Origin of the sequence: Micromonospora sp. NBC_01392, assembly GCF_045040125.1 — a bacterium.
GTDB lineage: Bacteria > Actinomycetota > Actinomycetes > Mycobacteriales > Micromonosporaceae > Micromonospora.
In genome coordinates, this window is record NZ_CP109549.1 from 2,112,599 (window position 1) to 2,168,790 (window position 56,192).

The 56,192-nt window shown below is 70.2% G+C and carries 53 protein-coding genes, 1 tRNA gene and 2 pseudogenes (1 of these 56 cut by a window edge); 30 read left to right on the forward strand and 26 right to left on the reverse strand.

Translation table 11 applies throughout. The features are described 5' to 3' along the window. The 4 genes in view from OG767_RS09880 to OG767_RS09895 are tightly spaced (at most 22 nt apart) and all read right to left on the reverse strand, a layout consistent with a single transcriptional unit that may run on beyond the window. Window positions 1-1,386, reverse strand: the 5' portion of a protein-coding gene (locus OG767_RS09880; protein ID WP_405093110.1) for an alpha-galactosidase. 867 nt of this gene lie to the left of the window's left edge; only the first 1,386 of its 2,253 coding nucleotides appear in the window; the start codon lies at window positions 1,384-1,386; the stop codon falls past the left edge of the window. Next, window positions 1,383-2,267 carry a carbohydrate ABC transporter permease gene (locus tag OG767_RS09885; RefSeq protein ID WP_405093111.1) on the reverse strand — a complete coding sequence of 295 codons (885 nt, stop codon included), beginning with the start codon at window positions 2,265-2,267 and terminating at the stop codon, window positions 1,383-1,385. Before OG767_RS09885 ends, OG767_RS09880 begins: the two co-directional genes overlap by 4 nt. Then, window positions 2,264-3,220 carry a carbohydrate ABC transporter permease gene (locus OG767_RS09890; protein WP_107159351.1) on the reverse strand — a complete coding sequence of 319 codons (957 nt, stop codon included), beginning with the start codon at window positions 3,218-3,220 and terminating at the stop codon, window positions 2,264-2,266. The genes OG767_RS09885 and OG767_RS09890 overlap by 4 nt, the downstream gene beginning before the upstream one ends. Window positions 3,221-3,242: 22 nt before the next feature. Continuing rightward, window positions 3,243-4,574: an ABC transporter substrate-binding protein gene (locus tag OG767_RS09895; RefSeq protein ID WP_405093112.1), complete on the reverse strand. Its 1,332-nt coding sequence runs from the start codon at window positions 4,572-4,574 to the stop codon at window positions 3,243-3,245. Window positions 4,575-4,802: 228 nt separating this feature from the next. Here OG767_RS09895 and OG767_RS09900 point away from each other — a divergent pair, with 228 nt between their 5' ends. The 3 genes from OG767_RS09900 to OG767_RS09910 all read left to right on the forward strand — a co-directional run bounded on the left by OG767_RS09900 (window position 4,803) and on the right by OG767_RS09910 (window position 8,642). Continuing rightward, on the forward strand, window positions 4,803-6,794 hold the full coding sequence (locus OG767_RS09900; protein WP_405093113.1) for a beta-galactosidase: 1,992 nt from the start codon (window positions 4,803-4,805) through the stop codon (window positions 6,792-6,794). Beyond that, on the forward strand, window positions 6,794-7,570 hold the full coding sequence (locus OG767_RS09905) for a DeoR/GlpR family DNA-binding transcription regulator (protein WP_405093114.1): 777 nt from the start codon (window positions 6,794-6,796) through the stop codon (window positions 7,568-7,570). The genes OG767_RS09900 and OG767_RS09905 overlap by 1 nt, the downstream gene beginning before the upstream one ends. A gap of 94 nt (window positions 7,571-7,664) precedes the next feature. Then, a complete protein-coding gene (locus OG767_RS09910) occupies window positions 7,665-8,642 on the forward strand; it encodes a sporulation protein (protein ID WP_405093115.1) in 978 nt (325 codons plus the stop codon). A 60-nt stretch (window positions 8,643-8,702) separates the two neighbouring features. Here the strand turns inward: OG767_RS09910 and OG767_RS09915 are convergent, their stop codons facing one another. After that, window positions 8,703-9,080 carry a hypothetical protein gene (locus tag OG767_RS09915; RefSeq protein ID WP_107159342.1) on the reverse strand — a complete coding sequence of 126 codons (378 nt, stop codon included), beginning with the start codon at window positions 9,078-9,080 and terminating at the stop codon, window positions 8,703-8,705. A 276-nt stretch (window positions 9,081-9,356) separates the two neighbouring features. On the opposite strand from OG767_RS09915, the gene OG767_RS09920 reads away from it, so the two are divergent. After that, on the forward strand, window positions 9,357-9,779 hold the full coding sequence (locus OG767_RS09920; protein WP_405093116.1) for a hypothetical protein: 423 nt from the start codon (window positions 9,357-9,359) through the stop codon (window positions 9,777-9,779). Between the two features lie 57 nt (window positions 9,780-9,836). Here the strand turns inward: OG767_RS09920 and OG767_RS09925 are convergent, their stop codons facing one another. Both OG767_RS09925 and OG767_RS09930 read right to left on the reverse strand, forming a co-directional pair. Then, window positions 9,837-12,053 (reverse strand): HelD family protein, encoded by a 2,217-nt coding sequence (locus OG767_RS09925; protein WP_405094178.1) that lies wholly within the window; start codon window positions 12,051-12,053, stop codon window positions 9,837-9,839. A 245-nt stretch (window positions 12,054-12,298) separates the two neighbouring features. Then, window positions 12,299-13,432 (reverse strand): LolA family protein, encoded by a 1,134-nt coding sequence (locus OG767_RS09930; protein ID WP_405093117.1) that lies wholly within the window; start codon window positions 13,430-13,432, stop codon window positions 12,299-12,301. Window positions 13,433-13,529: 97 nt separating this feature from the next. Here OG767_RS09930 and OG767_RS09935 point away from each other — a divergent pair, with 97 nt between their 5' ends. Both OG767_RS09935 and OG767_RS09940 read left to right on the forward strand, forming a co-directional pair. After that, window positions 13,530-14,186, forward strand: a complete 657-nt coding sequence (locus OG767_RS09935) for a response regulator transcription factor (RefSeq protein ID WP_107159334.1) — start codon at window positions 13,530-13,532, stop codon at window positions 14,184-14,186. 38 nt (window positions 14,187-14,224) lie between these two features. Then, on the forward strand, window positions 14,225-15,583 hold the full coding sequence (locus OG767_RS09940) for a sensor histidine kinase (RefSeq protein ID WP_405094179.1): 1,359 nt from the start codon (window positions 14,225-14,227) through the stop codon (window positions 15,581-15,583). A gap of 4 nt (window positions 15,584-15,587) precedes the next feature. Here OG767_RS09940 and OG767_RS09945 read toward each other — a convergent pair whose 3' ends face one another. Next, window positions 15,588-17,261, reverse strand: coding sequence for a tetratricopeptide repeat protein (locus OG767_RS09945; RefSeq protein ID WP_405093118.1), 1,674 nt, complete (start codon window positions 17,259-17,261; stop codon window positions 15,588-15,590). A gap of 48 nt (window positions 17,262-17,309) precedes the next feature. Continuing rightward, the gene (locus OG767_RS09950) at window positions 17,310-17,780 is read right to left on the reverse strand and encodes a MarR family winged helix-turn-helix transcriptional regulator (RefSeq protein WP_281935094.1); all 471 of its coding nucleotides are present in this window, start codon (window positions 17,778-17,780) and stop codon (window positions 17,310-17,312) included. 50 nt (window positions 17,781-17,830) lie between these two features. On the opposite strand from OG767_RS09950, the gene OG767_RS09955 reads away from it, so the two are divergent. Together OG767_RS09955 and OG767_RS09960 are read left to right on the forward strand one after the other, a co-directional pair. Beyond that, a complete protein-coding gene (locus OG767_RS09955) occupies window positions 17,831-18,352 on the forward strand; it encodes a VOC family protein (RefSeq protein WP_405093119.1) in 522 nt (173 codons plus the stop codon). Window positions 18,353-18,400: 48 nt separating this feature from the next. Beyond that, the gene (locus OG767_RS09960; protein ID WP_405093120.1) at window positions 18,401-19,300 is read left to right on the forward strand and encodes a hypothetical protein; all 900 of its coding nucleotides are present in this window, start codon (window positions 18,401-18,403) and stop codon (window positions 19,298-19,300) included. Here the strand turns inward: OG767_RS09960 and OG767_RS09965 are convergent. Beyond that, the gene (locus tag OG767_RS09965) at window positions 19,266-19,784 is read right to left on the reverse strand and encodes a potassium channel family protein (RefSeq protein ID WP_405093121.1); all 519 of its coding nucleotides are present in this window, start codon (window positions 19,782-19,784) and stop codon (window positions 19,266-19,268) included. The two genes, OG767_RS09960 and OG767_RS09965, sit on opposite strands and share 35 nt — an antisense overlap. Window positions 19,785-19,898: 114 nt before the next feature. After that, complete coding sequence (locus OG767_RS09970; protein WP_064498970.1) at window positions 19,899-20,072, reverse strand: DUF4236 domain-containing protein; 174 nt, start codon at window positions 20,070-20,072, stop codon at window positions 19,899-19,901. Window positions 20,073-20,254: 182 nt separating this feature from the next. Here OG767_RS09970 and OG767_RS09975 point away from each other — a divergent pair, with 182 nt between their 5' ends. From OG767_RS09975 to OG767_RS10005, 7 genes are all read left to right on the forward strand, one after another. Continuing rightward, window positions 20,255-20,395, forward strand: a complete 141-nt coding sequence (locus OG767_RS09975; RefSeq protein ID WP_281935085.1) for a putative leader peptide — start codon at window positions 20,255-20,257, stop codon at window positions 20,393-20,395. A gap of 138 nt (window positions 20,396-20,533) precedes the next feature. After that, window positions 20,534-21,565, forward strand: a complete 1,032-nt coding sequence (locus OG767_RS09980; protein WP_405093122.1) for an ABC transporter substrate-binding protein — start codon at window positions 20,534-20,536, stop codon at window positions 21,563-21,565. Then, a complete protein-coding gene (locus OG767_RS09985; protein WP_405093123.1) occupies window positions 21,562-22,380 on the forward strand; it encodes an ABC transporter ATP-binding protein in 819 nt (272 codons plus the stop codon). The genes OG767_RS09980 and OG767_RS09985 overlap by 4 nt, the downstream gene beginning before the upstream one ends. Beyond that, a complete protein-coding gene (locus tag OG767_RS09990) occupies window positions 22,373-23,230 on the forward strand; it encodes an ABC transporter permease (RefSeq protein ID WP_405093124.1) in 858 nt (285 codons plus the stop codon). The genes OG767_RS09985 and OG767_RS09990 overlap by 8 nt, the downstream gene beginning before the upstream one ends. 11 nt (window positions 23,231-23,241) lie before the next feature. Further along, window positions 23,242-24,576 carry an LLM class flavin-dependent oxidoreductase gene (locus OG767_RS09995; RefSeq protein WP_357296627.1) on the forward strand — a complete coding sequence of 445 codons (1,335 nt, stop codon included), beginning with the start codon at window positions 23,242-23,244 and terminating at the stop codon, window positions 24,574-24,576. Next, a complete protein-coding gene (locus tag OG767_RS10000) occupies window positions 24,573-25,136 on the forward strand; it encodes a flavin reductase family protein (RefSeq protein WP_405093125.1) in 564 nt (187 codons plus the stop codon). Before OG767_RS09995 ends, OG767_RS10000 begins: the two co-directional genes overlap by 4 nt. Next, entirely contained in the window at window positions 25,130-25,744 is a 615-nt protein-coding gene (locus tag OG767_RS10005) for a malonic semialdehyde reductase (RefSeq protein ID WP_405093126.1), read from the forward strand. The genes OG767_RS10000 and OG767_RS10005 overlap by 7 nt, the downstream gene beginning before the upstream one ends. On the opposite strand, the gene OG767_RS10010 is transcribed toward OG767_RS10005, so the two are convergent. Both OG767_RS10010 and OG767_RS10015 read right to left on the reverse strand, forming a co-directional pair. Beyond that, window positions 25,745-26,200: an Rrf2 family transcriptional regulator gene (locus OG767_RS10010; protein WP_107159310.1), complete on the reverse strand. Its 456-nt coding sequence runs from the start codon at window positions 26,198-26,200 to the stop codon at window positions 25,745-25,747. Window positions 26,201-26,207: 7 nt separating this feature from the next. Continuing rightward, window positions 26,208-27,122: a helix-turn-helix transcriptional regulator gene (locus OG767_RS10015; RefSeq protein ID WP_405093127.1), complete on the reverse strand. Its 915-nt coding sequence runs from the start codon at window positions 27,120-27,122 to the stop codon at window positions 26,208-26,210. Window positions 27,123-27,283: 161 nt separating this feature from the next. Between OG767_RS10015 and OG767_RS10020 the strand changes: the two genes are divergently transcribed. Continuing rightward, window positions 27,284-28,060 (forward strand): glucose 1-dehydrogenase, encoded by a 777-nt coding sequence (locus OG767_RS10020; RefSeq protein WP_405093128.1) that lies wholly within the window; start codon window positions 27,284-27,286, stop codon window positions 28,058-28,060. 75 nt (window positions 28,061-28,135) lie between these two features. Here the strand turns inward: OG767_RS10020 and OG767_RS10025 are convergent, their stop codons facing one another. Beyond that, on the reverse strand, window positions 28,136-28,567 hold the full coding sequence (locus tag OG767_RS10025) for an SsgA family sporulation/cell division regulator (RefSeq protein WP_007457244.1): 432 nt from the start codon (window positions 28,565-28,567) through the stop codon (window positions 28,136-28,138). A 273-nt stretch (window positions 28,568-28,840) separates the two neighbouring features. Between OG767_RS10025 and OG767_RS10030 the strand changes: the two genes are divergently transcribed. Then, the gene (locus tag OG767_RS10030) at window positions 28,841-29,374 is read left to right on the forward strand and encodes a TIGR02611 family protein (protein ID WP_405093129.1); all 534 of its coding nucleotides are present in this window, start codon (window positions 28,841-28,843) and stop codon (window positions 29,372-29,374) included. Window positions 29,375-29,424: 50 nt separating this feature from the next. Continuing rightward, a tRNA-Val gene (locus OG767_RS10035) sits at window positions 29,425-29,496 on the forward strand. A gap of 78 nt (window positions 29,497-29,574) precedes the next feature. Here the strand turns inward: OG767_RS10035 and OG767_RS10040 are convergent. The 3 genes from OG767_RS10040 to OG767_RS10050 are packed head-to-tail and all read right to left on the reverse strand — an operon-like array spanning window position 29,575 to window position 32,548. Then, complete coding sequence (locus OG767_RS10040) at window positions 29,575-30,795, reverse strand: tyrosine-type recombinase/integrase (RefSeq protein ID WP_405093130.1); 1,221 nt, start codon at window positions 30,793-30,795, stop codon at window positions 29,575-29,577. Then, complete coding sequence (locus OG767_RS10045) at window positions 30,795-30,992, reverse strand: helix-turn-helix domain-containing protein (protein ID WP_405093131.1); 198 nt, start codon at window positions 30,990-30,992, stop codon at window positions 30,795-30,797. The genes OG767_RS10040 and OG767_RS10045 overlap by 1 nt, the downstream gene beginning before the upstream one ends. Beyond that, window positions 30,989-32,548, reverse strand: a complete 1,560-nt coding sequence (locus OG767_RS10050) for a replication initiator (protein WP_405094180.1) — start codon at window positions 32,546-32,548, stop codon at window positions 30,989-30,991. The genes OG767_RS10045 and OG767_RS10050 overlap by 4 nt, the downstream gene beginning before the upstream one ends. 2,451 nt (window positions 32,549-34,999) lie before the next feature. Here OG767_RS10050 and OG767_RS10055 point away from each other — a divergent pair. Together OG767_RS10055 and OG767_RS10060 are read left to right on the forward strand one after the other, a co-directional pair. Next, complete coding sequence (locus OG767_RS10055) at window positions 35,000-37,936, forward strand: hypothetical protein (RefSeq protein ID WP_405093132.1); 2,937 nt, start codon at window positions 35,000-35,002, stop codon at window positions 37,934-37,936. 419 nt (window positions 37,937-38,355) lie between these two features. Continuing rightward, a protein-coding gene (locus OG767_RS10060; protein ID WP_405093133.1) for an IS5 family transposase occupies window positions 38,356-39,262 on the forward strand; the annotation gives its coding sequence in 2 pieces (ribosomal slippage) (window positions 38,356-38,406 and window positions 38,408-39,262; 906 coding nt in all). An 818-nt stretch (window positions 39,263-40,080) separates the two neighbouring features. Here the strand turns inward: OG767_RS10060 and OG767_RS10065 are convergent. Continuing rightward, window positions 40,081-40,305 (reverse strand): winged helix-turn-helix domain-containing protein, encoded by a 225-nt coding sequence (locus OG767_RS10065; RefSeq protein ID WP_405093134.1) that lies wholly within the window; start codon window positions 40,303-40,305, stop codon window positions 40,081-40,083. A gap of 698 nt (window positions 40,306-41,003) precedes the next feature. On the opposite strand from OG767_RS10065, the gene OG767_RS10070 reads away from it, so the two are divergent. Beyond that, window positions 41,004-41,177 carry a hypothetical protein gene (locus OG767_RS10070; protein ID WP_405093135.1) on the forward strand — a complete coding sequence of 58 codons (174 nt, stop codon included), beginning with the start codon at window positions 41,004-41,006 and terminating at the stop codon, window positions 41,175-41,177. A 1,098-nt stretch (window positions 41,178-42,275) separates the two neighbouring features. On the opposite strand, the gene OG767_RS10075 is transcribed toward OG767_RS10070, so the two are convergent. Further along, entirely contained in the window at window positions 42,276-43,253 is a 978-nt protein-coding gene (locus OG767_RS10075; RefSeq protein WP_405093136.1) for a CPBP family intramembrane glutamic endopeptidase, read from the reverse strand. Between the two features lie 20 nt (window positions 43,254-43,273). Beyond that, entirely contained in the window at window positions 43,274-43,924 is a 651-nt protein-coding gene (locus tag OG767_RS10080) for a hypothetical protein (protein WP_405093138.1), read from the reverse strand. A 98-nt stretch (window positions 43,925-44,022) separates the two neighbouring features. Here OG767_RS10080 and OG767_RS10085 point away from each other — a divergent pair, with 98 nt between their 5' ends. After that, window positions 44,023-44,631 carry a TetR/AcrR family transcriptional regulator gene (locus OG767_RS10085; protein ID WP_405093139.1) on the forward strand — a complete coding sequence of 203 codons (609 nt, stop codon included), beginning with the start codon at window positions 44,023-44,025 and terminating at the stop codon, window positions 44,629-44,631. A 398-nt stretch (window positions 44,632-45,029) separates the two neighbouring features. Further along, window positions 45,030-45,560, forward strand: a complete 531-nt coding sequence (locus tag OG767_RS10090; RefSeq protein WP_405093140.1) for a hypothetical protein — start codon at window positions 45,030-45,032, stop codon at window positions 45,558-45,560. Window positions 45,561-45,566: 6 nt separating this feature from the next. On the opposite strand, the gene OG767_RS10095 is transcribed toward OG767_RS10090, so the two are convergent. Continuing rightward, window positions 45,567-46,357, reverse strand: a protein-coding gene (locus OG767_RS10095) for an IS5 family transposase (RefSeq protein ID WP_405094181.1) whose coding sequence is annotated in 2 segments (ribosomal slippage) — window positions 45,567-46,021 and window positions 46,021-46,357 — 792 coding nt in all. Because the reading frame shifts where the segments join, the coding sequence is not laid out codon by codon here. Window positions 46,358-46,463: 106 nt separating this feature from the next. Between OG767_RS10095 and OG767_RS10100 the strand changes: the two genes are divergently transcribed. Further along, entirely contained in the window at window positions 46,464-47,087 is a 624-nt protein-coding gene (locus tag OG767_RS10100; RefSeq protein WP_405093141.1) for a hypothetical protein, read from the forward strand. A gap of 151 nt (window positions 47,088-47,238) precedes the next feature. On the opposite strand, the pseudogene OG767_RS10105 reads toward OG767_RS10100, so the two are convergent. From OG767_RS10105 to OG767_RS10125, 5 genes and pseudogenes are all read right to left on the reverse strand, one after another. Continuing rightward, a pseudogene (locus OG767_RS10105) lies at window positions 47,239-47,481 on the reverse strand (transposase); the annotation flags it as partial. Between the two features lie 230 nt (window positions 47,482-47,711). Beyond that, the gene (locus OG767_RS10110; RefSeq protein WP_405094182.1) at window positions 47,712-48,464 is read right to left on the reverse strand and encodes an SDR family NAD(P)-dependent oxidoreductase; all 753 of its coding nucleotides are present in this window, start codon (window positions 48,462-48,464) and stop codon (window positions 47,712-47,714) included. A gap of 281 nt (window positions 48,465-48,745) precedes the next feature. After that, window positions 48,746-49,462, reverse strand: a pseudogene (locus tag OG767_RS10115) (transposase); the annotation flags it as partial. A gap of 163 nt (window positions 49,463-49,625) precedes the next feature. Further along, window positions 49,626-49,985 carry a hypothetical protein gene (locus OG767_RS10120; RefSeq protein ID WP_405093142.1) on the reverse strand — a complete coding sequence of 120 codons (360 nt, stop codon included), beginning with the start codon at window positions 49,983-49,985 and terminating at the stop codon, window positions 49,626-49,628. Window positions 49,986-50,038: 53 nt separating this feature from the next. Then, the gene (locus OG767_RS10125; protein ID WP_405093143.1) at window positions 50,039-50,839 is read right to left on the reverse strand and encodes a DUF3152 domain-containing protein; all 801 of its coding nucleotides are present in this window, start codon (window positions 50,837-50,839) and stop codon (window positions 50,039-50,041) included. A 143-nt stretch (window positions 50,840-50,982) separates the two neighbouring features. On the opposite strand from OG767_RS10125, the gene OG767_RS10130 reads away from it, so the two are divergent. The 6 genes from OG767_RS10130 to OG767_RS10155 all read left to right on the forward strand — a co-directional run bounded on the left by OG767_RS10130 (window position 50,983) and on the right by OG767_RS10155 (window position 56,176). Next, entirely contained in the window at window positions 50,983-51,483 is a 501-nt protein-coding gene (locus tag OG767_RS10130; RefSeq protein WP_405093144.1) for a SigE family RNA polymerase sigma factor, read from the forward strand. Then, window positions 51,480-52,211: a hypothetical protein gene (locus tag OG767_RS10135; protein WP_405093145.1), complete on the forward strand. Its 732-nt coding sequence runs from the start codon at window positions 51,480-51,482 to the stop codon at window positions 52,209-52,211. Before OG767_RS10130 ends, OG767_RS10135 begins: the two co-directional genes overlap by 4 nt. 252 nt (window positions 52,212-52,463) lie before the next feature. Beyond that, entirely contained in the window at window positions 52,464-53,042 is a 579-nt protein-coding gene (locus tag OG767_RS10140; RefSeq protein ID WP_405093146.1) for an RNA polymerase sigma factor, read from the forward strand. A 1-nt stretch (window position 53,043) separates the two neighbouring features. Continuing rightward, a complete protein-coding gene (locus OG767_RS10145) occupies window positions 53,044-54,096 on the forward strand; it encodes a CU044_5270 family protein (protein ID WP_405093147.1) in 1,053 nt (350 codons plus the stop codon). Between the two features lie 110 nt (window positions 54,097-54,206). Next, complete coding sequence (locus OG767_RS10150) at window positions 54,207-54,839, forward strand: hypothetical protein (RefSeq protein WP_405093148.1); 633 nt, start codon at window positions 54,207-54,209, stop codon at window positions 54,837-54,839. 188 nt (window positions 54,840-55,027) lie between these two features. Continuing rightward, complete coding sequence (locus OG767_RS10155) at window positions 55,028-56,176, forward strand: peptidoglycan-binding protein (RefSeq protein WP_405093149.1); 1,149 nt, start codon at window positions 55,028-55,030, stop codon at window positions 56,174-56,176. The last annotated feature ends 16 nt before the right edge of the window (window positions 56,177-56,192 follow it).

Sequence of the window (56,192 nt, forward strand, 5' to 3'; positions counted from 1 at the left end):
GTCCGGGTGGGCCAGGTCGAGCACCTGCTGGTGCCGCCACGGAAGCGGCAGCCGGCCGGGCGCCTGGAGCACCCAGTCGGGGTGGGCGCGGAACAGGTCGGAGTCGGGGTTGACCATCTCCGGTTCGACCCAGAGCCCGAACTGCATGCCGTGCCCGCGTACGTGGTCGATGAGGGGTTGCAGCCCGTCCGGCCAGACCTGCTCGTCGACCCACCAGTCGCCGAGCCCGGCCAGGTCGTGCCGCCGGCCGCGGAACCAGCCGTCGTCGAGCACGAAACGTTCCACGCCCACCTCGGCGGCCCGGTCGGCGAGCGCCCGCAGCCGGTCCAGGTCGTGGTCGAAGTAGACCGCCTCCCACACGTTCAGCGTCACCGGGCGCGGCGTGCGCGGATGACCCGGCCGGGCCCGCAGGTGGGTGTGCAGCACGTCGCTGAGCCCGTCCAGCCCGTCCGCCGACCGGACCGCGTACAGCAGCGGCGTGGCGTACTCCTCGCCGGGCCCGAGCACGATCTCGCCGGGCGCGAGCAGCTCCCCGCCACCCAGCGTGGCCTCGCCGGTGGGGCGGCGCTCGGCCACCGTGACGTGGTCGCCGCTCCACGCGGTGTGCACCGCCCACACCTCGCCGTGCCCGAAGCCGAAGCCGGGCGTGCCGGCCACCAGCAGCAACGTGGCGTCGTGTCCGGTGCGGCCGTGCCGCCCCTCGCGGACCCAGGCGCCCATCGGCCACGGGTGCCGCTGCGGCTCGCGTTCCCGGCACCAGCGCCCGGTCAGGTCGAGCAGCTCGGTGGCGACCGCCGGCACCGGCAGCACGGGGGTCAGCTCGCGCAGCTCGTAGCGGCCGTCGCCATCGTTGCGCAGCCGGTGCCGCAGCGTCAGCAACCCCGCCGGGTCCAGCGTGATCTCGATCGACAGACTCAACCCCGCCCCCGGATCCGCCGCCCGCACCACCACCCGCCCGCGGGAAAGGAGGGGCCCCCTGTTAACGCCTGGTGCAGGTGAGGGGGCCCCTCCTAACCGCTCGTGCCCGGCGGCGGGGGCGGGGGAGTGGGAGTGGGAGGGGGAGGGGGGCGACGACGGGGCGGGGTCGTTGTGGACGTCGAGCCCGGTCAGCCGGAACGCCGTCGACCAGTCCCGGCCGTCGCGGTGACCGGCCAGGCCGGGCCGGCCGCCCCAGCCGGCGCTCGCCTCCGGCAGCAGCGACAGCACGGTCGGCGCGTCGAAGCTGCTCGGCACCACCGGCGGCACGGTGGCGTCGACGAGCGCGGGCAGCTCCTCGGCCGACAGTGGTCCGAGGTCGGCGCCCCAGTGCACGACCCGGGGCAGCCCCGGGCCGCGCGCGTCGAGCACCAGGCTGGTGTCCGCGCGGCGCAGGTGGACGATCGTCATCCCTTGGAGGCTCCCAGCGTCAGGCCCCGGACGAACTGCTTCTGGAGCAGGAAGAAGATCACCAGGGTGGGGATCGCGACCAGCACCGAGCCGGCCGAGACGAGGTTGTTGTCGGTGAAGAACTGGCCGCGCAGGTTGTTCAGCGAGCTGGTCACCGGGAACTTGTCGCCGGTACGCATCAGCACCGTCGCCCAGAAGAACTCGTTGTAGATCCAGGTCACCTCCAGCGTGGCCAACGCGGCCAGGGCCGGTCGGCACAGCGGCAGGGTCACCTGCCAGTACTGCCGCCACACGCTTGCCCCGTCGACCATCGCGGCCTCGTACAGCTCGTGCGGCAGCGCCTTCATGTAGTTGCTCAGCACGAAGACGCAGAAGCCGCACTGGAACGCGACGTTGACCAGGATCAGCCCCCAGTAGCTGTCGTAGAGCAGCTCCGAGTCGCTCATCCAGGCCGGCAGCGGGATCTGCGTGAACATCCGGAACAGCGGGATCAGCAGGGCCTGCTGCGGCAGCAGGTTCGCGGCGGTGAACAGGCCCAGCAACGCGATGTTGAGCTTCCAACTGAACCGGGCGATCACGAACGCCACACAGGACGCGAGGAAGAGCGTGAGCAGCACCGCCGGCACGGTGATGTAGAGCGAGTTGAGGAAGTGCTTGCCGAACTCGGCGGTCTGCCACGCGGTGACGTAGTTGTCGATCGTCCAGCCGCCGAACGAGACGTAGCCGTGCACGGCGGTGTACTGGTAGGAGCGGAACGAGGTGAGCACCGCCCAGAACAGCGGGAACAGCCAGCCGACGGCGATCGTACCCAGGAAGAGGTGCAGCACCACCCGGGCCGGCCGCAGCGGCCGGCGGCGGCCCGGGGAGACGGCGGCGGTCATCGCTTGTCCTCCCGCATGACGGTCCAGAGGTAGACGGTGATGAAGATCAGGGAGACGGCCAGCATGATGGTGGCCAGCGCCGATCCGAAGCCGATCCGGCTGGCCTCGCCGACCACGTTCTGGGTGACCAGCGCCGAGATCAGCTCCAACCCGTTGCGGCCCTTGTTGATGACCCAGACCAGGTCGAACGCGCGCAGCGACTCGATCACGGTGACCACCAGCACGATGATGTTGATCGGGCGCATCACCGGGAAGACGACCCGGAAGAACGTGCTGGTCTCCGACGAGCCGTCCACGGCGGCGGCCTCCCGCAACGACGGGTCGACGCCCTTGAGGCCGGCCAGGTAGAGCAGCATGATGTAGCCGACGTGCCGCCAGCCGGCGGCGACCAGCACCGCCCAGATGTTCACGTTCGGGTCGCCGTACCAGTCGGTGTCGCCGCCGAACACGCCGTTGAGCAGGCCCTGGTCCCGGCTGTAGATGAGCTGCCAGATGAAGCCGACGAGCGCCAGCGAGAGCACCACCGGCAGGTAGAGCGCGGTCTGGTAGAACCGACTGCCGCGCAGCTCCTTGTCGAGCAGCACGGCGAGGAACATCCCGATCGGGGTGGCCACCACGAAGAGCGCGGCCAGCCAGAGCAGGTTGTTCTGCACCGCGGGGACGAACGGCGGGTAGTTGTTCACCACGTCGTCGTAGTTCTTCAGCCCTACCCAGTCGATCTCGCCGAGCGGGCCGATGCCGTCCCAGTCCGTGCCGGAGAGCAGCACGGTCGCCGCCGCCGGCAGCCAGACCAGCGCGAGGACGAGCAGCAGGGGCACCAGCACCATCAGCGTGATCACCACGCGGTCGGTGCCGGACAGGAGCCGTAGCCGGCGACCGCGACCACCGGTGGCGGTGGTCGCGGCCGGCGGCGGCACGGCGCGATCCGCTTGGATCAGGGGCAGGTCGGACATGGTGTCCTTCCCCCTTCCGCCGTCAGCTTGTGAAGATCGACTTCTTCTGGTTCTCGACACTGGTGAGCATCCCGCTGATGTCCTTCGGGTTCTTGATGAACTGCTGGAGGGCCGGGATGATCACGGTGGACGCGAAGTCCGGCCGGGTGTCCCGGTCCAGGAACTGCGCGATCTCGGTGGCGGAGCCGACCAGCTCGGCGGCCTTCTTCTGGAGCGCCGTGTAGCCGGCGGTGTCCGCGCCGCTGTTCGCGACCAGCGTGCTCGGGTCGTTCTTGACCGTGACGTTCGCGGCGTCCTTCGAGCCCAGGTACGTCAGCAGCTTGGTGGCGGCGTCCTTGGACTTCGGCTTGCGGGCCATCATGTAACCGTCGATCGGCGCGTCCAGGGCCTTCGCGCCGATCGTGGAGTCGACCTCCGGGAACGTGAAGAAGTCCAGGTCCTCCAGGTCGGCGCCGCTGAACTGCTGGCCGACGAAGAGGCCGAGCAGGTACATGCCGCTCTTCTTCTGCTGCAACGACTGGGCGGCCTCCTGCCAGGTGCGGCCCAGCGCGTCCGGCTGGTGCAGGGGGAGCAGCCCGGCCCAGGTGTCGAAGACCTTCTTCACCTTGTCGGAGGTCCACGACTCCTTGCCGGCCATCAGGTCGATGTGGAACTGGTAGCCGTTGATCCGCAGGTTGAGGACGTCGAACGTGCCCATCGCCGGCCAGCCGTCCTTGTCGGCGAAGGCGATCGGGGTGAGGCCGTCCTTCTTCATCTGCGCGCCGAGCGTGGTGAGCTGGTCCAGCGTGGTCGGCACCTGGTAGCCGCGCTGCTGCCAGACCGACTTGCGGTAGAAGACCGCCCACGGGTAGTACGACGCCGGCACGAAGTACTGCTTGCCGTCGTCGCCGGTGGACGCCTTCTTGAACGCGTCGGAGTAGCCGTCGAGCTTGCCCCACACGTCGCTGACGTCACCGGCCAGGCCCTTGGCCGCGAAGAACCGCATCCGGTAGCCGGCGAACCAGGTGAACACGTCGTCCGGCTTGCCCTGCAGGTAGTTGTTGATGTTCTCCTGGAACGTGTTGTGGTCGACCGTGTTGATGTTGACGGTCACCCCGGACGATGTCTTGAAGCCGTCCATCACCTTGGCGACGACGTCCTTGGGCTTCGGGTCCGACTGGTTCGAGCCGAGCGTGACGCTCTTCGCGTCGCCGCCGGAGTCGGAGTCGGAGTCGCCGCATCCGGCGAGCGCGCCGGTGCCGAGCAACGTGCCCGCGCCGGCCGCGCCGGCCAGCAGCGAGCGCCGGCGCAGGCCGGCGACGGACGGGGGGACGAGCCGGGCGAGGTACTCGGCCTGTGAGCGGGGACGGGACATGGTGCCTCCTGCGGGGACGAGGTGGCTACGAGATCCACCGAGAATCCACACGTCCGAACAGAAATAGCCGGTGGCGGTTGAAGCTACCCGTTGGTTCAGCGCTGTCAAGAGGGCGAAAGGCCGGCGACAACCGTGCTGTGGCAGGGCAAAGGCATGGTAAACGTTGTAATCGCTGTCGATGTTGGAAAGTGTTGACTTGGCTGTCGTTCGCGGGCACCCTCAGCTCTCATGCGGAACTGGCACGGCGAGGGCATCTGGTACGGCGCCGACTACAACCCGGAGCAGTGGCCCGAGGAGGTGTGGCCCGAGGACGTCACGCTGATGCGCCGCGCCGGGGTCAACCTGGTCTCGGTCGGCATCTTCTCCTGGGCCCTGCTGGAGCCGGCCCCCGGCCGGTACGAGTTCGGCTGGCTCGACCGCGCGCTCGACCTGCTGCACGGCGGCGGCATCCGCGTCGACCTGGCCACCGCCACCGCCAGCCCGCCGCCGTGGCTGGCCCACCGGCACCCGGAGACGCTGCCCCGCCGCGCCGACGGCGCCGTGCTGTGGCCCGGCGGCCGGCAGGCGTACTGCCCCAGCTCGCCGATCTTCCGGGACCGCTCGCTCGCCCTGGTCGAGGCGGTCGCGACGCGGTACGCCGCCCACCCGGCGGTCGTGCTCTGGCACGTCTCCAACGAGCTGGGCTGCCACAACGTGCACTGCTACTGCGACGTCAGCGCCGAGGCGTACCGCCGCTGGCTGCGCGAGCGCTACGGCGACCTGGACGCGCTCAACGCCGCCTGGGGCACCGCGTTCTGGAGCCAGCGCTACCACGACTGGGCCGAGGTGAACCCGCCGCGCACCGCGCCGACGTTCGCCAACCCGACCCAGCAGCTCGACTTCCTGCGCTTCTCCTCCGACGAGCAGCGCGCCCAGCTCCGCGCCGAACGGGAGCTGCTGAACCGGCTCGTCACCCAGCCGGTCACCACCAACTTCATGATCGGCACCGGCATCAAGTACCTGGACTACCACTCCTGGGCCGCCGACGTGGACGTGGTCGCCAACGACCACTACCTCACCGCCGCCGACCCGCAGCCGCAGGTGAACCTCGCGCTCGCCGCCGACCAGACGCGCGGCGTGGCCGGCGGCGCGCCCTGGCTGCTGATGGAGCACTCCACCAGCGCGGTCAACTGGCAGCCCCGCAACGTGGCCAAGACGCCCGGCCAACTACGCCGCAACAGCCTGGCGCACGTGGCGCGCGGCGCCGACGGGGTGCTCTTCTTCCAGTGGCGGGCGTCCCGGGCCGGCGCGGAGAAGTTCCACTCCGCGCTGGTGCCGCACGCCGGCCCGGAGACCAAGGTGTTCCGCGAGGTCAGCCGGCTCGGCGCCGACCTGCGCGCGCTGGCCGAGGTACGCGGCAGCCGGGTCGACGCCGACGTCGCCGTGCTGTTCGACTACGAGGCGTGGTGGGGCGCGGAACTCGACTCCCACCCCAGCGTCGACGTCACCTACCCCGACCGGTTGACCGCGCTGCACGCCGCGCTCTGGCGGGCCGGCGTCACCGCCGACGTGGTGCACCCGTCGACGGACCTGTCCGGCTACCGGCTGGTCCTGGTGCCCACGCTCTACCTGACCCGCGACGCGGACACCGCCGCGCTGCGCCGCTTCGTCGACGCCGGCGGCACCGCGCTGGTCACCTACTTCAGCGGCATCGTCGACGAGCACGACCACATCCGGCTCGGCGGCTACCCGGGCGCGTTCCGGGACCTGCTCGGCGTACGCGTGGAGGAGTTCTTCCCGCTGCGCGCCGGCGAGACGGTCCGCCTCGACGACGGCGCCCACGCCGACGTGTGGACCGAGTGGCTGCACGCCGAGGGCGCCGAGGTGCTCGCCGCGTACACCGACGGGCCCTTGCCCGGCGTGCCGGCGCTGACCCGCAACGCGGTCGGCGCGGGCGCCGCCTGGTACGTCGGCACCCGGCTCGACGACGCGGCGACCGACCGGCTGGTGGCCCGACTGCTCACCGAGGCCGGCGTGCACCCGCCGGTGCCCGCGCCGGCCGGGGTGGAGGTGGTCCGGCGTCGCTCGGCGGAGCGGAGCTGGCTGTTCGTGGTCAACCACACCGACGACGCGGCCCGGCTGCCGGTCACCGGCGTCGAACTGCTCACCGGCGAACGGTGCGACGGCGACCTGGTGGTGCCGGCGGGGGAGGTGGCGGTGGTCCGCGAGGAACCGGTCTGATGCTCGCCCAACAACGGCAGAGCGCCATCCTGGAGCTGATCCGCCAGCGCGGCGGCGTCCGGGTCAGCCACCTGGTCGACCGGTTCGGCGTGTCGGACATGACCATCCGGCGTGACCTGGAGGTGCTGGCCGAGCGCGGGCTGATCGACAAGGTGCACGGTGGCGCGACGCTGGCCGGCCCCGGCTCCACCGAGGAACCGGGCTTCGCCGCCAAGTCGGTGCGGCAGCGGGCCGAGAAGCGGGCCATCGTCGAGCGGGCCGCGGGGCTGGTCGAGCCGGGCATGGCGGTGGCGCTCTCCGCCGGCACCACCACCGCCGCGTTGGCCGCCCGGCTCGCCGGGGTACGCGGACTGACCGTGGTCACCAACTCGATCCCGGTCGCCGACGCGCTCTACCAGAACCCCCGCACCGACCAGAGCGTGGTGCTCACCGGCGGCATCCGTACCCCGTCGGACGCGTTGACCGGCCCGGTCGCCGAGGCGGCCATCGCCGCGCTCAACGTGGACCTGCTCTTCCTCGGCGTGCACGGGATGAGCCGGCGTACCGGCTTCACCACCCCCAACCTGCTGGAGGCGGCGGTGAACCGGCGGTTGATCGGCGCCGCCCGCCGGCTGGTCGTGCTCGCCGACCACACCAAGTGGGAGACGATCGGCATCGCCACCATCGCGCCGCTGGACGAGGCCGACGTGCTGATCACCGACGAGGGGCTGCCCGCGGCGGCCCGCCGGGAGCTCGGCGAGCAGGTGGGCGAGCTGATCGTCACGCCGGTGGCGTGACCTTTCAGGCATTTCCCAGCCAATCCGGTTAGGGTGCCCTGCACGGCCCGCGGGCTCCACGGTGGAGCCCGCGGATGGCGGAGGCGGAGTGGCGATGGTCTTCAAGAAGATGTTGAGCGCGTTCGGCGTGGGCGGCCCCAGCGTCGACACCGTGCTGACCAACCCGAACACCCGGCCCGGGCTGGCCCTGGACGGGCACGTCAACCTGGTCGGCGGCGACGCGCCGGCGCGCATCGAGCGGATCACCGTCGGCCTGGTCACCCGGGTCGAGATCGAGGGCGGCGACACCGAGTACGCCGGCGTCATGGAGTTCCACCGGATGCCGGTCAGCGACGCGTTCGAGCTGGCGCCGAAGCAGCAGCTCGCCATCCCGTTCCAGATGCCGGTGCCGTGGGAGACCCCGGTCACCGACGTCTTCGGGCAGCGGCTGCACGGCATGACCATGGGCCTGCGTACCGAGCTGGCGGTGGCGCGGGCGGTCGACAAGTCCGACCTGGACCAGGTGTCGGTGCACCCGCTGCCGGTCCACGAGCGGATCCTCGACGCGTTCCAGGCGCTGGGTTTCCGGTTCAAGCACGCGGACCTGGAACGCGGCCACATCTACGGCGTGCCGCAGACGCTGCCGTTCTACCAGGAGATCGAGTTCTACGCCGCGCCGCAGTACGCGCAGACGGTCACCGAGGTCGAGCTGACGTTCGTGACCAGCCAGCAGGGCGTCGAGGTGATCCTGGAGTGCGACAAGCGCGGCGGCTTCCTCAGCGCCGGGCACGACGTCTACGGGCGGTACTCCGTCCCGCACAGCGACGCCTCGCGTACCGACTGGCCGCAGGTGGTCGACGGGTGGCTGCGGGAGACCACGTCCCGGTACGGCGGCCTGCGCGCCCAGGGCTTCGGCGCCCAGCAGGGCCACTACGGCGCCCCCGGTCACTACGGTCCGCAGGGCCACCACGGTCGTCGTGGCGGCGGCATGGTGGCGGGCGCGGCGCTGGGCGTCGCCGGCGGTCTGGTGGCCGGCGAGATGCTGGAGGACGCCTTCGAGGGCGACGACGGCGGGGACTTCGGCGAGGAGTGACGGCACGCGACGACGCCCCCGGGACGGATCCCGGGGGCGTCGCCGGTCACGCGGCGCGGGTCAGTGCCGACCGCGACGCTCCTTGCCGGAGCGGCGCGCGCTGCCCGCCTTCGACAGACCACGGCTGATCAGGTACGCGCCGGTCAGCGCGGTCAGGTACCACCAGGCCTGGTTCGGGTTGTTGATGTTCAGGCCGTTGGCGGTGGTGCCCTTCCAGAACGCGGCGATCACGACGACCGCTGCGGCTGCGGCGTACACCCAGAACTCGGTGGTGAGGAACGCCTGCTTCGTCTCGGTGCCGGGGGCGGGCATCTCCTCCCGGTGGCCGTCGTGCATCGACGGCATCGGACGGGTCGGCGACTCCATCATGCTCGACCGGTTCTGGACGTCCGACATGGGCCGGTTCATCGGCCTGGTGGATGCGGCCTGCGTGCTCATCTGGTCCTCCTCAGGATTTGATGAGTCGTACGGCACCCTCGCCCCGCTGCCGCAGTTCGGCCACGGCACGGTTCGCACACTGTGGCGGGGGCACCCTCCGACTACCCGCCCCCCGAGACAAGCTAACCGGCGGGCGCCGACGGTGTGCCGGCCGCGCCCCGAACCGGACATCCGACGCTCCGGGGTGGCAAGCGACGCGCTTCCCGGCCGGTTTCAGCCTCCCGACCCCGGGCACGCAGCACGGATACCCACACCACGAGCTGCGAGGTGGTTGACGTGCGTGAGGACGACATCCGGCAGGACGCCGCCCGGCAGGCCGAACAGCGGGTCGCCGGCGGCGTGTACGGCGAGGGCGCGCTGGACGAGGTCACCGTGCCGCCGACCGACGAACAGCGGGTGATCCAGGAGTCGGATCCGGACGACCCGGCGCACGTGGCGATCGACCCGGACGTGCTGCGCGACGGCGGACCGACCCGCGGTCAGGGGGCGGTGACCACGACCGGCGGCACGGCCGGTCCGGCCAGCGTGCGCCGAGTGGCCCGGCAACCGGAGCGGCATCCGGGGAAGGTGGCGCCGACCACCACCGGGGACGCCACCACCGGCGGGCTGAGCACCCCGGCCGGCGGGTCGACGAGTGACGCCTCGGCCCCCGGCGCCCAGGTCGGCAACGTCACCGACGAGGGCGCCAACCCCGGCTGAGCGTTTGCTTGAGACGGGGCCCCTTCTCTACCGGAAGCGTTAAGACGGGGCCCCTCCTTACGTCCGGAGGATGGTGAGGCGCTGGGTGGCGCGGGTGAGGGCGACGTACAGGTCGCTGTGGCCTCGGGGGGACTCGGCGACGATCCGGTCCGGGTCCACCACCAGCACCGAGTCGAACTCCAGGCCCTTGGCCTGCTCGGTGGTCAGCACCACCACCCGGTTCGCCAGCTCCGGCTGCTCGCCGACCGCCGCCTCGGGCAGCGCCGCGACCACGGCGGCGCCCAGGTCGGCCACCCGCCCGGCCGGCACGATCACGCCGAGCCGGCCGTCGCCCAGGACGGCGGCCTCGCGGGCGCTCGCCTCGACCAGCTCGACGGCGAGCCGGTCCGCCGGAACGGTCCGGTCCTGCGGCGGTACGCCGGTGGCGCGTACCGAGCGGGGTGGGCGCAGCGCCGGGTCGATCTCGGCGAGCACGTCGGCGGCGACCGCCATGATCTCGGCCGGGGTGCGGTAGCTGACGGTCAGCTCCTCCAGCCGCCACCGGTCCGCCACGTACGGGGCGAGCGCCTCGCCCCAGGACGGCGTGCCGGCCAGCGCACCGGTCTGTGCCACGTCCCCGACGATGGTCATCGACCGGCTCGGGCAGCGGCGCATCAGCAGCCGCCACGCCATCGGCGACAGCTCCTGCGCTTCGTCCACGATGACGTGCCCGAACGCCCAGGTGCGGTCCGCGGCGGCCCGCTGGGCGGTGGTGAGCCGGTCGGACTCCTCCTGCCGTTCGGAGAGCCGGGCGGCGTCGATCAGGTCGGTCACGCCGAGGATCTCACCGCCGTCGGCCTCGTCCTCCACGTCGATCGAGCGGGAGCCCCGCCAGATCTCCAGCACGCCCTCGGCGTACTCGCGTTCCATCGCGCGGATCCGGTCCCGGCGGGCGGCGGCGGCGCGTTCGTCCTCGCCAAGCAGCTCGGCGACCTCGTCGAGCAGCGGCACGTCGGCCGGCGTCCAGCCGCCGGGCTCCCGGTGCAGCGCGGCCCGCTCGGCGGCGGTGAGCATCGGCGCGGCGGTGGCGATCCGCTCCGGCGACGCGAACAGGTCGGCGAGCAGCCGCTGCGGGGTGAGCACCGGCCACAGCTCGTCGAGCGTGGCCACGATCTCCGGCTCCTCGCGCAGCTCGCGGCGGATCTCCGCCCGGTCCGCCTCGGAGAGCAGGTTCTCCCCGCCGAGCGGGTCGGCGCCGATGCGCTCGGCCACCTGGTCGGCGAGCGCGTGCACGATCTCCACGTCGAACAGCGCGCGGGCCAGGTTGTGCGGACGGCCGGTGCGCCGGACCCGGTCGCGGGCCTGGCGGACCGTCTCCGGGTCGAGCGTGAGCACCTCCCGCTGCGGCAGCTCGACGGTGATCGGCTCGGCCGGCACCCACTGCCGGTCCCGGACCGCGCCGGCGAGCACCTCGGTCAGCACCGCGCGGCCCTTCAGCGCCGCGGTGGTGGCCGGCTCGGTGCGCCGGGCGTGCACGCCCGGGAACAGGTCGGCCTGGGTGCGCAGCAGCACACCGGTCTCGGCCAGCGCCGGCAGCACCTGGGAGATGTAGCGCAGGAACGTGGCGTTCGGGCCGACCAGCAGCACGCCCCGGGTGGAGAGCTGCTGGCGGTGGGTGTAGAGCAGGTACGCGGCCCGGTGCAACGCCACCGCGGTCTTGCCGGTGCCGGGCCCGCCCTGCACCACCATCACGCCGGGCAGGTCGGCGCGGATGATGCGGTCCTGCTCGACCTGGATCGTCTCGACGATGTCGCGCATCCGGCCGGTGCGTCCGGCGTTGAGCGCGGCGAGCAGCGACGCCTCGCCGGTGACCTCCTCGTGCGCGGTGGGGGAGGCGGCGGTGATGTCCAGCACCTCGTCGTTGAGGCCGGTGACCTTCCGGTCGCGGGTGCGCAGGTGCCGACGCCGGCGTACGCCCTGCGGGTTGGCGGCGGTGGCCAGGTAGAACGGGCGGGCGGCCGGGGCACGCCAGTCCATCAGCAGCGGGTCGTACTCGCCCGAGGTGTCGAAGATGCCGATCCGGCCGATGTAGCGGGCGGCGCCGTCGTCCCCGTCGAGGCGGCCGAAGCAGAGGCCGGACTCGACGGCGGAGTACTGCTCGACCTGGTCGGCGTACATCGCCACGGTGGAGTCGCGCTGCGAGCGGGCCTGCTGGGTGCCGCCGGTGTGGCGCAACTCCTCGTCGAGCCGGCGGGCGGCCTGCTCGCGCAGCCCGTCCAGCCGGTCGTAGAGCATCGAGACGTACTCCTGCTCGCGACCGATCTCGTCGTCGTCCTGGTGCAGCTCACCCGACACGTCGGAGTGCGTTGACAAGCGGGCTCCTCATTGACTAAAATTGCCGCAGGAATGGCATTCATAAGCCATTCCTTTTTTGTGCCTGAACTGAGAAAGATAGCGCGTCGCCCGCCATTCGACCAAGCCCGGACACGGCTCGGGGCCCGGCCGGCGCACGCCGACCGGGCCCCGGGCCCGACGTTCGATCAGCCCTTCGCGGCCTGGTAGAGCCGCTCCGGCGTGACCAGACCGGCCACCACCCGGCCGTCGTCGGTGAGCAGCACGCTGAACAGCTTGCCGCTCAGCAGCCGCCCGCTGCCCCAGTCGCCGCTGACCTTCGGCAGGTCACCGAGCACCTTCGCCAGCATGTCGGCGTCCGGCGCGCCCGCGCCGCCGGCCTTCGCGCCGCCGGCCTTGGCCGCGCCGTCGAGCCCGGCCGGGTCGCCGAGCTTGGCGACCACCACCGTGGTCCAGCCGGTGCCGACGGTACGCACGTCCGGCCGCTCAGCGTCCGCCGCGCCGGGCTTCCGGTCGGTGGCCGGGCCGGGGCGCGCCTCGGTCGTCTCCTCGGTGACCTTCACCCCGGGCGGCGGGTTGAACCGGAACTGGTCGGCGTCCGGGGTGCGGAAGTCGACCTGGGTGAACGCCACCTCGAACGCCGGCTCGTCCTGACCGTCGGCGAGCACCTCGAAGCGCAGCGGCACGTGCTCCTTCGCGTCCAGCGCGATGCGCACCTGGTGCACCAGCGACGCCTTGTCGCGCGGCGTGAGCACCAACTCGTACGCGTCCCGCCCGGCCACGGTGGCGGACCGGCCGACGGTCACCGCGGTGGTCGGGTCGATCGCGGCCAGCGCCTGCTGGGCGGCGTCGGCCGGGGTGGCCGGCGCGGACGGCAGGTCCTTGCCGTCGGCCGGCAGCCTCCGGTGGACGGCGGTGTTCTCCCGGCTGTTCCAGGTCCAGACGTCGCGGCCGTTGCGCAGCACGTCCTGCTCGCCGAGCGTGTCGACCAGGGCGAGCCGCTGCCGGTCCTCGCCGCCGTACCAGACACGCAGCGTGTGCGTGCCGCTGACCAGCCCGGCGAGCTGGTTGCCGCTGGCCTGGCCGGCGAGCGCGGCGATCGGCGGCAGGCCCAGGTCGGCGCGCTGCACGACGGTGCCGGAGAGCCCGTCCAGGCGGGACGTCCGCAGGTCGTCGAGCAGTTGGGCGGCGCTGCGCGGGGGCAGGGCCGGGTCGGCGCCGGCGGCGAACGTGCCGACGGCGGCGCCGCCCCCGATCACGGCGACCCCCGCGGTCACCGGGACCAGCCAGCGCAGCACGGCGCGGTTCTTCATCACAGACATCAGTGTGCACCTCCTTGCGCTCCATGCTGCGGGATCGTCGCTGTGAGGACGCTGAGCCGATCCCCTACGGGTGACCCGGTGGTGGCACCCTGGACCGGTGCGGTTGCTGGTGGTGGAGGACGAGACGCGGCTCGCCGCGGCGTTGCGGCGGGGCCTGTCGGCGGAGGGCTTCGTGGTGGACGTGGCGGCCACCGGCCCGGCCGGGCTGGACGCGGCCCGGCACGGCGACTACGACGCGATGATCCTCGACGTGATGCTGCCCGGCCTCTCCGGCTACGAGGTGGTGCGCCGGTTACGCGCCGAGCAGCGCTGGCTGCCGGTGCTGATGCTGTCCGCCAAGGACGGCGAGTACGACCAGGCCGACGGCCTGGACTGCGGCGCCGACGACTACCTGACCAAGCCCTTCTCGTACGTGGTGCTGCTGGCCCGGCTGCGGGCGCTGCTGCGCCGGGGCGCGCCCCGCCGGCCGGCCGTGCTCACGGTCGGTGACCTGCGGCTGGACCCGGCCCGGCGGCGGGTCACCCGGGCCGACGCCGAGGTGGCGTTGACCAGCCGCGAGTACGCGCTGCTCGACTACCTGATGCGCCGCCCCGGCGAGGTGGTGTCCAAGACCGAGCTGCTGGACCACGTCTGGGACGCCTCGGTGGACACCGCCCCGAACGCGGTGGAGGTCTACGTCGGCTACCTGCGCCGCAAGATCGGCCGGGAGCGGTTGGAGACGGTCCGCGGCGCCGGCTACCGGCTGGCCACGTGAGCCGCCGGCGACCCCGTCTCGGCCTACGGGCCCGGCTGCTGGCGTTGGGCGTGCTCGGCCTGGCGCTCGGGTTCGCGCTCGGTGGCGCGCTGCTGCTCGGCGCGCTCGGCTGGACGCTGCAACGCTCGGCCGACGCGGAGGCGTTGCGGACCGCGGACGCGGTCGCGTTGCTCACCGCCGAGGACGCGCTGCCGGACCCGCTGCCGGTGGCCGGCGGCCAGTTGCGCGTGCAGGTGGTGGACGCGCAGAGCCGGATCCGGGCCGCCTCGATCGACGCGGACCGGCTGGTGCCGATGCTCGGCCCCGACGAGCTGCGGCCCGGGCAGCGGCAGCGGCTGGTGGTGGACGGGCAGCGGGTCGGCCTGTCCGGGCCGGTCCGGGTGGTGACGGTGCCGGCCGGCACCCCGGCCGAGCCGCGTACGGTGCTGGTGGCCAAGTCGCTGTCCGACGTGCGGCACAGCCTGCACGTGGTGCGCAACCTGCTGCTGGTCGGCTTCCCGCTGCTGGTGGCGGGCCTGGCGGTGGTGGCCTGGCGGGTGGTGGGCGCGACGCTGCGCCCGGTGGAGGAGCTGCGCAGCGGCGCCGCCGAGATCACCGGGCGGGCCGGGGCGGAGCGGCTGCCGGTGCCGGCCGGGCAGGACGAGATCCACCGGCTCGCGGTCACGCTCAACGACATGCTGGACCGGCTGGCCGCGTCCCGGGACCGGCAGCGGGCGTTCGTGGCCGACGCCGCGCACGAGCTGCGCAGCCCGCTGACGAACATGCGGACCGAGCTGGAGGTGGCCCGGCGGCTCGGGGACGGCACCGACTGGCCGGCGGTCGCCGACGACCTGCTCGCCGACACCGAGCGGCTGAGCCGTCTCGTCGACGACCTGCTGCTGCTGGCCCGCCTCGACGAGGACGACGCGCGCCCCGCACGGCCGGCGGCGGTGGGTCCGGTGGAACTGGGTGAGCTGCTGCGCGCCGTGGCGGCCCGCTACCCGTCGCCGCCGGTGCGGCTGGCGGTGCCGGCCGGGGCGTGGTGGACCGAGGGGGACCCGGGGGAGCTGCGCCGGGTGCTGGTCAACCTGGTGGAGAACGCGATCCGGCACGCGTCCGCCGAGGTGCGGTTGGCGGTCGCCGGCCCGGAGGGCGCGTACCACCTGGTCACGGTGACCGACGACGGGCCGGGCGTCCCGGCGGTGGACCGGGAGCGGGTGTTCGCCCGGTTCACCCGGCTGGACGACGCGCGGGCCCGCGACGCCGGCGGCGCGGGCCTCGGCCTGGCCATCGTGCGGGAGCTGGTGCGCCGGGCCGGCGGCACGGTGGAGCTGGCGGACGCGACGCCGGGCGTCGCCGCGCCGGGGCTGCGGGCGACGGTACGGCTGCCCGCGCTGGCCGAGCCGGACCCGGAGTGACAGGTCAGCGGCGTCGCTTGGTGCAGACCGGGGCGGCGCGGGCCACCGTGTCGGTGGACCAGACCAGCGCCACGGTGAAGCAGTAGTCGGTGGTGCGGTCGAGCCCGTAGGCGATGTAGTCGCCGGAGCCGGCGGGCAGCGTCGCGAAGGTGTGCTGCGGCTGGCCGGCGCGGCCCCCGGCGACCACCACCGGCCCTTCCGCGCCGGCCGGGTACGTCCAGCTCAGCACGATGCTGTCGCGTCGGTCGGTGAGCGCGAACCGGCCCGGTGGGGTGCCCGGGGAGGCGGCCGGCCGGGCGCTGGCGGTGGGCCGTGCGGAGGCCGGCGGCGGCCCGCTCGACGGTGGCCCGCCCGACGGGGCGGCCGGGGTGTCGCGGTCACCGTCCACCCGGGACACGCCGGCGATCACCGCGATGGTGCCCAGCAGGAGCGCCACCACCACGCCGAGCACCGCCAGCGGCAGCCAGGGCCGTTCCCGCCGGGGCGTGGCGGGTGGCCGGGGCACGTGCACCGGCAGGTAACGCGACGACGGCTCGGGGGCCGGCGGCACCCGGCGTACGCCGGGCGGCGCGTCGGCGGTGAGCCCGACCACGGTCGGCGGCACCGCGTCCTCACTCGGCGGCCAGGGCTGCTCGGCCGGCTCGCCGACCCGCCAGGGCTGCTCCGCGGGCTCGCCGACCTGCCAGGGCTGGTCGGCCGGCGGCCGGCGCGGCTCGGCCGGCTCGTCCGGTCGCCAGGGCTGCTCGTGCTCCGGCGGCCACGGGTAGTCGTCGAACGGCTCGGCGTCGGCCTCGGGCGCGGTGCGGGGCGTGGGCACGTGCCCGGCGTCGGTGGCCCGGCCCGGCGGGTGGTAGAGCGGTGTGCGCACCGGCTCGTCGAGCGCGGGCGGGGTGTAGGGCGGCAGGTCGGGCGGACCCTCGACGGGCGGGGCGACCCGGGCGGCGGGCACCACCGGCGTCGTGGGTGCCTGTGGTTCGGGCGCGGCGCAGACATGGTCCGGGTCGGCGGCGGCCCGGGCCAGGCCGGCCACCTGGACGGCGAGCGGGTCGTCCACGGCGAGGTGCTGGCGGCACAGGTCCTCGGCGAGCGCCAGGTGCTCGTGCGCCTCGGCGTACCGGCCACAGTCGCGTTCCATCGCGCCGAGCTTGGCCAGCATCTTGATGCCGCTGGGGTGGTCGTCGCCGTAGACCTCCCGGTGCAGCTCCCAGGCGTCGGCGAGGCGGTCGCGGGCCACCTCGCACTGGCCGCGGGCGTACTCCACGGTGGCCAGGTCGGCGTGCGCGGCCAGCACCCGCTGCGACTCGGGCCCGTCGCGGGCGGTCAGCTCGATGATGACGTCGGAGTAGAGCCGCGCGGCGCGGGCGTCGCTGCCGACCCGGTGCAGCACCGCGGCCAGCGTCGCGGCGGCGGTGACGGTGCGCTCGTCGGAGCGGCCGAACAGGCGGGTGGTCGCCGCGTACGCGAACGCGGCCCAGCCGCGCGCGGAGTGCGGTTCGCCGAGCGCGACGAGCAGCCGCGCCTGGAGGCCGGCCGCCTCGGCCAGCTCGGGGGAGGCGTTGCCGGGACGCGGGTCGGCGTCGCTGAGCGCGTCGGCGAGCAGCCGTTGCGCGCCGTCGAGGTCGCCTTCGGACACCAGATGGTGCGCCTGGACGGTCAGGTCAGCGAAGCCGGAGGACACGCCCCATCGTGCTCATCCGGCGACGGTAAGTACAACCCCCGGAGTGGATCAGTTTGGTGCCGATTGGGTCAAGTGATCGGCGAGCGTCTCGCTGATCCGGCGGAGCTGGTCGACCTGGGCCGGGCTGAGCGCGTCGAACAGATGCCGGCGTACCCCTTCGACGTGGCCGGGCGCGGCGGCGGTCAGCGTGGCGAAGCCGTCGTCGGTGAGCACGGCGAGCTGGCCGCGCCGGTCGGTGGGGCAGTCCTCCCGGCGGATCCAGCCGGCGGCCTCCAGCCGGGCGGCGGCGTGCGAGAGCCGGCTGCGCGAGGATCCGGTGGCGTCGGCCAGCTCGCTCATCCGCAGCCGCCGGCCGGGGGCCTCGGAGAGTCGGACCAGGATCTCGTAGTACGCGTGCGGCATGCCGGCGTCGCGTTGCAGTTCGCGGTCGAGCGTGTCCATCAGCGCGCGGGAGGCGGCGAGGAAGGCCCGCCAGGTCCGCTGCTCGTCGGGGTCCAGCCACCGGGTCATGACGCCCATCATAGCGCCAATGGTTGAACGCTCAATTAAAGCGAGGTACCGTCGAGGGCATGGGAATCCACCGGCTCAACCACGCCGTCCTCTACGTCAGTGACCTGGAGCGCAGCGTCGCCTTCTACCGCGACGTGCTGGGCTTCCGCCGGGTCCCGATGACGCCGGACGGCTTCCGCGGCGCCACCTTCCTCCAGGCGCCCGACTCCACCAACGACCACGACCTCGGGCTGTTCGAGGTCGGCGCGGCGGCCGGGCCGTCCCCGGCCGGCCGGGGCACCGTCGGCCTCTACCACCTCGCCTGGGAGCTGGACACGCTCGACGAGCTGGCGGCCACCGCCGAGCGGCTGGCCGCCGCCGGCGCGCTGGGCGGCGCGTCCGACCACGGCACCACCAAGAGCCTCTACGGCCGCGACCCGGACGGGCTGGAGTTCGAGATCGTCTGGATCGTCCCGGCGAACCTGCTGGACGACGCCGCGCTCGCCGCCCGCAAGCGGATCGGCCGGCTCGACCTCGACCGCGAGCGGCAGCGCTACGGCGGCCAGACCCGGGGCGGCGTGGGCGTCTCCGTCCCGGCCTGACCGGGGTTCCCGGCCGGGCACGTGGTCGGGTGCGGTAGAAACGGCACCATGTCGACCGACGCCGTCCTGCGCGAGCTGCTCGTCCGCCAGCTCGACCACTGGCTCCCCGCCGCGCTGCACCGGGCGCGGCGGGCCACGCTCGCCCTGGCGTACGCCGGGGGAGAGGCCGGTGGCGCGGAGGCGGCGCTGCGTGTGGTGGCCGAGTTCGCCGACCGGCTGCGCGGGCGGCGGCTGACCGTGCTGGTGCTCGCCGACGGCGACGCGGCGCTGCCGGCGCGGCTCGGCGCGGTCGAGGCCACCCTGCCGGCCGACGTCGCCGTGCACCTGGTGCCCGGCCGGCCGGACCGGCTGCCGGTGGCGCTCAAGGCGGCCGGTGCGGCCGGCGCGCCGCTGCTGGCCGTGGTCGACGGCGGCGCGCCCGACCCGGCGCTGCTGACCGCCGTGGCGTCCGGCCGCCCGGCCGAGCTGCTGCTGGTCACCGCGCCCGGCCGGTCGCTGCGGCCGACGCTCACCGCTGCCGGTTTCCCGCTGGTCACCGAGGTCGAGATGGTGCCCGAGGACGGGCCGGCCCGACTGCTCGGCTACGCCACCGGCTCGGACCGCGGCCTGGAGACGATGAAGGACGCGCTCTGGGCCGTCGACGAGTACGCCGGCGTGCGCTACCGCGACCCGGCCGATCCGGCGGGGCGGCTGCTGGACATCACGCTCGAGCCGGAGCCCGGCCCGCTGCGCCGCGAGCTGCTGGCCGAGCTGGCCCGGTCCGGCCCGCGTACGGTGACCGAGCTGCGCCGGTTCGCGGCCACCGCCACGGTCTACCGGGCCGCCGACGCCAACCGCGCGCTCACCTCGCTGCTCACCGCCGGCGCGGTGACCCGCGATCCGGAGCCCGGCCGGCTCGGTGGCGACGTGGTGATCAGCGCCGGGACGACCGCTGGGTCATCTGCCTGACCACCACCGACGCGCCGGTGGCCACCACGCCGATGCTGAACACCATCTGGGCGCAGACCGCCACCCGGGCGATCTGGCCCTGCGCGTGCACGTCGCCGTAGCCGATCGTGGTGAGTGTGGCCAACGCGAAGTAGAGCGCGTCGATCCGGGTGCGCAGCCCGACGAACTCACCGGGGCGGGTGTCCGCCACCACGTAGTCGGCGAGCGCGAAGACCAGCAGCCCGGCGATCAACGCGATCGCGAGCCGGGTGAGCGCGCGGTCCTCCGCGTCGCCGGTCGGCTGGTCGCGGGTGAGCTGGCGGCGGACCTGGCCGGTCACCAGGAACGCGACCGCCGCCACCAGCAGCACCGTGGCGACCGAGCGCAGGGCCAGTCGCCACCCGTTCGGGTCCGCCTCGACCGGCACCAGGAAGTAGCCGACCAGCATCAGCACGCAGGCCGCCACGGCCCGCCGCCGCATCCGCCGCAGGGTCAGGTGCACCATGTCGCGATTGTCCGCCTCGGACCGGGGCGCGGCGGCGGAACACCGGACCGGACGACGAAATCCGGTGCCGACGGTTCGTCAGCACCGGATTTCCCCGGAGTTCCTCGCCCGGGGTCAGGCCTTGTCCTGCTTCCAGGAGAGCGGCCCCGGAAGGTCCACGCGGTGGGCGCGGGTGTTCGAGTTCCAGGACCAGCGGCCGATCTTGATGCTCCACGAGGAGAACCCGTTCTGGGTGAAGTGGAGGATCAGCGGCCCGTACTTCTTGCGCTTGCGGAACTGAACGCCCATCGGGGGTGCCTCCTTCGATCTCCCTGCCTCTGCGAGGAGGAACATGCCCGGATCGACGAAACGCGAAACCTGGTGCGGTCCGGTCTGGACGGTGGGCGTCGCGCCCGGCACAATCTCTATCCAATGGGTAGGTGTTAAGGGGTGGTAAATGCTGGTGGAGACGGGTTGTAACAAAGCCAGCGATGAAAGTCTCACTGACTGGAAGGGCGTTGACCGGCGGGGACAACGGTCGGCAGCATGAGGGCATGTCGCAGCGGGACGAGCTTCTCCTCACCGCTCGCGTGCACGTCGACCTGGTCCGGCACGCGAGCGCGCTCTGTTGAGCCGAACGCTCGTCGTTCCCCCTCCTCCGCCCGTCCGTTCCCGTCGCCGGCGCATCGTGGCCCGGCGCGGCACGGCGTGCGCTCCGCCCCCACGTGGGCCCCCTCCACCGCATCGTGGACAGATCAGGAGACACCGCCATGCCCTCGACCCGATCACCCCGGCGTGCCCTCGCCGCCGCCGTCGCCCTGCTCACCCTCACCGCCGCCACCGGCTGCGGCACCGACGCCGGCGCCGCCGGCAACCAGACCACCGAACTGCGCTACCAGGGCTCGGTCGGTCAGGTGACGCTCCCCGAACTCGCCGCCGACCTCGGCTACCTCGGCGACGTGACACTCGACTGGATCGGCAACGTCACCGGCGGCCCGGCCGACATCCAGGCCACCGCCACCGGCCAGAGCGACTTCGGCGGCGCGTTCAACGGCGCGATCGTCAAACTCCAGACCGCCAACGCGCCGATCACGGCCGTGGTCAGCTACTACGGCTCCGACGCGCAGACCTTCCAGGGCTACTACGTGCGCGACGACAGCCCGATCCGCGGCCCGCGCGACCTGATCGGCAAGCGGGTCGGCATGAACACGCTCGGCGCGCACGCCGAGGCCGTGCTGCGCACCTGGCTGGCCCGGGGCGGCCTGACCGCCGACGAGATCGGCCGCGTCGAACTGGTCGCGCTGCCCCCGGTCAACACCGAACAGTCGCTGCGCGCCAAGCAGATCGACGTGGCGGTGCTCGGCGGCGTGATCCGCGACAAGGCGGTCGCGGCCGGCGGCATCCGCACCGTGTTCACCGACTACGAACTGCTCGGGGCGTTCAGCGCCGGCAGCTACGTCTTCCGCGACGACTTCATCGCCCGCAACCCGGACACCGTCCGCGCGTTCGTCACCGGTGTGGGCAAGGCCATCGAGTGGGCGCGCACCCAGCCCCGGGAGACCGTGGTGGCCCGACTCAGGGAGATCATCGGCAAGCGGGGCCGCAACGAGGACGCCACCCTCGTCGACTACTGGAAGTCCAGCGGCGTCGCCGAGACCGGCGGCGTCATCACCGACCGGGAGTTCGCCACCTGGATCGACTGGCTGGCCGACGCCGGTGAGCTGAAGGGCCCGCGTCCCAAGCCCGCCGACCTCTACACCAACCGGTTCAACGCGTTCGCCAACCCCGGCGGTGGCGCATGAGCACCGACAAGATCCGCTTCGACCGGGTGCGCAAGGTCTTCCCGGGCCGGCGTGGTCACGGCGGCGCGGTCACCGCGCTCGACGACCTCACCCTCGGCGTACGCCCCGGCGAGTTCCTGGTCGTCGTCGGCCCCAGCGGCTGCGGCAAGTCCACCCTGCTCGACCTGCTCGGCGGGCTGGCCACCCCCACCTCCGGGCAGGTGCTCGTCGACGGCCGCCCGGTCACCGGGCCCGGCCTGGACCGGGGCATCGTCTTCCAGCAGTACGCGCTGCTGCCCTGGCGCACCGCCGCCGGCAACGTCGCGTTCGGACTGGAGGCCAAGGGCCTGCCCCGCGCCGAGCGCGCCGAGCTGGTCGCCCACCACCTCGACCTGGTCGGCCTCACCGGCTTCGCCGACCGCTACCCGCACGAACTGTCCGGCGGCATGAAGCAACGCGTCGCCATCGCCCGCAGCCTCGCGTACGACCCGGACGTGCTGCTCATGGACGAGCCGTTCGCCGCGCTCGACGCCCAGACCCGCGACCTGCTCCAGGACGAGCTGGTCCGGATCTGGCAGGCCACCGGCAAGACCATCGTGTTCATCACGCACGGCATCGACGAGGCCGTGCACCTGGGCCAGCGGGTCGCCGTGATGACGTCGCGCCCCGGCCGGATCAAGCAGGTCATCGACATCGAACTGGGAGATCGGGAGGCGGCCGAGGACGTCCGCTCCACCGACGCGTTCCGGCACCACCGGCACCAGATCTGGACGCTGCTGCGCGACGAGGTACGCGCCGCGCAGTCCGCCGTCCGCGAGGAGGCCCGCGTTGGTTGACATCGCCGAACGACCCGCCGCCGCGGCGGCCCGGCCCGCCGTGCCCCCGGCCGCCGTCGTCCCTGCCCGGACCGGCCGGCTGCTCGCGCTCGGCGGCCGGGCCCTGCACCGCAGCGTCGCGCTGCTGGCGCTGGCCGCGATCTGGGAGGTGGTGCCCCGCACCGGCCTGGTCGACCGGGTCTTCCTGCCCCCGCTCTCGGAGGTGCTCCTCGCCTGGTGGGAGCTGCTGCGCAGCGGGCAGCTCGCCGACCACGTCGGCGCCAGCCTCACCCGCTCGCTCACCGGGCTGGCCCTCGCGGTGGCCACCGCCATCCCGCTCGGCCTGCTGATCGGCTGGTACCGCCCCCTCGCCGACCTGCTCAGCCCGCTGCTGGAGGTGTTCCGCAACACCGCCGCGCTGGCGCTGCTGCCGGTCTTCGTGCTCATCCTCGGCCTCGGTGAGACCTCCAAGATCGCCCTGGTGGTCTACGCCTGCTCCTGGCCGATCCTGCTGAACACCATCGCCGGCGTGAAGGGCGTCGACCCGCTGCTGGTGCGCTCGGCCCGCTCGATGGGCCTGGACCACCTGCGGCTGTTCCAGAAGGTGATCCTGCCGGCGTCCGTGCCGACCATCTTCACCGGCGTCCGGCTGGCCGGGGCGTACTCGATCCTGGTGCTGGTCGCCGCCGAGATGGTCGGCGCCAAGGCCGGCCTCGGCTACCTCGTCAACTACGCGCAGTACAACTTCGCGATCCCCGACATGTACGCCGGGATCATCACCATCTCCGCCATCGGGCTGGTGGTCAACCAGCTCCTCGTCGCCGGGGAACGTCGCTTCTCCACCTGGCGCGTCGACGTCACCACCGCCTGAGAGGAACCGCCATGACCCGCACCCTGCACCTCAACGCCTTCCTGATGGGCGTCGGCCACCACGAGGCCGCCTGGCGGCACCCACGCACCGACCCCGGCCGCCTCGCCGACGTACGCCACTTCCAGGAACTGGCCCGCATCGCCGAGCGGGGCACCCTCGACTCGGTCTTCCTCGCCGACGGGCTGGCCGTCGGCCCGGCCGTCCGGCACAACATCCAGGCCGTCTTCGAGCCGCTCACGCTGCTCGCCGCGCTGGCCACCGTCACCGAGCGCATCGGCCTGATCGCGACCGCCTCGACCACCTACACCGAACCGTTCAACCTGGCCCGCGCGTTCGCCTCGCTCGACCACCTCAGCGGCGGCCGGGCCGGCTGGAACATCGTCACCTCCGCCCAGGCCCGCGAGGCCCGCAACTTCAACCTCGACGACCATCCCGCGCACGCCGACCGGTACCGCCGCGCCGCCGAACACGTCGACGTGGCGATCAAACTCTGGGACAGCTGGGAGGACGACGCGCTGGTCCTCGACACCGCCGGCGGCGTCTTCGCCGACACCGACCGGGTGCACGAGATCGCACACACCGGCGAACGGTTCCGGGTGGCCGGGCCGCTCAACACGCCCCGCCCGCCGCAGGGCCGCCCGCTGCTGGTGCAGGCCGGCTCGTCCGCCGACGGCATCGCGTTCGCCGCCCGCTACGCCGAGGCCGTCTTCACCGCCCAGCAGACACTCGCCGACGGCCAGGCGTTCTACGCCGCGCTCAAACGGGCCACCGCCGACGCCGGCCGCGACCCGGAACTGATCAAGGTGCTGCCCGGTATCGCACCTGTCATCGGGGGTACCGAGAGGGAGGCCCGTGCCCTCGCCGACGAACTGGAGGCGCTGATCGTGCCCGAGCACGCGCTCGCCCAGCTCTCCGGCATGACCGGGCTGGACCTCACCGGTCGACCGCTCGACGGGCCGCTGCCGGACCTGCCCGACGCCACCACCGTCCAGTCCCACCAGAGCCGCTACCAGCTCGTCGTCGACCTGGCCCGGCGGGAACGGCTCACCCTCCGGCAGCTCATCGGCCGGCTCGGCGGCGGGCGCGGGCACCGCGTCGTGGTCGGCACCCCGGAGCAGATCGCCGACCAGATCGAGCTCTGGTTCACCCGGGGCGCCGCCGACGGCTTCAACGTCATGCCACCACTGCTACCCCACGGACTGGAGGCCTTCGTGGACCACGTCGTACCCCTGCTGCGCCGACGCGGGCTGTTCCGGTCCGAGTACACCGGGCGCACCCTGCGCGAACACTACGGCCTGCCCCGGCCGGCCAGCGTCCACGCCGCCCGAGAGCTGGTGGCGTCGTGACCACCGTGGACCGGCCCGGCACCGGCACCGTCGAGCTGCGCCCGGTCGACGTCGACTCGTTCCGCGGCCTGCTGCGCCGGCAGGCGTCCACGGTCACCGTGGTCACCACGCCCGGCCTGCGCGGCGACCGGCTCCTGCCGACGCTGCCGCCGTCCGGGTTCACCGCCACCTCGTTCACCTCGGTGTCACTGGACCCGCCGCTGGTCTCGGTCTGCCTCGGCCGCGCGTCGTCGAGCTGGCCGACCGTCGCGCACGCCGAGCACGTGGCGGTGCACCTGCTCGCCTCCGGCCAGCAGGAGATCGCACAGATCTTCGCCACCAGCGGCATCGACCGGTTCACCGCCCACCCCGGCTGGACCACCGGCCCGTTCGGGGTGCCGCTGATCGGCGACGCGCTGGCGGTGCTGCTGTGCCGGGTGGTCCGGCGGATCGAGGCCGGCGACCACACCATCGTGCTCGGTGAGCCGCTCGCGCTCGGCGCCGGCGAGGACGGCGACCCGCTGCTGCACCACCGGGGCCGCTACACCACCACCCTCGACGACTGGTCCGAGTCGTGGTGACCGCGCCCGCCGACGAGCTGCTCGCGCTCGACCGGGCCGCCCAGGACCTGCTGTTCCGGGCGGCCCGCACGGCCAACGCGTTCACCGCCGAGCCGGTCGACGAGGAGCAGGTCCGGGCCGTGCACGATCTGGTCCGCAACGGCCCCACCGCGCTGAACGCGCAGCCGCTGCGGGTGCTGCTGCTGCGCTCGCCGGCGGCCCGGGCGCGGCTGCTGCCGTACGTCAGCGCCGGCAACCGGGACAAGACGGCCGGCGCGCCGCTGACCGCGGTGCTCGCCGCCGACGTCGACTGGCACGACCGGCTGCCCGAACTGTTCCCGCACCGCCCCGGCGCGCGGGACTGGTTCACCGGCGACCCGGCCGGCCGGGAGGCGCAGGCCCGCTTCAACGCCGCGCTCCAGATCGGCTACCTGGTGGTCGGGGTACGCGCCGCCGGGCTGGCCGCCGGCCCGATGGCCGGGTTCGACGCGACCGGCGTGGAACGCGAGTTCTTCCCCGACGGGCGGCACCGGGTGCTGCTGCTGATGAACATCGGCCGCCCGGCCCCGGACGCCTGGCGGGAACGGCTGCCCCGGCTGCCGTACGAGGAGGTCGTCACCACCCTGTGATCAGCGGGGCTCCCACGCGTCCGGCTGGGTGGTGAGCTTGCGCACGTGCGCCGGCAGCCGGCCGCTGACCAGCTCGTCCAGGCTCACCTCGTCGACCACCCGCCGTACCGAGGCGCGCACCGCCACCCAGAGCCGGGGCAGGTTCTCCGCCGCGCCCTCGTAGCGGGTCTCCTCGGGACGCAGCCCGCGTACCCCGGCGAGCGGACCGTCGACGGCGCGCAACACCTGCCCGATGGTGACGTCGCGCGGCGGCCGGGACAGCGTGTAACCGCCCTCGGCGCCGCGCTGGGCCCGGACGATCCCGGACCGGCGCAGGTCGGCCAGGACCGCCTCGAGGAACTTGCGGGGCATGTCCTGCTCCGCCGCGATGGCCTGGGTGGACAGCAGGGTGGGGTACGCGGTGGCCAGGCTCAGGGCTGCCCGGACCGCGTAGTCGCCGCGCGCGGAGATCTGCACACTGCCATCATGCCCGGCCGGCCGGCGCGGGGGAGTCGGCGGGCGGGCGCGGACGCACCAGACGGACGGGCAGCGGCTGCTCCCGGGCGGCCCGGAACGCCCCCGGGCTCACCCCGACCTCCCGGGTGAAGAAGCGGCCGAAGTTGGTCGGCTCGGGAAAACCGAGCAGCCGGCCGATCCGGGCGATCGGGTCGTCGGTGGCGGCCAGCAGCCGGCAGGCCTGCAACGCCACCCGCTCGTCGATGACCTGCTTGGCGCTGCGACCGGTCACCGCCAGGCAGGCCCGGGTCAGGGTACGCACGGAGCAGCCGAGCTGGGCGGCGTAGTCCTCCACCCGGCGGGTGTGCCGGTAGCCGCGTTCCAGCTCGCGGCACAGCCGCCGGAACGTCACCGCCTCGGCGCCCGGCGGTGGCCCCTCCTCGCCCCGCGGCAGCAGGCTCAGCCGCAGCAGCAGCACGGCGAGCTGGTGACGCAGCAACGCCGCGGCGGCGGGCACCAGCGCGTGCCGGTCGGCGTCCACGGCGAGCTGACTCACCTCGCTGATCACCGCGTCGGCGTCCTCGCCGGTGAGCTGGCGGTGGGCGGGCACCGCGTCCGGGTCGACGTCGAGGCCGCGCAGCGCGTCCGGCCCCCAGCTCACCACCGTGGCGTCGAGCTGCTGACCGAGGCAGCGCAGCACCTGGCCGGGGCGGGCGCGCAGCAACGTGCCGGGTCGGCAGGGCACCGCCCGGAAGTCCAGCTCGGCGGTACCGTGGCCGTGAGTGACCAGGACCAGCAGGTCACGGTCGAGCAGGATCGGCCGGTGCCAGCCGGGTGCGGCGGTGAGGTCGTCGAGCGCGCCGGTGACGATCTCGTCGGTGTCGAGGCGGGTGTCCGAGAGGCCGATGCGGGTGGCCGGGGAGGGCTGACCGGTAGTGACCATCATCCTTGACGGTAACCGGCCCGGACGCACGTTGCATCTCGACGGTTTCACCCCGCTCCGACGCCTTGTCGGGGCACGCCACGGACGGTTAGGTTACCGGTCGGTAAGGCTCGGGCCGGGTGACCGGCCCGCGGCCCGGCGGCGACGGCGATGGGATGGGCATGACGGATCTGTTCTCGGTCGACGGCAAGACGGTCCTGGTCACCGGCGGCTCGCGGGGGATCGGGCTGATGATCGCGCGCGGCTTCGTGCGGGCCGGCGCCCGGGTGATCATCTCCTCGCGCAAGGCCGAGGTGTGCGAGGCGGTGGCCGAGGAACTCTCCGCCGAGGGACACTGCGAGGCGATCCCGGCGGACCTCGGCAGCGACGCCGGCGCGCTGGCGCTGGCCGAAGCCGTCCGGCAACGCCACGACCGGCTGCACGTGCTGGTCAACAACGCGGGCGCCACCTGGGGCGCGCCGCTGGAGGACTACCCGGAGAGCGCGTTCGACAAGCTCTGGGCCGTCAACGTCAAAGCCGTGTTCCGGCTCACCACCGCGCTGCTGCCGGCGCTGCGCGCCGCCGCCGGCGCCGACGACCCGGCCCGCGTGATCAACATCGGCTCGATCGACGGACTCCGGGTGCCGTGGATGGAGGTGTACGCCTACTCCGCCACCAAGGCCGCCGTGCACATGCTCACCCGCGGCCTCGCCCACCAGCTCGCCGGCGAGGCGATCACGGTCAACGCGATCGCGCCCGGGCCGTTCGAGAGCAAGATGATGGCGTTCGCGCTCGACGACCCCGAGTCGCGCGCCGCCATCGAACAGCAGGTGCCGCTGGGCCGCATCGGCCGCCCCGACGACATGGCCGGCACCGCGATCTACCTCGCGTCCCGCGCCGGCGCGTACCTGACCGGGGCGGTCATCCCGGTCGACGGCGGGATCACCACACGCGGCTGACCGCGTACCCCGGGGTGAGACGGCCCGGGGCCGCGCGGACTCGGCAGATCCGCGCGGCCCCGGGTGTGGTCGTGCTCAGCGACCGGCGAGCAGCCGGTTCACCGCGGTGTCGACGTCCAGGTGCTCGGCCTCCCGGCCGCGCGGGACGACGACGTAGGTCCGGCGCAGGAAGCGCACCAGCACACTGCGCGGAACCTCGAACAGGGCGTTGCCGTCCGGGGACGACAGCGCCAGCGCGACGAAGTCGCCGCGCGGGGTGGCCCACGGCCAGACCCGCACATCACCGATGCCGGCCGGCTCGTCGAGCCCGGTGACCAGCAGTTCGCGCGCGAACGACCAGCTCACCGCCTCGCCGCCGGCGGACTCGGCATGGAACAGGACATGGACCGCATACGGGTCAGCAGGGTCGTAACGCAGACTGGCACGCACCGGCAAGGCGGTGGCGTCAGGCGCGACGAGCCTTAGCGACGTCTCGACCTCTACGGTCGTCGGTCGGATGACACTCATGGACGTTCTCCCCCCGGCACCGCTGCGGAACGCGCGTGTCCCGCTTTTCCCATACTCAGGTGCTGCTCCTGGCTACGCTCCGCCATACGCTGACTTCACCCAGTGGTGGGAAGGGGGTCGGAAAGCCTTCGGGGCCGGGAGACCCCGAGTAGGATTTCCGGTTCCGCCCACTCCGTCGTCCCGCCCGGCAACGGGTGGTTCAGTCGTCGACTTACTCCGGTAACGTCCAGTCCTCAGCAGGGGTGACGGTCCCGCGCGACACTGGGGGTGGAAATGGTCACGAGGGAAACCCCGTTGGCATCGCGGGACCCGGGCGATCCGCCGGAGGATGCGGCCCGAACGGCCAGAAATCGGGGGTACGAAGTGCCGGTCGACGGGCGTTCCCCAGCCGCGCCCACCACGCCGCGTCGGCGGGGCTGGCGAGGTCGCCTGCACACCACGCTCGACCTCATCCGCGCCAACCCCACCGGCCGCGTCGCGCTGAAGATCTTCATCGGCATCCTCGGCGCCGTCGTGGTCACCGTCGGCATCGCGCTCATCCCGCTGCCCGGCCCCGGCTGGCTGCTGGTCATCGCCGGCCTCGGCGTCTGGGCGGTCGAGTTCCACTGGGCCCGCCGGCTGCTCGCGTTCACCCGCCGACACGTCAACGCCTGGACGCGTTGGGTGACCAGCCGATCGCTGCCGGTGCGCTTCGTGCTCGGGCTGGTCGGTCTGGTCTTCGTGTCGGTGGTGGTGTGGCTGTCGCTGAAGTACAGCCTCGGCATCGACGTGGTGGCGCGGGCGCTGCACTACCTCGCGACGCACTGAGGCCCGGTTTTTGGTCCGGGCCGTCGATCAGGTAGAGTCATGCGCGCTGAGGGCGATTAGCTCAGCGGGAGAGCGCTTCGTTCACACCGAAGAGGTCACTGGTTCGATCCCAGTATCGCCCACGCAGGTCAAAGGCCACTTCCCGGCTTCGGGAGGTGGCCTTTCTGCTTGCGTACAGCAGCTTTGTACAGCAGTTCTCGTCAGTGGCTCAGTGAGTCCCCGAGGCGCTTCAATGCTTCTCTCGTCTTTGTCGATGTGACCTGGGTGTAGATCTCCATCGTTACCGCGAAGCGGGCGTGCCTCAGCACCTGCATGGCGACTCTGGGGTGGACGTCGAGGTCGGCCAGGAGCGTGGCGCAGGTTCTTCTGGCGTCATGGACGGTGATCGGCGTGACGCCGGCTTTCTCGCACCTCGTCTGCCAGGAGCGTTGGAAGTTGCGCGGCTCGATGGGTGTGCCGTAGCGGGTGGTGAAGACGAGTCCGCTTTCGTGCCACGCCTTGCCGGCGGTTGCTCTCGCCTCGTCGCGTTGCTGCTGTCTGAGCTTGAGGGCGGTCAGGCAGATGTCGGGCAGGGGGAGCGTGGCGTCGGATGCCTGGGTCTTGGTGTCGCGGTGCAGGAGTTGACCGCGTACGCGTTGGAGTTGGCGGCCGATGGTCAGCTCTCCGGCGTCGAGGTCGACGTCCTCCCATGTCAGTCCGAGGGCTTCGCCCTTGCGGAGGCCGGTGACGAGGACCAGGGCGTAGGCGGCGTAGAGCGGGTCGTCGTCTGCTTTGGCGGACTCCAGGAACTTCCGTGCCTCGTCGCTCGACCACGACTTGCCCCGGCGGCGGCGGACGGTGGCGAGGGTGACCGGCACGGCGGGGTTCTTGGTGATGAGGTCTTCGGCCTGGGCGTGGGTGAGGGCGGCCCGCAGCGCGGCCCGGATGTCGCTGACCGTGCGCGTCGACGGGACGGCCTGGCAGCAGCGGCCGACCGCGCAGCAGCGGCGCTTGTGCTTGGGGCGGGCGGCGTCCTTGTCCTGGGCGCAGCACTGGCAGGTACGGGCCACCTGGTTGATCCACGTTTGCACGTCCCGGGACTGGAGGCGGTCGAGCCGCTTGGCCCCGAGGCCGGGGGAGATGTAGCGGCGGACGAACGTCTCGTAGGTGGCGTAGGTCAACGGTGCCCGGTTCGGCTGGATGATCTCGGCCAGCCAGTACGTTAGGAAGCTGCCGACCGTGGGAACGCTCGTCGCCACCGGCCCCTGCTTCGCCTGCTGGTGCAGCTTGATCCACTTGTCGTGGACGGCTTCGCGGGTCTTGCCGTAGACGTACTTGCGGGTGCGCCTGCCGTCGGGCTTGGTGACCCAGACGTAGGCGGCGAAGCCGTTCCGGTACGGGAAGATGGAGCCTTCGCCGTTGGCTCGTGCGCGTCCGGGCATCAGGCAGCCTCCTGGCGTTCGACCTGTTCGCGGATGTAGTCGTCGACCCTTTCAGGGAGGATGCGGCGGTACTTGCCGTCCTTGATGGAGCGCAGTTCGCCGGTGGCGATCTTCATCTTGACCTTGGAGATGCCGAAGCCGAGCAGGACGGCGACCTCGGCGGGCGAGTACCAGCGGGGGCGGAGGTCGTGGGTCATGCGGCGGCTCCGGTGAGCCAGGCTTCGTGGGTGAGTTCTTCTCGGCCGATGCGTCTGCTCTCGCGCCGCTGTCGCGCGGCGGTGTTGGCGAGCAGGGCATCACCTTCGCTGAGCCAGCCGGACCCGATGTAGGTGAGGGTGCCGACGGTGATCGTGTCGGCTGGCTCGTCGTCCTCTTCGCGCCGGTAGGTGGTGCGGGTATCTCGGAGCAGGCCGAAGGTGACGGAGTAGCGGCGGGCTTTGGTGAGGAAGTGGCCGCCGAAGCCGAGCATGTGAGCCCATCGGCGCAGCCCGGAGTAGGGGCGCGGTTTGGCGTCAAGGCTGTCTTGACAGTCGTCGGCGGTTGCGGCGCCGCTGGCGGTGTCGCTGTGGGTGGGGCGGCCTAGGTGCCAGCAGGCGTCGACGAGGCGGGCGGTGTGGACGCCTTGGGGGTCGGCGTAGCCGTCGATGGTGGCCGGGGTGAGCCGGGCGGACGAGTGGCCCGTGGCTTCTGTGGCCTTGGTGGCGTACTTGGCCAGGTAAGCGGCCACCTTGCCGTCCGTCAGTTCGCCGTCGGCGGTGTTGATGCGTCGGACGTCGACCTGCTCGCCCCAGGCGACCAGCCAACCCTGCGGCTGGTCGGGGTGCGCGGGTGTGGTGACGGTGATCTGCCGAGTGGCGACCTCGACCGCTTCCTCTAGGTCGTCGACGGTGATGCCGGCTGGCGGCGGCACGAGGGTGTCCGGGTCGTTGGGGTCGACGCCGTCGAGGCGCAGCAGGACGTGGAAGTGCACGGCGGCGCGGCGTTGCATCTCGGCGACCTTGCCGTGTGACACCCGGACCGGCGGCAGCCGGCGCGCCTTGCCGGAGTCGGTGATCACCTGGACGAAGGGGATCCCGCGTCGGCGGCACAGGGCGGCGAGGTGACGTTCGATGGCCTGCTTGGTGCGCCGCCACAGCTCTCCGGCGAAGTAGTTCCAGACGACCTGGTGGGCGTGGTCGTAGCAGTCGAGGCACAACGGCTGTCCGAGCCGCGGATCGTCGGCGTCGTGGCGGGCGAAGCACGCCGCCGGCTGCCCGTGCCGGCAGGTGCCTGCGTTGCTGCGGGCACGGCACGGGGATGGGCGGCAGTCGCAGCGCTGCCGGTGGCGGCAGGTGTGGCGGGGGACGTGCCGGTGGTGGACCGGACCGAAGGACGGGGCGGTGAAGGTGGCGAAGACGACCGGGTGCCGGCCGACCGAGGTGGGGACGCCCTTACCGCCGGTCAGGCCACGACAGACGACCTGGTAGGCGTCGCCCTGGTAGACCCAGGCGCAGTCCGGGCACTGCGATTCGCGGCGGTTGCCGCACGCCTTGTAGAGCGTCCGGTCGGGCAGCTCGTCGGTGTGCATCTGGCCGGTGATGCGGCCGGTGTCTCGGTCCACGGCGGCGATGGTGCCGGTGAGGCGGATCGGGCGGGCGCAGCCACTGGCGGGGCGGGTGTGCTCCAGCCAGCCGGAGAACTCCGGAGAGGCGGCGCGGTGCAAAACCTGGGCGTCACGACCGGCGGTGAGGCCGGGGCGGTAGGTGGTGAAGATGGCTGTCTCCTCTTCAGGTGGTGGCAGGGAGGGGAGACGAAGCACCACCAGCCGTGGACTTGGGTCCGCTGGTGGTGTTCGTCGTGTCTCCTGGCACCGCCGAGAGGGCGGCTGACGCCGGAGGGCGGAGTCGTGGTCGTGCCACTTCCCGCCGATGGGTCATGTCCTTTCACGCTCGTGGACCTGATGAGTGGGCCAGCACGAGTGGGGAGCCTGGGATCTCGGCATCCGGCGGGTTGCCGCAGGCTGCCCCCACCCGTGGAGATGTGTGAATCCGAGGCCATCGTGGACGGCAGGGAAGACCGTGCTGGGCCGCTCAGCGGATTCGGGAGACCGGCATAGCGGCCGGTGCGATCGAGAGCCGACGGGACGTGGCCCGCATCAGCGGCAGAAGGCCGCTCAGCATCTCCGACGTCGAGTCCAGCGATCCGGCAGGAAGGCCGCGCTGGCGTGGTCGACGAGCGCCAGAGTAGCACCGGGTACCGACACGTCAACCCGCCGTGACCCCTCGCGCGGGGGCGGGACGGCCGGCTGCCGGCCGGTGTGGGAGGACTTTCTGTACGTCTATCAAGGCGGCCCTTGACGGGCCGCACGCGCCGCCGCCTGGGCGCGCGCCGGCCGCTGCCGCTGTCGCTCTGCGGCCGTCCCGCCTGATGCCCGGCGGCTGGCGCGGAGAGCGGGAAGCCCGGAGGGCCGCCACAGAACGACAGCCGGCCGACGGGGTGACGTGATGGGCCAGCAGCCGGCCGGGCCACGCGGCCACGAGCCCGCGCGGCGTAGGGGAGCGCACGCCGGCCGCGTCGGCGAGCTGCAGGCGGTCGCGGGGTTGCGGTTAGGGCGCCTCCGGCGGGGGCGCTCCGGCTCCAGGATGGCCGAAGATCGTCGGCGGGTCGCGGTTCGTGGGTGGTTGCGGTAGGCCATCCCGCCTGCCACCGACCCGGGCAAGCCGAGCAGACCACCGCCCGACCCGCCAGCGTCCGTACGAGCGTCAAGGTCCGCCTGACATGGCGGGCCGGGCGGCGGCCCGCTCCCCAGGAGGGCGGGCCGATGGCAGACGGGATGAAGAGCGCGGCCGCTTGCGTTACTGCGTCGATAGATCGAGGATCGCTGTAACAGTCGTTGCTATGCGCTTGTTTGATCAGGTGCTCTAGGTGTCATCGAGCGTTCCTGCAGGTAGAGACAGGCCGATCGCCTGCCGAAGCCGTTCGATGAATTGCCAAGGCGCGCGCAGGGCCAAGCGTAGGAGGTCGCGTGAGAAGGTTCTGGTGCCCCCCGGACGCTGGCTTTGCGCTAGACACGCGTGGGTATCTGTTAGATCCGAGCAGTTCGCACTGGCTGATGCCCCAATCCAATAGTCTCGTTGAGACCACCGATCTGTACCAGTCTCGGTGCCTAATCCTGCTGGGCGAGCCTGGTATCGGTAAAAGCACCGTCCTAAAGAAGCACTCGCCGGTGCTGCACCAAAGCGTGGGGGCTACGGTGGTGAGCGCCAACCTAAGCTCCTATAGCGAAGGCAGGCTGATACGAGAGATCTTTGAGAGGCCGGATGTCAACGCCTGGGCTACGGGCACCGGCGAGTTGTGCCTTGTGCTCGACGGCTTCGACGAGGGCCTTGCTCACATTCCCCAGATGGCCAACATGTTCGACGATTACCTCCGAAGTTGGCCCACCGACCGAATGTGGGTCAGGATCGCTTGCAGATCAGCGCATTGGCCTGGCCTGCTGGCCTCGACGATGAGGGCTACGTTCGGGTCCGACTATGCGGAGTATGAATTGCTCCCCTTACGCCGAACCGATGTGGCTGAATTAGCGGCCGAGTGGACGGATTCTGAGCAGTTCCTGACGGCTGCAGAGGAAGCCCGGCTTGTGCCACTAATTAGCAGACCGCTGACTTGCCGGCTACTCGCACGGTCCTTTGAGTCGTTTGGCGGATCACTTCCCGCTACGACGGCAGATTTGTACGAGAAAGGGCTCCACGCCCTATGTGATGAGAATAGTGAAAGAAGAAGGGCAGCCGGGCTGCTGGGAAACGTTCCTGCAGGATACCGACTCTCGGTTGCAGGACGCCTCGCCGCTGCAACCGTCCTCGCTGGAAAGCCGTTGTTTTTCACCGGGCCCTCATACGAGGGTCCGGGCGAAAGCCAGTGTACTGTGGAAGAGCTATCCGGCGGGTGTGAGTCCGTACAGGGTGACCCTAAGGACGTAACCACCGAAGCCGTAAGAGAAGTCTTGCAGTCGTCATTATTCACAAGTCGCGGTAACCAACTGCTCGGATGGGCGCACGCAACCTTCGCCGACTTCCTCGCGGCCCGCTGGATGCACCTATCCCAGCTCTCGGATTCTCAACTGAGGCCACTTCTCCTAGCGGGGGATGGCCGGCTTTTTCCTCAGGTTCGGTTGGCGGCGGCTTGGCTGGTCGCGATGGCTCCGAGTAAGTATAGATGGATCGCCTTGGCTGATCCCGAGTCTTTCACAGGCGAAGTTGAACTGCCAGGCGACTCGCTGCGGGCGGCAGTTGTCGAAGGCCTCCTCGCCGCGCCGCGACGTGTAACTCAGGAGTTCGGCAGAAATTACTCAGGCCTCAAGCACCCGGGTATCGGCGAGCAACTGCGAAAAGGGATGAGCAGCTCCGATGAAGATGTTCGCCGGATCGCCATACGGATAGGTCGGGATTGTGGGGCAGAGGACTTGTACTCAGTCCTAGTCCATACCGCTCTAGATGTTGCCGAAACAGACCGCATCCGCGTTGCCGCCGGCTATGCCTGCCTTGACTTGCAAAAGGCGCAGGCTGCTAATGACCTACTTCCCTTGGTTATGTCGGCAGCCCTGAGAGGTGAAGACAGGTCAGATGAGTTGATCGGCATTGGCTTAAGGGCTTGCTGGCCAATGCGGCTGACGGCGACCGAGGTGTTCTCGATTATCAAGCTTCCAAAGCGCCGGCTCTTCTTCGGGGCTTACCAAAGCTTCCTTGACGATTTCGCCGAGGCGCTGCAATCTTCAGATGTAGTTCCGGCGGTTGAGTGGCTCCGGGCTGGCGGATCTTCGGAAGGTGAGCCCTTTCGTCGACTACGTAATGCTGTCGTCCGACTGGCGCTGCAGAACTTGGATGATCGTGCTGTGCTAGAGGCGATGGTGGACGTTATCCGCTCTCGCGCGACTAACTATTCCCCCTTGATCGAGATCGAACCAGGCGATGATGCTCAGCTCGACCCGTTGGAAGACGATCGTGGACGACATGCTCTGGTAACTGCTCTCATGGAGATGTCGCCTAGCGATGAAATGCTGCTCTGGATTTCGGACCTGTCTTACGCCACCCGGCATGTACTGCGCCCGGAAGATCTTCCGTGGATAGCCCAACAATGCGCGAGTGTACCGGCTGATAGGCGGGAACCATGGTTCAAGCTGTTTGGGATGGCGTACGTCGAATCCAATAGGGCGCATCTGGACCTGGTCCTTAGTATGAGTGAGGACCACCCGCTCTACACGGCCGTAGTCGCGGACTGGGTTCGCCCTATCCAGATTGACAGTCCCGAGGCTGCCGCGATGCGGAGCCAACTTGATAGAGCTAGAAGATTCCGTGTTCCTGATCCGCCCCAGTCTGACAGCTTCGATACGAGGATTAGCGAACTCATCACTGAGTGTGAAGCCGGTAAGCTGCCTGCTTTCTGGCAGGCGGCCCGAATGTTCTATGTCCGTCGCGGGAGCGATGTCACGGACAACGAGCACGACCCAGACATGACCAAACTTCTGCGATGGGTTGATGCGCCAGACGAGCTGAAGGAACGAGTACTACGAGTAGCAGTTGAGTACCTACACAGCCGCGGATGCAACCCGCAAGAGTGGCTGGGAAAAGGGCTCATACACTATCCATCCTGCGCAGCATACCGGGCTCTGGTGCTGTTGCTTAAGCTGCGCCCCGATAGCCTGGAATCTCTAACTCCCGAGGACTGGCGCGAATGGTCTCCAATAATTGCCACTTGGACTGTGACTCTTAATGGAGCCACCGAAGAGCACAAGCGAGCCCTTATCGAGCGGGCGTTGCCTCATGCGCGTAGCGAGCTTGAGAGTGCACTCGCTACGGACATTGCCGGAAATGCCGAGCGCGGCCGTCAATCATTTGTAGCCGTTGAGGCCTCCTTGCTTTGGACGCAGGCATTCGGTGATCAGTTGGAAGAACTCTACCGCTCTCATTCATCGGATGACGTTCGCAGCGAACTAATCGAGTTAATGCTGACAAATGACCGTCCCCGTGCGCGCCATATCTTGTTGAATCAACTGGCTGACTCCGGCATCAGCGAGGACCGCCGCCGAGCGAGGTTGGCATTGCAACTGCTACTAAGTCGTGATATGGACGGCGTGTTTGACAGATTTATGGAACTAGCCGAGAGTGACTCAGATTTTGCCCGCGATGCCTTAACGTCTCGCGAATCGTATTATCCACTAACGATCCCGGACCGGGACCCGCTTTGCTTGGCCCGGCTGTTCGTATGGCTCATGCAGATCTTCCCTCCGGCAGAGAACGACGACTCGGATGATGACGACTTCGGGTTGCGGGATGATGTTGCCCAGTGGCGGAATTTGGCGTTGGATCGAATTGCAAAGTCAGGCAAGCCTGAAGCTGTGGCTGCAATACGGTACATCGGATCCCTGTTTCCCGATGAGCGCTGGATCGACAGGGTCGAGGCTGCAGCTCAGGAAGAGATTCGGCGGGCTGAGTGGCGGGAAACGCCACTTGCTGAGTTGCGACGCTTGAGCACGGACCGCCACTCGCGACTCGTTCGGCACGCTGGCGACCTTCAATCAGTAATCATAGAAGGTCTAGCAAGGGTTCAGGATAATCTGCAGGGCATGACGCCGCAGAGTCACTGGCTCTGGGATACCGTGGCGCGTCGACCAAAGGGCGAGGACGATCTTTCGGACTATCTGCAGGCGCGGTTGATGGAGCTTATAGGCGGACGTGCAGTGGTCATCAACCGTGAGGTTCAGGTGCGGCGTACAGGCCCTCGTGGTGTTGGTGAACGCGTCGACCTGTTCGTATCTGCAGCCGACGTGACGGGTTCCGTCTCCACGGTGATTGTCGAAGTGAAGTGCGCCTGGAATCGGGAGCTTCTTACGGCGATGAAAGACCAGTTGGTTGATAGATACCTTCCAGACGTACGGAGCCGCCACGGGATTTACTGTGTGGGTTGGTACAGCACCAGCAAGTGGGAGGCCAGCGTTAGGGATCTGCCTCGCGACGCAAGGAGGGCCGAGGTGGCTCGATTGGACCGCAGTGAAGTTGAGGAGGCCCTCAAAGCTCAGGCGGCCGACATGCGCGATCTGGGATACGAGATCGAGCTATCGATACTGGATGTGTCTTATGCGCGCCCGGGAGAAGAGCCTTCGTAGGAGATGCACAGGAAATGAGCGTATTGGAGCCTGGCGCTGCGTCGCCGGTCCCACCCTGCGGAAAGGTGACGCCCGGTTATACGCCAGTGCAGCAAGCAGTATCGGCGACGGTGGCGGGACCGTGTCAGGCACCAGCCGGGTTCGTCCGAGCGGATGGCCCTGGGACGTGAGGGGATGTTTGAGGTGTTGCAGCATTCGGGCCGCCCTCGTTTCGGCCGGTTGGCATCCGGCACCAAACTCCTCCATCCGTCCTGCGAGCGAGCCGGAAGGACCTCTCCCGCTGCAACCCAGGGCCGTCTCTGGGCGTGTTTCAGAAGTGGGGATGGTCTGATCCGACGTCGGCGTGTCGGTGATCGATAAGGGGCGAGGTCTCCGGTAGGTGGTTCAACGACCAAGAAGAACCCATTACCGGAGACCTCGTGGCCACCTTAGCGGTGACGAGGCGACACGACCTGGACCGATGGGCAGTAGGCGGTGTTGGAGCCGTTGTTGCCCAGCCGGTGTCGGTTGGGGCGTGCGCCGAAGTGGAGTAGGCGGCAGTTGATCGACGGGATCCGGTGGCGGATGCGGGTCGGTTCGCCGTGGCGTGATGTTCCGGCCGCGTATGGGCCGTGGCAGACGGTGTACGGGTTGTTCCGCCGGTGGCAGCGCGCCGGTGTGTGGCAGGCGGTGTTCACCGCGGTGTTGGCCCGTCAGGATGCTGCCGGGCGGATCGGGTGGGACGTGTCGGTGGATTCCACGGTGATGCGGGCGCATCAGCACGCCGCCGGGGCCCGCCGCGACGGTCACGCTCAGGTCGAGGCGCCCGGTGGGGTGCAGGTCGAGCCGGACGATCACGCGATCGGCCGTTCGCACGGCGGGTTGAGCACGAAGCTGCACCTGGCCTGTGAGCAGGGCAGCCGGCCGCTGGCGATGCTGCTGACCGTGGGGCAACGCGGCGACAACCGTGGCTTCGTCCCGGTCCTGGACCGCATCTGGGTCCCTCGTCTCGGGGGTGGCCGGCCCAGGACCCGACCGGATCGGGTCCTGGGCGACAAGGCCTACAGCAGCGCGGCAAGCCGGGCCTGGCTGCGCGAGCGAGGCATCAAAGCCACCATCCCGATCAAGGCTGACCAGGCCCGCAACCGCGCCGCGCGAGGCTCACGCGGCGGCCGACCACCGGCCTTCGACCCGGAGATCTACAAGCAGCGCCACGCGGTCGAGTGCGGCATCAACCAGCTCAAACAACACCGCGCCCTGGCCACCCGCTACGACAAACTCGCCGTCCGATACGAAGCCACCATCACCATCGCCGCGATCAACACCTGGCTCCGCACCCACTTCTGAAACACGCCCCTAGGCCGGCGGGGCGCCACCAGGCCGGCAAGCGCGGTTCAACGATGACCCGCAACCTCCACAACACCCGAGGAAACGGCAGGTCAGCCGCCATCTGGGGCGGCTGACCCGGTAGGCGACGGACGGGTCGATCTGGGAGCCGGATTCGCTCACGTAAACTCCTGATGGTGCTTGATGTGACTTGGCTTGGGTCCGGAACGTCACAATCTGTTCAATCTGCCCCTTGGTGGGCTGCCCTCGCGACCGCTGCAGTAGCGGGTTTGGTGGCGGCAGGCACGTCCTGGGCGCTACTTAGGCATCAATTGCAGGCGAAGCAAGGCGACGAGGTCAGGACGTTGGCGGTCAATGTGATTGCGGCATCACGCAAGCTATGGGCCGCAGCCCAAGACCTGGAGTACGCAATCATAGAGATTCAGAGTGAACGGGCATCACATTCGGGTGGCCCGGGGCGTCTGGATCTAGAGGAACGGAGGCAAGATGCTTTCCGCGAGCGCCGTCAAGGGCGGGAAGCAGGACGGCACGCTGCGGCAGCGCTGGGACTACTAGCACCGACGCTAGAGCAGCCCGCTCTGGCGGCACTTCAAGCCGCAGAGCGATTCAAGCACGAAAAGAACCAAGAGATGACGGCCACGTATGAGGCTTCGGTGGCAGCATTCACGGATGCGGTTCGGTCCTACACCGGGACAAGTGCAAAACGTTGGTGGATGAGAAGCGGCCGCCGTTGACTCCGTGGTACCCAGCACCGACCGACGCGGATCGGCGGCGTGCGGGTGGCTCGCCCGTCGTGGCCGGCCTGACCCGGACGATGGTTACCCGGGAAGCGGGTCGGCGACGTAGACGCCCTTGCCCTGCCGGCCGTCGATCAAGCCCTCGGCTTTGAGCACGAGCATGGCGGCGCGGATCACCGTGTTGCTGACCTTGTAGTGCTCGCAGAGAGCGGCGAACGAGGGCAGCTTGTCGCCCGGCTTCAACTGGCCGGAGCTGACCTGCTCGCGAATATCCCGGGCGACCTGTAGGTACGCAGCTTCAGACATGGTGGTGCTCCCAGCTTGGCGGCTGGTGCAAGCACACCACATGGCGGGCTCTACTTACAACGCTATGTGTCGTAGCTGTTGACCCTGCGCACATTGCGTCTTAAGTTGCTCGTGGGGCTACCCAGCTTGGCGGCCGGGTCGTCCTGCCGTGGGTGCCCTGTCTCCGGGCACGGCTGACCGGGTGCCCACGGGATCCAAGCGTCGGCGGGGAGGCGGGATGACCAGACCGAACGATGCAACCGTTCCGAGCGCAGATACCGCGCGAGATAACGGCTACCACCAGCGCCTGGACAACAGCCGGCGGCGCGTCTCCTACGACGAGTACGTCTTGGCGGCGGCGCTGACTTTCGCCCGGCGGCATCGGCCTGTCTGGTCATGGCAGGAGTGGCGGCGTGTTTGCCGCTGCGGAGATGACCTTCCCTGTCGAAGCCGTCACCTTATCCCGATCACCCGCGGCCACTGGCCCAGCCAGGCCGGCCGGCGATGACGGCGCACCTCCCGATCAGGCCGGCGTGGACGTGCGGCGGTTGTGCGGGGGAGTGGCCCTGCCAGAGCCGGCGGCGGGAGCTGCGAGCCGAGTGCGACCGCGCCCCCGTGTCACTTGCCCTCTACCTGGCCGCCCAACTCGTCGACGCTACCCAGGACCTGGCCCACGTCCCCGCCGGCCACCTGCACCACCGCTTCCTCGGCTGGACCCGATGAGCATCCTGCGACCCGGCGACGAGAAGTTCCACTACAGCGACGGCTCCCACAAGTGGATCCCACCGGACCCTGACTACGACCAGGACGTCTGGGACGAGCAGGTCCGCCAGCACAAGCAAGGCCACCTCAGGAACGAGCGCCCGAAGGTCCGCATCCAGCGCCTCGTCTGATGCCAGCAGTACAGCAGCGAAGTACAGCAACCGTGCCAGCCGAACCAGGCCGAGAAGCGCATCAGCAGGCCGTTTGACCTCGCATCGAGCCCGATCCAACCTGCTCGCCGAGAGTTCACACCGAAGAGGTCACTGGTTCGATCCCAGTATCGCCCACCGTGAGTATGTGCAGTTCAAAGTCCCGTTACCGGAACCGCCGGTAACGGGACTTTGCTGTGTGACCCCTTAAATTGGGGGAGCAGATTGGGAGCACAACGTTCGGCTCCGATGGCCGACGCGGTAGGCGAGCCGGCGGCCACTACTGGCTCACTGGCTCACACCGCCCCGCCGTCGGAAGAGGGAGCCGGACGTACCGCAACCGGCACCTGCGTGATGAGAGGCCCGGGCTTGGCTCCGCGGCCCACCGATGACTGCGGTCCGGTGGGCCCCGGTCCACATGGCGAGGTCGTGGATCCAGCTCTTGGTGCTTCGCCGGGCCTTGGCTGACCACTGTGCAGCGTTCCCTGATCCGAAGTCGGTGAGCCCCTTGCGGTCAGCAGTTGCCTATGTGCGTGACTTCGCTAGCCACTCCTCCGCCTGTTCTGCAGTATGGCCGCTGCTGATCAACGACTGGACGAGCAGCGCGACTTCGACCCATCGAGCGGCCTTGGTTGCACACGCCCAATCCACGATCCTTGGATGTGGTCACGATCATGTTCGTCGGGCTGAGGCCGGTGTGTCTGGCCGTCTATGGCCGGGCGCGCGCATCCGAGCCGACAACCCCGCAGCCCTTTGCGTGCCGATCGCTTCGCGGCCTTGCAGGCGATCGCTTGCCGAAGATTGGCTGGAACGTAGTGAGACCTGAGTGTGCAGGCTCAACCCTGCCGCGAGCCGGCAGCCGAGTCATCCTCGGGGTTCCCCTCGTCGAGCAGTTCACGGCACCATTCGGCCAATCGGCTGAGGGGATCGTCTATTGCTCGGCCGGTGATGCCGTACTGGGCGAAGTCGTCGGGATCGAGCTACGCGTCTTGTCCGAGAGCGTTCGGGTGGCTGCGGCCTGCCGAACTCGGTCTCGGCCGGCGGCCACGGCGGCCCTGGTTCAAGGGCCGCCGCTGCCCGTCACGACCGCGTGTGGCGCGGCGTCGTACTGCGGCCCCCGGTGAGTGCCGGGCCTGTCTTCCGGGTGCGCCACCAGATGATTGCGGTGATGACGATGACAGCGAAGGCGGGGACGAGCTGGTACGGCGTGCCGACTCCGGCTGAGCGGTCCTGCAGTGCGCTACCGAGGTCCACTCGCAGGGTTGTGGCCAGGACGAACGTGAACGTGTTGAGGACGGCGTGGAGCATGACCGCGATCTCCAGCCCGCCGGTGCGCCAGGTGATGATGGCCAGTCCGGTCCAGAGCACGAAGTACCAGACGATGATGTAGGGATCCGTTGCGCCGTGTGCGGCCGTGAACAGCACGCTCGAAACCAGCACCCCGGCGACCAGCCCCGCCCGTCGGCTGCGGGTCCAGCTTCCGATCACGCGGAAGATCAGCCCACGTACGCCGTATTCCTCGCCCGCCGACTGGAGCGGGGTGAGGAGCATCGTGGCGATGAAGATGGCGACGAGGTCAGTCTGCGACCAGGGGGCCTCGTCGACGGGCGCGAGAGATCCGAGGGCGACGACCACCAGCCAGGCGGGACCGAAGACGAGGAGCGATCTGCCGAGCAGGTCGAAGCGGAACCGTGACGTCACGGAGTGCAGGGACGCGCCGGGTACGCCGTAGAGCCATCGCTGGATGAGCATGCTCCACGGAATGAGCAGGCCGAGGGAGAGCATGGTGCTGGCGTGGTAGAGCGGCGTGTAGTCGGTGCCGCCCAGGATCGGCGGGGTGTTGCCCTGCTGCACGTCGATGGCCGCAGCCGCCCTGCCGAGGACCGTCGGGAAGATGACGAACCCGGCCAGCAGGAGACTGATCGCAAGAATGCCGCGGCCGATCCGGCGTTTGTCGCCGGCGAGTACCCGGTGGTATTCGACCCCGCTGGGAACTGACGGCCCGTTGCGGGGCTCGCCCGGGGTGAGTAGTGAGTTCGGCCTGGTTGCCGTGGTCATGGTGCCCTCCTGTGGATGGGTTACTTCCCTGCGTGGTCGAGCAGGCTGTAACGCAGGCGGAGTGCCCTCTCGGTGCTCCCCATTACGGCCCCGACGGCGAGGGCGAAGTTGAGCCAGATCGGTAAGCGGACGGGCGATTCGAAGATCCCGACGTGCTCGGCGATCGGGGGGATCTGCGAAACCGGTCCGGCGAGTTGCAGCAGGTTCAGGCCCACGCCGATGACGAGCATCAGCACCGAGAGGAGGCTGATCGAGCGGCTCAGCGTCGGATGCTCGCGTTCGACGCGGGCGCGGCGTCCTTCGGCGGACTTCGGATCGGGAATGAGCCGGTACTCGGCGCCCGCGGTGGTGACGTAGTGGCAGCGTTTGAGCCCGAATGCGCTGTTCGCCACCTCGATGGTGCCGCCCTCCACGGGGAAGGCCGCCGGGAGCTTGGACTCGGCGTGATGTCTGCCGTCGAGATACAGGTGCGCTCTCGCCTTGCCGCCGTCCGGGTTGGTCCGGCGTGGGATGTCGACGGCGTACACCGCCTGCCGGCCGTTCTCGTTGGGCAGCGGGAGGTGGAACAGCGCGCGGAAGGGTAGCTGCCACCAGCGGAGGCGTTTCAACGCCCGGCCGTCTCCGCTCTTGATGCGCGTGGCCGCCCGCCGTTGCCGCCAGTCCTCGATCACGTTGCCTCGCTCACCGTCGACCGCCGCGTCCCACTAACACGCCGTACTAGTGGCAACGCTAGCACGGTGTGCTAGTACGATGTACTAGGAGGTGGCGGATGGCATCGGACGACAGGAGTGCCGGCTCGCGGGAACGAATCCTCGCGGCTGCGGCGGCGATGCTCACCGAGGACCTGGCTGCGCGGTTGAGCGTGCGTGCGGTCGCGGCGCGGGCCGGGGTGAGCACAGGCTCGCTCAGGTTCCACTTTCCGACTCAGCGCGCGTTGCAGGACGCTGTGCTCGCCAGAATCTACGAACACCTGTTTCCCGATGACTCGATCCATGACCGATCGCTACCCGCGCGGGATCGACTGGTCAACTGTCTCCGGCAGATACTCGCTCCCGCCGGCGTCGGTAGGCAGGCACGTGAGGCGTGGAGCAAGGCATACCAGAGGTTCATCGCCCCCGAACCGACCGAGGAGATACGCGCGGCATATCTCGCCCTGGAGCGGCAAGGGCGGCACCGCGTCGAGTACTGGCTGACGGTGCTCACTGACGAAGGCGCACTCCCCAGGGAAGACCACGCACGCCGGGTGAGGTTCCTGCTCACCGTCCTTCAAGGCTTGTCCATCGAACGAGCCCTACCCGCCGAGGACTCCATCCTGAAGTCCGAAACCGAAACCCTCTACATGGCGGTCGACTGCGTCCTCAACGCCCCGACCGCATAAGCGGCATTCCAGGGACTGCATCGATAACCGCTCCGCCTGTCGCTTGATCGTTTCGATGCGGTTGACGTGGCCTCGACCGGGCCTGAGCTCCAGGGCTGGGTGAGGCAGGCGAGGACGGCGTTGCGGTCGCTGGCCAGGCCGGCGGCGAAGCCGCGGATTCGGGGTGTCCGGCGTGGCGGGCGCGGTTGATCCAGGCGTCGAGGTGCTGCCCGGTGCCCTGGTGGCGGACCTGCGCGGCGAACCCACGGGCGAGGCCGGGGACGGTATCGAGGTCCGGTGACGTGGTGGGCCGGGCAGCGCCCCGCTCCCAGGAAGGGCGGGTCGGCGGCATACGGGAGGCGGATGAGCCGATCTTGCGCTGCTGCGGTAGCCACCGGCCGGCCTGGAAGGATGTGAGCGTGACAGATGCGAGTACTGCGGTTGACAGGCTGGCGGCGTTGGTTGGCTGGAGCGGCAGGTCCCCGTACGACCCGGACTGGTCGTCGTTGCGGGCTGCCTTCGGTCACCAGTTCCCGACGGACTTTCGGCAGTACGTGGAGCGGTTCCCTCCGGGCGCTTTCGACTTCGTGCAGGTGTTCCACCCAGGCGAGAGGGAATACCGCGAGGATGCGGCTTACTACGTCGACGTACTTCTATGGCGAACCGATCCGGCCAACGGTATCGAGGGTTACTACGGGTTCGGCAACAAGCCGGGCGAACTGTTCGCTTGGGGAACGGTCAACGGCGAGCTCGAGCTTTGCTGGGAATTGACCAACAAGCCCGCGGACACGTGGACGTGCGTGGTGGCCGACATTCGCGGCCGCGCCGGAGAACGCTATCCAGGCGGCATGTCGGACCTACTGCTGGATGCTCTGGGTGGCACCGGAAGGGTCAGCTCGCTGGACTACCTCCGTGAGGTTCTGCCAACCAACTTCGAGCCGTACTCCTAAGAACTCCTAACGTTGGAGTTGGCGCCAGCAGATGAGGGCGCAGGCGAGGCTGAGGAAGGCTTCGTGGATGTCGTCGCGGATTTCCCAGCGGATGCGTAGGCGGCGGAACCAGTGCAGCCAGGCGATGGTGCGTTCGACGACCCATCGGTGGGTGCCGAGGCCGGAGCCGTGGGGTGTGCCGCGTCGGGCGATGACGGGGGTGACGCCGCGGGCGCGGATCTGTTGGCGGTGGCTGTCGTAGTCGTAGCCCCGATCGGCGTACAGCCGGTCGGGGCGCCGCCTCGGTGGTCCTGGCCGGCCGCCGATGGGCGGGATGGCGTCGAGTAGGGCGGTGGTCTGGGTGGAGTCGTGCCTGTTGCCGCCGGTCAGCGTGACGGCGAGGGGGATGCCGCTGGCGTCGGTGATGACGTGGTGTTTCGAGCCAGGCTTGCGGCGGTCGACCGGGCTCGGGCCGGTTTTGGGCCGCCCTTGAGCGCCCGGATGTGGGAGCCGTCGATCACCGCCCTGGACATGTCCAACTGCCCTGCGCCGCGCAGCCGGGCCAGCAGCACCTCATGCAGCCGTTGCCACACGCCGGCGTTGTTCCAGTCCCGCAACCGGCGCCAGCAGGTCATTCCGGAGCCGAACCCGAGCTCCTGAGGCAGGTACTCCCAGGGGATCGCGGTGTAGAGCACGAACAAGATCCCGCACAGCACCTTGCGGTCATCGAAGGGCTTACGCCCTGGATACCGGCTGCGCCGTGGTGGGCGGGGTGGCAGCAGCGGTGCGATCTCGGCCCACAACTCGTCCGAGACGATCCACGGCGGCTGCTCACCCCTCCTCACGTTCAGAGGAAACGACCCTCACGTCCGGTCGGTTACGCCCACCATCATTAAGTTAGGACCTCTAAGGACGTTCCCATGGATGCTCAATCCACGGATTGTTGTCGACGCACCGCACGCCGTGTTGATCAACGACGGCCTACGCTTTCCCGTACGCAACGGCGCCACGACTCGCTACCTGTCCGAGCCCGGGGTCGCCACCGCCTATCGCAACCGGTTCGCCAGCGCGCAGCGGCAGGGCCAGCGAATCGTCGAGGTCGAGCGGGAGGCGATCAGCAGGATCGCCATCGACGACAACTACGCCTGGGTGATTGTGTCGTTGGTGCCCGACCTGCCCGGCGACATGATCGTCCAGGACGCGTTCAAGGCCTGGGAGATGGAGATCAGGCGCAGGCCGACTATCACCAACGAGGGCGTCGGGATCAACCGGACGCGTGTCGGACGACGGCGACTCCTGGCTGACGGGACGAGCAACTACGCAGCGGAGTCCCGGTTCGTCGTCGGGGCCGACCCGGCCGAAGCCGCTGCCGCCGTCGACGACTTGGCGCAGCCCGGCCCAGCTCTCATCGAAGCTGCGGCATTGCTGCTCGACGAGCTGGGCCAGGCGTTCGGCGTGCCAGAGATGGGCCAGCTGACGCGGGACGGTCGGATCCGCCGGGGATATTGGAACTCCATCCGGCAGTCCGAGATCGTCCAGTGGGCCTAGGCGTACGGCATCGAGGTGACCGAGGAAGGCATCTGATCGCCATCCCACGAAGCCCTGGGCCCAGCGTCGGGGCTGCGTGGCAGAGCGTGGCCGCAGCGACAGCCTCGCGAGTGCTACTTGACCTGCTTGACCAGGCGTCGACGTCACATTCCCCGTCGAGGCTGATGCCGACCGCGACGTAGACGGGCCGGTTCGCGACCTGCCCCTGCCGGATCTTCATGACGAGGGCGTCGATGAACACCACCGGATAGATCCGGTCCAGGGGCCGCTGCCGCCACGCTTCCATCTCGTCCACCACGCTGTCGGTGACCCGGCTGATCAACTCCCGAGACACGTCGGCGTCGTGCACATAGCGGGGCTGTCCTCCATCGACGTGCGGCTCTAGATCCGCCACGGCGGAGTCGGTTGGGGTTCCGGCAGCTGAGACTCGAATCCCACCGGGATCCCTCTGACCAGGGCCTCCTGGGCGGTGACCTCATCGGGGCCTCCGAAGGTGTCAGCCTTGATGTTCCCCGATTGCCGGTCGGACGGCGTCCGCTCATGCCGATGTGCGGATGCCGGATACCGGCAGCTCGGCGCTATGACCGCGTTCAGGCTGCTGTCGGCTTCAGGCGAGAGACCGAGTTAGGCGGAGAACGGGCCTCGCACCGTGACACCCCCATCGACGACAAGGCTCTGCCCGGTCACGTAGGACGAAAGCGGCGAGGCCAGATAGACAGCCGCCGCCGCGGCGTCGTTGGGGACACCGAGCCGGCGCATCGGAATCTCGGGCACCTCGTCGGCGGGCCGCGCAGCATTTGCCACCTCCGTAGCGATGGCGCCGCACGCCACGACGTTCATGCGGATCCCGTCGCCGGCGTACTCCGCAGCGACGGTCTTGGCGAGGCTCGCGAGGCCGGCTTTGGCCGCGCCGTAGCCGGCCTGCATGGGCGCGGCCATGACGCCGGTGACTGAACCGATGCTCACTATGGATCCGCCCTGTCCCTGGGCCAGGAAGGCACGGATCGCCGCGCGGGCCGCGCGCGCCACATAGCCGAGGTTCATCTCATACGCCAGATCCCAGTCGTCGTCGCTCATCTCGTGCAGCCGTACCGCCGGCACGAACGCGACCTGCCCGCCCACGACGGTCACGAGCGTGTCGAGCCGGCCGAACTCGGCGACGGTGGAGGCAACAAATGCGTCCACCGCCGACCGGGACCGTACGTCACCGGCAAGCGGAACAGCATGGGCGCCCGATCCGGTCAACTCCTCGACGGCATCTCGTGCCCGGCCCGGATCGAGGTCAGCGACGGCGACAGCTGCGCCAGCCCCGGCGAACGCACGCGAGATCGCGCGCCCGATTCCTTCGCCCCCACCTCCGACAACCAGTGCATTCATGCCGTCGAGTGGTTGAGCGAAGCTATTCATGGCCGGATCTTGCCATATCGACCGGGGTCCTGGCGCTGACGTACGGATCTGCCGCTGATAAGGCGCGGCATACCTGAGCATGTCGGCTTGACAACCGGGCCGTGGGAGCGGATCGGGAGCAACATGAGCCCAACGGTCGCTGACCGGGCGTCGGCGTCAGCCAGGACGGCTCGGGCAAGCGGCCACAGTGTCTGACGAACGACGTGCAGGACGGTCCGACGCAGGCTGGACGAGACGGGTGTCGGCAACGGGGCCGCGTCCGGCTCACCCCAGGTCGCGGGATCACCGAAGACGAACTCGCCGCCGTGACGAGGCGGGCGGCCGACCTTCCCGGTTGCCGAGGCGGCACTGCCCGACGCAGCACACGATCCGATCGCATCCGCGCGAGGACTGCACGGGCAGGTCACGCAGGAGGAACGCCAGTCGGGGCGCGTCGTAGCCGGCGTCAGCCATGACCAGGGTCTCCGCGTCCCAGCCTGCCACTGCCCGACCGCGATCAGACGCCCCACGATGTCCCGCAACTGCCCAGCGGTGACCGTGGCCGCGTCATCACCAGGTGCCAGCCGCACCGCGTCCAACGGCGCGGTCCACGAACTGCGGCCCGACTCCAGGGCCATGACCATCGAGTACGGCAGGCCCGGGATCATGATGGTCTGATCCTTGCCGCGTCCGTAGGTGTGGCACAGGATCCGCTGCGGTGAGGTGTGCGCGTCCGGCCGCAGCCAGCAGGTGATGTCGACCGCCAAAACGAGACGGCCGTCGGCTGCCCGGGGCAACGGCACCGCCGCGAGAGCGGTGCGCAGCCGATCGATGTCCAGTCGCCCGCAGGCGAGGGCGTGATACAACGCCCCGTGATCCCGACGGTGCTCACCCGACAGCGACAACTCCGCCAGCGACCGAACCGGACCGTCGGCGCACAACACCGCGTCGGCCCGGTCGAACAACCCGTCAGCCCGAGCGGTCAGACACACGCTGGACCACGGTCATGCACACTCGTCACCAGAACAGCCCTTGGTTTTTGATGCCCTTCCCTAGACAAGAAGATCGTCGACCAGGGGCTGTTTCCGTGATCGATCGGGGTCCCCGCGGGACCTCAGGGGGTTGAAGATCAAGCTAGTCGTCGTTCGACAGCTACCAGCCGTGTTCGCGGTGCCTGGTGGTTGCGTCCGGGTTGTCGCGCTCGTAGGCCTCGTTGGCCCGGCGCGTCATCTCTTCGTCGTAGCGGTGCAGCTCGTTGTAGAGGTTCGACGCCTCGGTGCGATGCTGTCGGAGTTGGGCCGTTGCGACGAAGCCCTGGAAGCGACCACCGAGGCGATCAACATCTACGAGGGTCTCAGCGAACGTCTGCCGGCTGCGTTCGTCGGGCCCCTGATCACGGCGCGCTGGAATCTTGCTGACGTCCTCGACGGTCTCGGTCGCGCCGAGGAGGCCGCAGAACTGCGCCGCCAGCTTGATGAGGCGACCGGTAATGGACCCGGAGTGGACCGCCACCCGAGGCCGCAGGGAGCGCCCAGAACTTACAAGCGAGGGGTACGCGAGGGGCTTCAGCCCATCTGGCCTCGATCGCGGGACGGGACAGGGTCGTCATAGGCACCCGACGGTCCCGTGTGGCGCTCACCGTCCAGGTACGGCGAGGCGTTGGCGGTGCAGCCGTGCAAGCCCAGCGTCTGCTGCTGCATCACGGGGGCAGGCCGCCCCCGCCCTGGGCACAGCTCGTGGCCGTGACCAAGGCGGTGCCCCACTTCGTGGTTGACCATGTACCGGCGGTACGTGGCGAGGCTTGCCCCGTAGGCGGGAACCCCCTTCACCCAGCGGGCGACATTCAGTACGACCCGGTTGTCGTTCCGGCAGGAGGTGTAGCCGTCCGGCGCGTCCCGGCACAACACGTCGCGAGTGCCGGGCGTGGCCAGGTAGATGGTGAAGTCGCTCGGTTGGTCCCAGCCAACCCGGTGCAGTCGTAGCCTCCCGTCCGCGGTCCATCCCTGGGGGTGGTTCAACGTGCCGGTGACCTCCGCCGCGAACTCGACCACGGGCAGGCCCTGGATGTCGCGCTCCACCGCCACCCGGTAGCGCAGCAGCCTCCCCGCACCACGCGGGGTTCCCACCTCCGCGGCAGCGCCTTGCCACCGGTTTCCGCCGTCCGCGGGATAGGTCACGGGGGTAGACGTCCGGGACGGCTCGGGCGGCGACGTCACGCGCGCCGGAGCATCTGCGCTGTCGGCCGGATCCGCCGGGATCGTCGACCTACCGGACGCCGGTGCCACACACCCCGACAGCAGCGTTGTTGTCAGCACCAGCCCCGACAACGCGCCGAGACGAACCGAGCTCGTAGTCTTACCTGCCATGTGTCTCTCCTCGTCACCCAGCGCCAGTCGGTGCTGCGTAGCGAGGAGGACGGGTGATCCCGCCGCAAAGTTGGTGTCGTACGGACTCAACCTCTCCGCCGCCCCAACCGTCCTGTCCGGCGTGAGATGTGAAAGAGGCCGGCATGGCCCGGGGTGACGCGGAGTTCGTCGAGTTCGCCTCGGCGGCGTCCGGGCGGCTGGTGCATGCCGCCTTCCTGATGACCGGCAACCACCACCAGGCCGAGGACGCGGCGCAGACGGCCCTGGTCCGCACATACGCGTCGTGGTCCCGGATCCGTGGCAGCGACGCCTATGGGTATGCGCGCTCGGTGCTGGTCAACCACCTCATCGACACCTGGCGACGGCCGATTCGCGAATACCCGAGCGAGGATCTTCCGGAGCAGCACCGGGGCGACGTCGCCGACGAGGTTGTCACCCGTCGCTGGTTGCTCGCCGTCCTCGGCACGCTCAGCCCTCGCGAGCGCGCCATCGTCGTACTGCGCTACTACTTCGATCTTCCGGAGGCGCAGGTGGCCCGCGAGCTCGACGTGTCCGTCGGGACGGTCAAGAGCACCAGCGCCCGCGCCTTGGCGAAACTGCGCACCCGCAACCGTGTGCCGGAGCCACAGGAGACCTGCACATGAACGAGGCACAGCAGCTCCGCCAGGCGATGAGGGCGACGGAACGTGTTCACCGACGTGTCCTCGACCTGGACACGATCATGCGTGACGGCCGCCGGCTGCGCCGGCGCCGCCGGCTCGCCGGGTCAGGGGCGGCGGCGCTGTCGGTAGCGGTCGTTGTCAGCGTGGCGATCGGCGTGCAGGCGGCCCGCCCGCCCGAGCCGAAGCCCACGACCCCTCCGGCCGCCACCGCGACGGCGACCGGGCCCACGGCGACTCCTACCCGGAGCGAGAGCACCCAGGAGCCGCGACCGGTCGGCGACGTGGTGGCCAGCGGGATCCGGTACGGCAGTGAGGAGCGGGTCTTCTACCTGGTCCCGATCGACGTGCCCGGGCAGTCCCGCGTGACGATCGGGCTGGTCGCCGGCCGGCGCGCCGCCGACGGGAAACTGACCTCGGACTACGTCGTCAACGACGTCGAGGGCAGTGACCGCAGGCCGGGCTTTCACCAGATCGGCTATGACCAGTCCGGGCCCATCCCGACGGGTCCTCCGGTGCCCACCTTCGGGTACTTCGTCGGCCCGGCGGAGCGGATCGTCGGTACCGCCGAGAGCCGGCACGTCGACGCTCGACTGGCCACGTGGAGCCGGGATCCGAAGGTGAAGATCTTCTGGTTCCAGCCGGCGCAGCTGAGGCCGGGCGTACCACTGGACGGCATTGTCGCCTTGGACGCACGCGGCCGGAAACTGTAGCCCTCGAAACAGCGACCACCGCGACACCAACGGCTGGTGAGGGACCGGTGAGCAGGGTGGATGATCTGCTCACCGGCTGTCGTGCGCGGTGAGGAGGCTGGCCAGGCTGCCTCAAGGCGTCCCGACGACTGTCGCCGGTGGTGCGGACGCCCCCGCATGGGGAGCTGCTCGATCCGGCGTGAACTCGGTTGGGGTGGTGTGGAAATACAGATCTGAGGGCGGCGGGTAGGCGGATGAGATGGCTGGGCGGACATGGTGATTGCGGCGATCGGCGCTGAGGGCGGTGTGCCGAAGACGTCGGACGACGACGTCGGGGACTTCGCGCGCCTCTACGACCGATACGCCGGCGCTCTGTATCGCTATGCCTGTCAGCGGGTGGGAGAACACGTGGCGGAAGACGTGGTTGCGGATACGTTCCTGGCGGCGTTTCAGCAGCGTGACTCGTACGACCCGGGCCGCGCGGAGATCCGGCCGTGGCTGTTCGGGATCCTGACACGCAAGTTGGCCCGCCATCACCGCACGGAGCGCACGCGTTACCGCGCGTTGGAGCGTTCGGCCGTCGAGGTCGCGGTGGGTGATCTGGCGGATGACGTCGCCACGCGGGTGGCGGCGGCGGCGTCACACGCGTCGCTGGCCCGGGCATTGGGGCGGCTGTCGGCCGGTGACCGTGACGTGCTGCTGCTCATCGCATGGTGCGACTTCACCTACGAGGAGGTCGCCGCTGCGGTGGGCATTCCGTTGGGCACGGTCCGGTCCCGGCTCAACCGGGCGCGCCGCAGGGTACGCGAGGCGCTCGGCGGTACCGATCCGTCTGTCGTTGCGGGGAGTTGAGATGAACGCCGACCTGGATATGCTGCGCGGGTTGGGTGAAGGGCTGAAGCCCTCGGTCGAACAGCCCCCCGTGGATCTCCGCCACCGCGTCCTCACCGGGTTGCGCCACGCCGAGGTGTCCCACTCCCGCCGCCTGTGGGCGGGTGTGCGGTCGCTGCGCTGGCGCGTACTGGCCGCGGCCGCAACGGCGGTGGCTGCGGCAGCGGCGATCACGGCGCTGACGCTACCCGGGGTCGAGCCGGGCAGCCGCAAGCCCGACGTCTCGCAGGTCGCCGCGCGGACGCCCTCGCAGGTGTTGCAACTGGCGGCTGCGCAGGCGACGACCAGGGCTGCGCAGAAGCCACGAGCCGATCAGTATGTGTTCACCGAATGGATCGAGGTGGTCCAGAAGTTCCGGTTGCGCGAGTCGCGGCTCGTGTTCGAGGTCGGCGAGCCCGTGGTGGTCAGGCAGTGGCGCTCGGCCGACGGAAGCCGTGGCGGCCTGATCCAGCGTCGCACGAGCGGCGGCAACTGGCAGGAAACACCGGTGGCGCCCTGCCGAAAGATCCCCAGCGGCAAAGTTCGGCAGGACGCCTCCATCGCCGGCTGCAGCCTCGTCGCCGGCCATGACGCCGGATTGCCCACCGACGGTGACGCGATGTACGACTACCTGTATCGCGCGAAGGGTTCCACAGACGATCTGCTGACCCTCGCGGGGGCTGACGTTCCCGCTCTGGCGAATGCCGCCGAAGTCCTTCGTCTGGGCAGGCTGTCACCGCAGGTCCAGGCAGCCGTGTTCGATGCCATCGGCCGGATTCCCGGCGTCCGGCTGAAGGCCGGTGTGATGGACGTGTCCGGTCGCTCGGGTGTCGCGTTGGTCTTCGACGGACCAGGGGGAGAAACTGAGCTGATCTTCGATTCGCACACGTATGAATACCTGGGCATGAATCAAAGAATCGTTGGCTCCGGTTGGCGGCCGGTACCGGGTCGCAACGCATTTGTCGTCGCTGACACTCCCGTACGTCAGGCGATTCTGCGTGTTGCTGTTGTCGACCGGGCCGGTGCCCTGCCCTGAGTCAGTGCCTGCACGTCGCAGGCGGCGGGCGTCGAAAAGATCTGGTAGGCCAACTCGAACCGGCTGCGTGATTGCCGGGGATGAGAGCTGCCCGAAAAGGAGAACAGAAAATGACGACCACTCGACCCTTTCCGGTATTCGGGCTGTTCGTAGCTGCCGTCTCGGCAATCAGCCTGAGCGGGTGCGGCGGCTCGGCAGACACCGGGGATGCCCGCGTGGCAACTGCTCAGAAGCCGGCCCAGAGCGCCACCGCCACGCCCCGACAGCCCACGGAGACCGCTGCCGGGGCCACGAAGGGCGCATCCTCTGCACCGGGCAAGGCCAGCGCTTACGACAAGGCGCTCAGCTATACGCGGTGCATGAACGAGAACGGTGTGAGGCTGCCTGACCCGGTCGAAGGAAAGCCGTTGCCCGTCGGCAGCACCAAGGGCGCGACGGCCATCTTGTCCACGGATGGGACGCGTGGCTGGATCAAGATATCGCCCGAGGCGTTCGCAGCGTGCAAGAGTTTCCTTCCTGAGGCCTGGCCGGTGAAATTCGATGCCGCCGAACTCACCCGGGAACGCCCGTTCCGGGAATGCATGCGTCGTCAGGGGATCGACATGCCCGAACCGGTGCTGGACGCCCGCGGAATGGTGAACGACAACCCCGACCGCTCCGATCAGGACGCCCCTGAGTACCGCGCTGCCGAAGAGGCGTGTCGCGGGACGCTCGATGACCCTGCCGTCAAGGCGGGAAAGTGAGCATTGGGGTGACTCACGACCGGCAGCAGGATGACGGTGCTCGACGCGATGCGATTGTTGCCCGCGGCGGTGGCGAGGCGGCGAACGATGCCACTTCTGCCGTACCGGGGCCAGCGGCCAGCGTCCGTGTGGCCGAGCCGGCGGACGGGAGAACTCGGACACGTGCGTCGCGGCGGAGCCGGTGGGCGGTGATCGCCATCATCGTTCTCGCCGGGACGGCAACGGGAAGTGTGCTGGTCCGGCAGAACTCGCGGGCCGAGTCGGTCCGGCCGGCGGCCGTTCCGAGCACGACAACCGTCGTCAGGGACACCCTGGTCGATGTGGTCACGGCTCGAGGTGAGTTGGCGTACGGCCCGGAACTGCTGACGGAGAGCAGGTTGTCCGGGACGGTGACCAGGCTCGCTGGCGTCGGCGCGACGGTGAAGCTGGGGGAGGCACTGTTCTGGGTCGATGACAAGCCGGTGGTGTTGTTGTACGGCAAGCTCCCGGCGTACCGGGAGTTGACCGTCGGCCGGTCCGGCTCGCAGCAGAACGGCGGCGATGGCGGCACCCCGCCGACCGGTACCGGCGCCGCCCCGCCGAGCGGTACCGGCGCCACTCCGCCGAGCGGCGCGGGCGCCACTCCGCCCGCCGTGCCGGCCACCCGGGGTGCGGACGTGAGGCAGTTCGAGCAGAACCTGCAGGCTCTGGGCTACACCGGGTTCATCGTCGATGACCAGTTCACGGCGCAGACGGCCGGAGCCGTACGTCGGTGGCAGAAGGACCTCGGTGTTGAGCCCACCGGCGTGGTCGAACTCGGCCGGGTGCTCTACTCTCCCGCTTCGGTCCGGGTCGCCGCGCACAAGCTCGTTGCCGGCCAGGTTGCCAGTGGGCCGGTGCTGTCGTTCACCGGCACCGAGCGCCTCGTGACGGCGAAGCTACCCGCGCACCACCAGGCGTTGGCGAAGCCGAAGACGAAGGTGACCGTCGCCTTGGGCAACGGGGCGCAGGCGCCGGGAGTGGTGCGGTCGGTGCGGACCCCGGCCGAAGATCAGGATCGCGGCGGCGACCAGGGGCCGGTCGTCGAGGTCGTGGTGGCGTTGGCCGATCCCAAGGCTTTCGGCGGTTCCGACGACGGCCCCGCGACCGTTCGCTTCGTGGCCGAGCAACGGAAGGGCGTGCTGGTGGTCCCGGTCGGTGCGTTGCTGGCCCTGACCGAGGGCGGGCACGGACTGGAGGTGATCGAGGGCGGTGCGTCCCGGATCATCCCGGTAGAGACAGGATTGTACGCCGACGGCAGGGTCGAAGTCAGCGGACCTGAGGTCCGTGAGGGCATGACCGTGGGGATGGCGCAATGACCACGGCCCTCAGCCA

Coding starts and splice junctions, on each gene's coding strand:
- OG767_RS09885 (WP_405093111.1), bottom strand. CDS start 2,267: ATGACCGCCGCCGTCTCCCCGGGCCGCCGCCGGCCGCTGCGGCCGGCC.
- OG767_RS09890 (WP_107159351.1), bottom strand. CDS start 3,220: ATGTCCGACCTGCCCCTGATCCAAGCGGATCGCGCCGTGCCGCCGCCG.
- OG767_RS09895 (WP_405093112.1), bottom strand. CDS start 4,574: ATGTCCCGTCCCCGCTCACAGGCCGAGTACCTCGCCCGGCTCGTCCCC.
- OG767_RS09900 (WP_405093113.1), top strand. CDS start 4,803: ATGCGGAACTGGCACGGCGAGGGCATCTGGTACGGCGCCGACTACAAC.
- OG767_RS09905 (WP_405093114.1), top strand. CDS start 6,794: ATGCTCGCCCAACAACGGCAGAGCGCCATCCTGGAGCTGATCCGCCAG.
- OG767_RS09910 (WP_405093115.1), top strand. CDS start 7,665: ATGGTCTTCAAGAAGATGTTGAGCGCGTTCGGCGTGGGCGGCCCCAGC.
- OG767_RS09915 (WP_107159342.1), bottom strand. CDS start 9,080: ATGAGCACGCAGGCCGCATCCACCAGGCCGATGAACCGGCCCATGTCG.
- OG767_RS09925 (WP_405094178.1), bottom strand. CDS start 12,053: ATGCTCTACGACCGGCTGGACGGGCTGCGCGAGCAGGCCGCCCGCCGG.
- OG767_RS09930 (WP_405093117.1), bottom strand. CDS start 13,432: ATGTCTGTGATGAAGAACCGCGCCGTGCTGCGCTGGCTGGTCCCGGTG.
- OG767_RS09950 (WP_281935094.1), bottom strand. CDS start 17,780: ATGGGCGTCATGACCCGGTGGCTGGACCCCGACGAGCAGCGGACCTGG.
- OG767_RS09955 (WP_405093119.1), top strand. CDS start 17,831: ATGGGAATCCACCGGCTCAACCACGCCGTCCTCTACGTCAGTGACCTG.
- OG767_RS09960 (WP_405093120.1), top strand. CDS start 18,401: ATGTCGACCGACGCCGTCCTGCGCGAGCTGCTCGTCCGCCAGCTCGAC.
- OG767_RS09965 (WP_405093121.1), bottom strand. CDS start 19,784: ATGGTGCACCTGACCCTGCGGCGGATGCGGCGGCGGGCCGTGGCGGCC.
- OG767_RS09970 (WP_064498970.1), bottom strand. CDS start 20,072: ATGGGCGTTCAGTTCCGCAAGCGCAAGAAGTACGGGCCGCTGATCCTC.
- OG767_RS09975 (WP_281935085.1), top strand. CDS start 20,255: ATGAAAGTCTCACTGACTGGAAGGGCGTTGACCGGCGGGGACAACGGT.
- OG767_RS09980 (WP_405093122.1), top strand. CDS start 20,534: ATGCCCTCGACCCGATCACCCCGGCGTGCCCTCGCCGCCGCCGTCGCC.
- OG767_RS09985 (WP_405093123.1), top strand. CDS start 21,562: ATGAGCACCGACAAGATCCGCTTCGACCGGGTGCGCAAGGTCTTCCCG.
- OG767_RS09995 (WP_357296627.1), top strand. CDS start 23,242: ATGACCCGCACCCTGCACCTCAACGCCTTCCTGATGGGCGTCGGCCAC.
- OG767_RS10015 (WP_405093127.1), bottom strand. CDS start 27,122: ATGGTCACTACCGGTCAGCCCTCCCCGGCCACCCGCATCGGCCTCTCG.
- OG767_RS10020 (WP_405093128.1), top strand. CDS start 27,284: ATGACGGATCTGTTCTCGGTCGACGGCAAGACGGTCCTGGTCACCGGC.
- OG767_RS10025 (WP_007457244.1), bottom strand. CDS start 28,567: ATGAGTGTCATCCGACCGACGACCGTAGAGGTCGAGACGTCGCTAAGG.
- OG767_RS10030 (WP_405093129.1), top strand. CDS start 28,841: ATGGTCACGAGGGAAACCCCGTTGGCATCGCGGGACCCGGGCGATCCG.
- OG767_RS10040 (WP_405093130.1), bottom strand. CDS start 30,795: ATGCCCGGACGCGCACGAGCCAACGGCGAAGGCTCCATCTTCCCGTAC.
- OG767_RS10045 (WP_405093131.1), bottom strand. CDS start 30,992: ATGACCCACGACCTCCGCCCCCGCTGGTACTCGCCCGCCGAGGTCGCC.
- OG767_RS10065 (WP_405093134.1), bottom strand. CDS start 40,305: ATGTCTGAAGCTGCGTACCTACAGGTCGCCCGGGATATTCGCGAGCAG.
- OG767_RS10070 (WP_405093135.1), top strand. CDS start 41,004: ATGAGCATCCTGCGACCCGGCGACGAGAAGTTCCACTACAGCGACGGC.
- OG767_RS10075 (WP_405093136.1), bottom strand. CDS start 43,253: ATGACCACGGCAACCAGGCCGAACTCACTACTCACCCCGGGCGAGCCC.
- OG767_RS10085 (WP_405093139.1), top strand. CDS start 44,023: ATGGCATCGGACGACAGGAGTGCCGGCTCGCGGGAACGAATCCTCGCG.
- OG767_RS10100 (WP_405093141.1), top strand. CDS start 46,464: ATGCTCAATCCACGGATTGTTGTCGACGCACCGCACGCCGTGTTGATC.
- OG767_RS10110 (WP_405094182.1), bottom strand. CDS start 48,464: ATGAATGCACTGGTTGTCGGAGGTGGGGGCGAAGGAATCGGGCGCGCG.
- OG767_RS10125 (WP_405093143.1), bottom strand. CDS start 50,839: ATGGCAGGTAAGACTACGAGCTCGGTTCGTCTCGGCGCGTTGTCGGGG.
- OG767_RS10130 (WP_405093144.1), top strand. CDS start 50,983: ATGGCCCGGGGTGACGCGGAGTTCGTCGAGTTCGCCTCGGCGGCGTCC.
- OG767_RS10135 (WP_405093145.1), top strand. CDS start 51,480: ATGAACGAGGCACAGCAGCTCCGCCAGGCGATGAGGGCGACGGAACGT.
- OG767_RS10140 (WP_405093146.1), top strand. CDS start 52,464: ATGGTGATTGCGGCGATCGGCGCTGAGGGCGGTGTGCCGAAGACGTCG.
- OG767_RS10145 (WP_405093147.1), top strand. CDS start 53,044: ATGAACGCCGACCTGGATATGCTGCGCGGGTTGGGTGAAGGGCTGAAG.
- OG767_RS10150 (WP_405093148.1), top strand. CDS start 54,207: ATGACGACCACTCGACCCTTTCCGGTATTCGGGCTGTTCGTAGCTGCC.